This window comes from uncultured Shimia sp. (genome assembly GCF_913054185.1).
Taxonomy (GTDB): domain Bacteria; phylum Pseudomonadota; class Alphaproteobacteria; order Rhodobacterales; family Rhodobacteraceae; genus Shimia.
Genome location: NZ_CAJXIV010000025.1, coordinates 1 through 43,107 on the forward strand (window position 1 = coordinate 1; position 43,107 = coordinate 43,107).

Genomic DNA, 43,107 nt, shown 5'->3' on the forward strand with positions numbered 1-43,107 from the left:
CTGCGCATAGCGGACCTCCGCGCCCCCAAAAACCAACTCCCTACCCCACCGTCCCCGTGCAACACATGCCAAAACCACAGACCTCCGCAAAACAGCCGCGATACAGACGTGTTACCGACGTGCCAATTGCCCGTTGCGCCCTAGCCCATCAAATCCAACCGGTGGTCTTTCAATCGCCACCCCGCTTCTGTCTTCACGACAGTTTCCACATACCGCCCCACGGCAAAAATCTTGCTCTCGCCCTCCACTGTCTGCAGCGCCTGACTGACACAGCGCACCTGCGCTGAAACACCATCGCCGTCGATCACAAAATTGCTCTGCACATGGGTCAACCCCGGAGGAACCAACGCGGCATTGTCTTTGACCCAGGCCACGATGTTGTCCCGCCCACGTAGATCAAGCCCCATGCCCGGGAAAACAAAAGTTGCGTCTTCTACAAACAACGCTCCCATGGCCTCCGGCCCCTCAACGTCCACCGCCAGGGAGAACCGTGCGAACAGTTCCTGGATCTCTACTCTATCTGCAATCGTAAGTGTCATACCTTTGATCCCTCATCGTGTACTGCGCCGCCGCAGCGGGTCATTCCGTTGTTTTTATGAGAAATTTGTGGGTTAAGCCGCGATACTGAGCGGGGTGGTCACATAGTTCACCACTGCCGGTACACTGTCTGGCACCTGCGCCGGGTCACGGCTCATCGCACTGTGCAGCACAAACGGCGGCAGGTAGCGCATACCCAACATTTTGGCGGTCTGCTCAAACGGGCTTAGAAACACCTGCATCGGAAAACTGTTCATCCCACTTGCTGCGTAGCTCTCCGCCGGCCCGCCTGTGGACACCGCCACCCCCAGCTCCTTGCCATGCATCTTGTCGCCGCCCGGCCCATAGGCAAATCCCGGCAACAGAACCTGATCCAACCAGGCTTTCAGCACCGGCGGCGAAGAGTACCAATAGAATGGAAACTGCAACACAACCCGATCCGCAGCCTGCAAAACCGTTTGTTCCGCAATCGGATCAAACCGCATTTCAGCCCCACCCACGGCCGTCAAATCCCGCGTGGTGACGCCATCGATCTGCGAAAGAGCGTCAAACCATTGCCGATTTACGGTTGAGGTCTCAAGCGCCGGATGCGCGGTCAAAACTACTGTCTGCATGGTGGTCCTTTGGGCTGTGGCCTTCACCGCACGCGCTGCGCGATTTGGGCATTTGCGTTGTTGCCCAAACCTATCGCCGACGCCATATTGCAACAATTGACCAAATTCTCACAACTATGGTGCAGGAGACTCACCAATGCGCTTGCCACTCTCCACGCTTGAAGTGTTCAACGCCATTGCCGCCGAAGGCAGCATGACCGCCGCTGCACAGGTTTTGGGTGTGAAACGTTCCACCGTCAGCCATCAGCTCAAAGCGCTGGAGGACCAACTTGGCACAGCCCTCTTCGTGCGCTCCACCCGCGCCATCAACCTAACCGAAGCGGGCCGCGCCTTGGCCCGCGCCTCCGCACCCGCGTTCCAACAGCTGACGGATGGCCTGGAGAGCGCCCGCACCGTTGGCCACGCTGCCCGTGGCACCCTAAAGCTCGCCGCACCGGAGATCGCCTACCACCTTCTGCTGCGGCACCACCTAACCGCGTTTCAACACGCCTATCCGGAGATCGAGGTCGAGCTTTCCCTCACCGACGCCCTGTCCGACATCTTGCAAGAAGGGCTGCACGCGGGCTTCCGCCTCGGTGGATTGGTGGCACAAGACATGATCGCGCTGGCCTTGACGCCCCCCTTGCCCACCGCCGTGGTTGCCAGCCCGGGCTACCTCTCGGCCCATAGCCGCCCCGAAACGCCTTCCGATTTGCTACAACACAATTGCCTGCAGTATCGCTTCCCCAGTTCCGGCCAGATTGCGCCCTGGACCTTCACTGGCAAGGATGGCGATTACCAAGTGGCCGCGCCAGGCCACATGACCACCAACTCTGTGCCAATCACCTTGGAACTGGCCACCCAAGGTCTGGGCATTGCTTATACGTTCCGCAATCACTGTGCGGACACGATCCAATCTGGCATCCTCGAAGAGCTTTTGGTCTCACACCGCGCCACCCTGCCCGGCCTGCATATCTATTTCCCCCAAGAATACCGCAGCTTTGTTCCCTTGCGACTGTTCACGCAATTCCTGCAATCCCGTCTGCGAACGGATTAGGCCAACTCACCCTTGTCTCAGCAAAAACCCGTCATCACCTGCTGCCACTCAAGCAGACCTCGCAGGATTTGATTGCGCCAAATACCTGTACTGGTTTCTCGCCCAACACATGCTGGAACCCGCGCTTGGGCGCGAATCTCCCCGCTGCTTGGCGATGCCCCTCAAAAACTGCACTTATAAAACCCAACCAATTTTCACACAAAGTAGTGCCCTCAAGACGGCAGCTCAATCAATGCGTGTATATCATCCTTCCACACACGCATTTGGCTTGATGCCCGCACAAACTTACGTCTAGCTGCACGCATATCCTCCAACAGGACGTTTCTCATGACCCCCTCTCTGTCCTCCGGGACCGTGCGCCTCATTATGGCGCTGTTCTTCTTGCACCCATTTGCGCTTGGCGGATGGTTGCCACATATCCCTTATGTGCAATCCAAGCTCGACCTGACCAACGCGCAGTTGGCCCTGTCCCTTCTTGGCTTGCCACTGGCTTTTGTGTTCATTTCGAAATTTGCCGCAAAAGTTGTGGCTCAATACGGCGCACCAAAAATCTTTCTGGTCTTTTTCCCAATCCAGGCGGCCACCGTTGTGTTGCCGCTTTTTGCCGTCAGCCAAATCACGCTGTTTTTGGCCTTGCTGATCTTTGGCGCATCGATGACTTTCCTCAATGTGGCGCTCAACGTCTACGCCGGCCAGCTTGAGAAAGCCGCCAAGAAATCCGTGATGAACCGCTGCCATGGCTTCTGGGCGCTTGGCTTGACGGTTGGCTCCTTCCTGGCCGCAATGTTCACTGTGTCCCTGTCACCGGCGTTCACCGTGCTTGCTCTCTCCGCAAGCACCACAGTCCTGGCTGTCTGGCTTGCACGGTCTTTGCCCAATCTACGGCCAAAAACCTCTGACACCCAAAAGGCAACCAAGCGGCGCAAGCTTCGCGATTACCCAACAACCCTGTTTCTGATCGTGCTTTTTGTGGTCTCCGTCACCATGGCCGAGGGTGCGATGGCCAACTGGGGAGCGGTCTATATGGCGGAACGCCTGCCCGAAGGTGCAAGCACAGCTGGCCTTGCGATCACTGTGTTTTCCGGCTTTGTGGCCTTTGGCCGCTTCATTGGTGACTTCTTGAAAGTCCGCATGGGCAGCACCAACCTCGCCCGCATGAACGTTGGCTTGGCCATCATTGGCTTGGTGATCCTGGTGGCGCCATTCCCGCCACTGATGTCTTTTGTTGGCTTTGCCTGCATTGGTCTGGGCCTCTCGGTTGGCTTCCCGCTGGCAGTGTCCGCCGCCGCCGCACTGGAGGATGAACACGACGCTGACAATATTGCTTTCCTATCGGTCATGGCTATCGGCACCAACGTGGTCGCCCCGCCCATCATCGGGCTTCTGGCGGACAATGTTGGCATTTCCCTTGCCCTGGCCGCTCTGCTGCCGGGTCTCTGTCTCAGCTTTGTGATGGCCCGCCATTTGACCCCAACACCAGAGCTGCCCAAAGCGGCCCCAGCCTAGGTCCAGGCTTGTTCCAGCATCAATCACCCTCAGTGCCCGCGTTTTTTTAACATCACGCGGGCACAATTGTTTTCACTAATCTCAAACGCCTACGCCTTTTGGCGAGGGCCAATCGCCCAAAGGCCATCCAAACTGGCCAAAAAGTGAGTTGCCGGAGAGCTGATCCGCAGTACACTGAACCTCCACTATCGCTCCTGTTCTCTTTTTTCCCCGCGCCCGCTCAATGGCGCCGTTGATGAGTTTTCACGTGCTGACCAGTTTAAAAATCCAATCTTTTCTCACCGTGGCCAAACAAAGCCTCAAACAACGCATGCGCCCGCAAGTTCGGGCGCGTCGCAAGGCGGGCATTGCCCCAAACGGTCCCCCCGCTGATCCCACCGCATTCTTTTTCTGGAGCTTAGAGCGTCACAAGGAGGCCCGTGCCAAACGAAAAGTGATCTCCGGGGACAACGGCTTGCTGCTACCCGAAATTGCCGAGTTGGATCCGCATTTGCGCAAACTCTGCATTCGCCACACACCAATCACTGATGTCTCCGCCCTACGCGGCCTGCCCAGCTTGGTTGAGTTGGAAATCATCGCCTCGCCGGTGGCAGACCTGTCTCCACTGGCCGACCTGCCCAATCTGGCAAAGCTGACCCTTTCGATCCCGCCCGAGACACCGGTCTCCCTCCCCAATTTGCCAAACCTTCGCTTCTTAAAACTGTCCCACCCCCGCACTCCAGTACGGCTTGGCAACATGCCAAATTTGCAAAGTGCTGACCTTCTGGCGCTCTGTGAAGACCTCTCACAACTGGTGCAAAGTCCCGCGCTAACGGAGCTTAAACTGCGCCTCTCTGACGGGCAGACGCTGGCGCCTCTGGCACAGGCACAAAACCTCTCCAGCCTGTCTCTGCGCTGTGATGGAGCAGTTGACCTTACCGCCCTCTCTGCTCTCAGCCAACTGGAAACCTTGGACCTGTTTGGCGCTAAAACAACCGACCTTTCCGCACTGAGCGCACTGCCGCGTTTGAAAACGCTCTCCCTTTGGAACACACCTGCGAGTGATTTTGCCTCACTGGCGGCGTTGTCCACCCTCAAGAATCTCACAATTCAATCACTGGTGCCAGTGTCCGACCTGTCGTTTGTCGCCGCACTTACAGGGCTCAACCACCTTTCACTGGGACAGGTGTCACAGACAGACCTGTCGCCTTTGTCCCAGTTGAGCAAGCTGACCTACCTGTTGCTGCAAATCGCGGACCCGGGCGTTGATCTTGCCCCCCTGTCACATTGCACCGCGCTGCAAACCTTGCACGTCCGGTTGGCCGAATCCGTGGAAGGCCCCATGACCTCCGCTTGGCCACACCTGCCAAATTTGCAAAGTGCCAGCTTATCCGGGGCCGGCATTGTTTCCTTGAACGGGCTTCAGCGCTGCCGAGCCCTCCAGTGTCTGCAATGCACGGGCACGGCAGTCAAAGACCTCTATCCCCTGCACTCACTTCCGCAGCTGGAATTTCTGGACATCACGGACACGAGTGTTGTTGATCTGTCGGTGCTGCTCACCTTGCCAAAATTCACCAAGGCCAATGCCAAGGCGACGCTGGCGATCAACGGCACGCCAGCCCTTCAATCCATGCATGATTTAGAAGCTTTGGCAGCCTGCGCAAACGGGCGTGAATTTAATCACTACCGCCATGTCATGGCCAACCGTGTGGTCGATCATTTACGCGACGCTGCCACACCCTCGTCAGAAACAGCTGACGCCTAAAATCTGAACACAATGTTGCGGCACCGTCGCGCCGCAACATATTCAAAAGCCACGGACAGTCGCAAAACAGCCGGGAAACAGACGCAATACCGACGTGAAAATCAGCCGTTGCTGTCCGCTTTCTCCTCGAGCATCAGCCATTCTTCTTCGGCTTTTTGCAAGGCAGTGTGACGCTCCACCAATGCCTCTGTGGCCTTCTGGAATTTCACCGGTTCTTTGGTGAACAACTCCGGGTCAGCCATGAAACCTTCCAGCTTGGATATCTCCGCCTCCAGCCGTTCCATAATGCCCGGTAGTGCCTCTAAGCGATGCTTCTCGGTAAAGCTCAGGCCAACCGCAGGGGCGGCCTTCTCTGCCTTTGCCTTTTCGCCCTTAATCTTTGATTTTTCGGCCTTTTTGGGCGCGTCAGCCTGCCGCTGCGTACGGTAGTCGGACCACCCGCCTGCGTAGGTCACCGCGTGTCCGTTGCCTTCCATGGCAATGGTGGTTGTGGCAACACGGTCGAGAAAATCCCGGTCGTGGCTCACCAGCAAAACGGTGCCATCATAGTCATCCAACAGCTCTTGCAGAAGATCGAGCGTCTCCACATCCAGATCGTTGGTAGGTTCGTCCATAACCAGGAGATTGCTGTCCTTAGCCATCAGTTTTGCCAGTAACAACCGCGCCTTTTCACCGCCGGACAAAGACCGCACAGGCGCCCGCGCTTGACGATCGTCAAACAGAAATTCTTTAAGGTATCCAACAACATGCTTGGGATTACCTCGCACCATGACCTGATCAGCTTTGCCCGAAACCCGCATGTCCGGATCACCTGTCAGGCTGTCCCACAACGTCATGTCCGGGTCCAGTTTGGAACGCGCTTGATCAAACACCGCTGACAGCAGATTGGTGCCCAACGCCACCGTTCCCGTGTCAGGCGCCACCTCGCCCATCAGCATTTTAATCAGCGTTGTTTTGCCCACACCGTTGGGCCCAACAAAGGCAACACGGTCGCCGCGTTGCACGGTCAGAGAAAAGTCCTGCACAATGCTCTTGCCATCGTAGGTTTTCGACAAACCTTTGGCGTCTATGACCTTTTTGCCCGACTTTGGACCCGCAGACAGCTCCATGGCCGCTGACCCTTGGCGCGTGATCATCGCAGAGCGTTCGGAGCGTAGATCCTTTAGCGCCCGCACGCGCCCTTGGTTGCGCTTACGCCGCGCACTGATGCCTTCCACAGCCCACCGCGCCTCTGCTTTGATTTTGCGATCCATCTTGTGACGTTGCAGGTCTTCTTCGTCCCAAACTTTGTCTCGCCATGCCTCAAAGCCCTCAAAGCCCTTTTCCTGACGACGCACCATTCCCCTATCAATCCAAAGGGTTGCGCGCGTCAGGGCACGCAAGAACGCGCGGTCGTGACTGATCAAAACGTAGCCCGCCCGAGTGGCATTTAACTCCGCCTCAAGCCAGGCAATGGCTTCAATATCAAGATGGTTGGTCGGCTCGTCCAGCAACATCAACTCTGGCGCTTCCGCCATCAAACGTGCCAAGGCCGCTCGCCGCCGCTCCCCCCCAGATGCGGTTTCCACCGCACGTGCCGGATCAAATTTCAGCCCTTCGCCCGCGCGTTCAACTTTGTACATCTCGCCTGGATCCAAGGCCGCTGAGGCAAAATCTCCAAGCGTGGCAAACCCTTTCATATCAGGGTCTTGCTCCATGTATCCTACGCTCACTCCTGGCGGCACAACAATGTCTCCGCGGTCCGGCTCCACCAAGCCAGCCATCACTTTCAGCAAGGTTGATTTGCCAGAGCCATTGCGCCCAACCAATGCCACCCGGTCTCCGGGTTGCACCACCAGGCCCAACTGATCAAACACAGGATCCCCGCCAAAGGTCAGGGAAATATCATTCATCTGTAAAAGGGGTATACGTGCCATGCCCTGCGCCTAGCCCGCACAGGCTTTCCCGTCAACCACGACAGCTGCGTCTAACTGGCCAAAGCCCGCAAAAGCCGTTTTCGCGCCGCAGGAATGGCCTTTACCTCAACACCAGTAAACACATGCAGCGTATTCATTTTTTGATCCACAACCGCATGGTCACTGACCCACCCCCCCATCAAGAGATAGCTGCGCAACATCGGCGGCATGCTGAGTTGTGCGGCCTTGATATTGGGCTTACGGCGCAACCGTGTTGCAAACCGAAAGACTTTGGGCGCTTTCACTTTTGGCAGCCACCGTGTTGGCGCCAAGTGGCGGTCTCGCAACATGGCAAAACTATCAAGGTAGGAGCTGGTGTCCGTGCCCGCAAAGGACGCACAGCCAAACAGAAGTTCTACATTGTTTTCATCCACGTAAGCAGTCATGGCGCCCCATGCGATGCGCAGGACATCTGCATCATGTACATCGGGATGCAGACAGAACCGCCCCATTTCGACCATGCGCCCCGGGTACGATTTTAACGCATCCAGTTCATAAAACTGCGCCGAATAACTGCGGCCGATTTCATCACCACCGTTCAGCGGCAACATCCTAAAGCCACAGACCAACCGGCCACTAATCGCTTCTTCGATCATGTAATGGGTACAAAGGGAATCGTAGGCGTCAGTATCCAAATCAGAGTCGTCGCCGTGAAAAGCCAAACTCCGCAACCGTTGCGCAGCGTGCAAATCCTGCACGCCATCCGCCACACGCACTCGGTAACGCCCCAACTCAAGCTTATGACTGCCCATCTGCGCTCCTCTCACACAAGCAGTCTAACAGAGGTGTCGCGACATCCGAATGACAAACCGACACCCATCAGATCGAGCTGGCAAATTAGAAGCTTCCGTTGCTCGCGGTTGGCGCACCAGAGGGCCCGAAGTTCCCGATATTGGCCCCGAGCTGACGCAACAAGCCACCGGTTTCAATACCGTTGTCAGTTATCCGTCGCTGCAACGGCACAAACCGCCCGTCTTCCAACGCGTAATGCTCAATATTGCGGGCGATACCTTTGCCATCAAATCCGATCACAACAACCTGCCGATCCACCACTTCGGGACGAATCGGGCCAAGATGCCTGACCCTAGAGCGCACGTAAATGTACCCGCTGTCATCCAATACACCAGACGCAGACGGCGGCCCAAACGTTTCGGCAACCGTGTCCCGGGTGTCCACACCCAAGGTGATCGAGGCCAGTTCTTCCTCTGTAGGCACATAACCATGATTGCGATAGCGGGTAGAACAGGCTGTCAGCGACAGCAAAACCGCTCCCATGACCGCAAATTTGATCACTTTGGTTCGCGTCTTCATGCCTGCCCTCTTGTCTTGGCGTCTCTTGCCTTTTATCTCGCTTACAGAAGGAACGCGTTTGGTTCAAGATGACAACCGCGTCCCTAACACCAACCGCCCTAAATCCGAAGTCAGAAACATGTCCCCAAGTGCCTCTCCTTCTACCGTCTTCCGCGTGGCAGATCTCCAACAGAACCGCCCCACCCCTTTTGAACTGCGCCCCGGCCCAAAAGACTTGACTGCTTTGGCTGATGCCTTGTCGCTATCAGCGGTCCGCAAAGTAGTCTTTGCAGGTGAAATTCGTGCCCACGGCAAATCTGATTGGGAGCTGATCGCAAAGCTCGGCGCCACTGTTGTACAGCCCTGCGTTGTCACGCTTGAACCAGTCACAACACGTGTTGAGGACAAAATCGAGCGTCGCTTTGTCGCCTACTTGCCTGATCCCGACAGTGACGAAGAAGAAGTTGAGATGCCAGAGGACGAAAATGCGGAACGCTTGGAATCACACATTGATGTGAAGGCCATCCTGCATGAGGCTCTGGCATTGAACATTCCGCAATTTCCGCGTGCCCAGGGCGCGGAATTGAAAGATGCGGTCTTTACGGAGGCTGGAAAAAAGGCCATGACGGACGAAGACGCCCGCCCCTTTTCCGGATTGGCTGCCCTGCGCGACCAGTTGGGCTCAAAAGAGGACGAATAGGGCTTGCGTTGCGTGGAAATCGCAGTATTTTCGCGCGCTCATTCGAATTTAGCGTTGGACTCGGGCGCGCTTACCGCGTAGAGGCTCCCAACGCTCAAGAAACCGGGCTCCGGCCCCCAAGTATATCAAAGGTTGCGACATGGCTGTCCAGCAGAACAAAGTATCGAAATCGCGCCGCAACAACCGCCGTGCACATGACGCCCTGGTTGCAGCGAACCCAAACGAATGTGAGAACTGTGGCGAGCTGAAGCGCCCACACCACGTTTGCGCTTCTTGCGGCCACTACAGCGACCGTGAAGTCGTTGCGATGGTCGAAGACGTCGATCTGGACGAAGACGCAGCATAAACAACGGGATCTGAGCCCGCATGACCGGTTTGGCGCAAACAGCAAACCCCGGCAGCGGGCGCACAGTGATCTCAGTTGACGCCATGGGTGGCGATCGCGGGCCGGCAGCTGTAGTTGCCGGCATTTCGCATTCTGCGAAGATTAATCCAGACATTGCTTTCATCCTGCACGGCCCCGAAGACGAGCTGACCAAGCTTGTGGCACGTAAGCGCATATTGGACGGCCGAGTCGAGATTCGGGACGCCTCTGACGTGGTGTCGATGGGAGACAAACCCCGTGAAGTGATCCGATCAAAGACCACTTCGATGTGGTCCGCATTGGAATCACTGCGCAGCGGAGAAGCAGCCGGCGTGGTCAGCTGCGGCAACACCGGCGCCTTGATGATGTTGTCGGTGGTTCGCCTCCGCAAAATCCTCGGCGTCGACCGCCCGGCAATTGCCGTACTCTGGCCTTCGCGTGCGCCGCAGGGTTTCAACATCATGCTCGATGCCGGCGCAGATATCAGCGCCGATGAACATGACCTGTTGCAATACGCGCTGATGGGTGCCTCTTATGCTCGCAACGGCATGGACCTTGAGCGCCCTCGCGTTGGTTTGCTCAATGTTGGCACCGAAGAGCACAAGGGTCGCACCGAGCTCAAGCTCGCGCACGATCTGATTGCGCGCAATGCCAGGAACGCAAACTATGACTTCGTCGGATTTGTTGAAGGCAATGACTTGCCAGCCAACAAAGCGGATGTGATTGTCACTGACGGGTTCACCGGCAATGTTGCGTTGAAAACCGGCGAAGGCACTGCTGGCTTGATCGGCTCCTTGCTGAAAGAAGCTTTCAAGTTTTCCCCTCTTTCCCGACTGGCCGCCTTGCTGGCTTATACGTCACTGAACCGTCTGAACAAACGCATTGATCCCCGACGGGTCAATGGAGGTGTGTTTTTGGGCCTCAACGGCACCGTTGTAAAATCCCACGGGTCATCGGATGCAACAGGCGTGTCCGCGGCAGTAAAACTCGCCTTCAAACTGGCGCAATCCGGGTTCTCTGAAAAGCTCGCAGCGCGGGTTGCATCTGCTGTTTCCCTGCCGCAAGATGCTGACAGCACAAACGAATAACAATAATATAGCAAGGCACTGATATGACGACACGCGCCGTGGTTAAGGGCGTTGGCCACTACTTGCCGGAACGGGTCGTTCCCAACGCCGAATTCGAAAAAACTCTGGACACGTCGGACGAATGGATTCGGACGCGCTCAGGCATTGAGCGCCGCCACTTTGCCGCTGATGATCAAACCACCTCAGACCTCGCCAGCCTGGCCGCCAACGCGGCTCTTAAGGATGCGAATCTAGAGGCCGATGACATTGATGCAGTGGTTGTGGCCACCTCCACGCCAGATCTCACCTTTCCTTCTGTCGCCACTATGGTGCAGCAGAAAATCGGCATGACCCGTGGCTTTGGCTTTGATGTACAAGCCGTCTGTGCCGGTTTTGTCTATGCGCTGACCAATGCCAACGCGCTGATCCTGTCCGGACAGGCCAATCGTGTTTTGGTGATTGGCGCGGAAACCTTTAGCCGCATTATGGATTGGACCGATCGCGCCACCTGTGTGCTGTTTGGTGATGGCGCAGGCGCACTGATCCTCGAAGCCCAAGACGGAACTGGCGATAACGCCGATCGCGGCGTTCTGAGCGCAGACCTGAATTCTGACGGCCGGTACAAAGACATGCTCTTTGTGGACGGCGGTGTTTCCACCACAGGCGACTCTGGAAAGCTGCGCATGCAGGGAAATGCCCTTTTCCGTCAAGCGGTTGAGAAGTTGACCTCGACAGCTCACACTGCCCTGACCAAAGTTGGCTTTACTGACGACGACGTCGATTGGATTGTGCCACATCAAGCCAATATCCGCATCATTCAAGGCACCGCCAAAAAGCTCGGTGTCCCAATGGATCGCGTGATAGTGACCGTTCAGGATCATGGCAATACATCCGCAGCCTCGATCCCGCTTGCACTGTCCACCGGTGTGGCAGAAGGCAGGATCAAGCGCGGTGATCTGCTGGTGACCGAAGCCATTGGTGGCGGCCTTGCCTGGGGTGCTGTGGTCATAAGATGGTAAGAACCAGCCTAAGTCGTTGGCGAATATTGCAGATAATCGTCTCTGAGACGGTGCAAGTCATTGACTCACAAATTCGCTTGCTTCTATGGTTTTTCAAACGTGTACCGGCAGGGGGGACCACATGACTGATAAGACATTGACCCGGATGGATCTAAGCGAAGCCGTGTTTCGCGAAGTGGGCCTGTCCAGAAACGACTCCGCTCAATTGGTTGAGAGCATTCTGACCCACATGTCTGACGCACTGGTGCGTGGCGAACAGGTCAAGATTTCCTCTTTTGGCACCTTCAGCGTGCGCGACAAAGCTGCACGAGTTGGCCGTAACCCCAAAACCGGTGAAGAAGTTCCGATCCAGCCGCGCCGTGTCCTTACCTTCCGGCCCTCGCATCTGATGAAAGATCGCGTCGCCGCTGGCAACAAAAAATAAGACGAGACAAACTCCATGGCCAAATCGCGTGAAGCATTTCGCACCATCAGCGAAGTTGCTGACTGGCTTGACGTGCAAACCCATGTTCTGCGTTTTTGGGAAAGCAAGTTTTCACAAGTCAAACCCGTGAAGCGTGCTGGCGGGCGGCGCTATTACCGTCCCCAGGACATGGAGCTTTTGGGTGGCCTGAAAAAGCTGCTGCATGAAGACGGGCTGCCCATCAAAGAAGCACAACAGCTGCTGCGTGAAAAAGGCGTGAAACACGTCTCGAGTCTGTCTCGCCCCGTCGACCAGGATCAAGACGATCTCGAGGACGTCGCGGAAGTGGCTGCAGACGACACTGTAACGCCGCCAGAAGACGACGCGGTTCAAGAAGAAATCTCGCCACCCGAAGAAGCTGTAACCGTCGACGCTGCTCAAGCCGTCGGAGAACCCGCGCTATCTGAAGACCAGACAGACGCCATAGACCATCAGAGTGAAATTGTGTCCGAAAGCCTTGAGGCTGAGGTCGTCAGCAAAGATTCTGAGGCTGAACTCGACACAACCCCAGACGAAACGGCGACGGACCTGCCCGATGCAGCCACGGAGTCAGCAGAAGATGACGGCTTTCTTGATGATCTTTTGGTCAAGGTTGACCACGAAGGGACACCGGCAACCTCAGAGCCTGAGATTGAGACAACGCCTCAGACCGCCGCCTCTGCAGCTGACGACTCAAGTGCTGTACCCGCAGATGACGTGGCTCACGCCGCTTCAGCACCGGAACAACAAGCTCCTATCGACCAAGCCACACCTGACCAGACACCGCCGATAGATGACCTGTTTGCCGCCGTCGATGCTCCCACAGAGGGCACACAAACGACGCAAAGCAATCCAGATGTCGAGGCGTTGGAAGCCGCTGCTTCGGAGGATACGCTGCCGCTTTCTTCCAACGCGCAGGGCTCCGCCCCTCAAATCGATCCGGCTGGCATGACCACAGAAGCCGCTGACGCGAACCAAGCCGGAGACACCGCGATCACTGGAAGCTCGGCTCTTATCTCCCCTGATGGCACTGTTCTACCGTCCGCCGACCTGACACCAGCCGAAGGGGCACCGGTGACAAAGGATCCAGACGTTGCTGCGCCTGTAGAACCTAAACCAGCGGCACCCAATGAAACTGCAGCATCAGCGGGACGCTCCGTATCGACAAGTAAACCGGCATCAGCCCCTGACGCAGCGTCCAACACACAAGCCGCCTCGAATGCCGCAGCCAAACCTGATGTGGAAACTATGATCGCGCGCGAAAACACACGTGACGACTTCTTGCTGATGCTGACCCAGCCGGTGACCGTCGCCCCCAAAGACGCGTCTCGCGCCGCCGATCTTCTGGCTCGCCTTCAGGCGCTTCACAGCAAAGCTGGCTAATCATTCAGGGCGAGACAAAACTTGCATTTTAAGACTTGCTCCCGCCCGCAATTTCGTTATGAACAGCCCATCGTCGGGCTATGGCGCAGCCTGGTAGCGCGTCCGTCTGGGGGACGGAAGGTCGCAGGTTCGAGTCCTGCTAGCCCGACCAATCAAAACCGCCCGTGTGCCGCAAGGCCCGGGCGTTTTGTGTATCTGGAGACTATCCAATGACCGGCGTTATTCCGAGCCAAACCATTGAAACAATGCTGAAAACCGGCGAAATCTCGGTCACACAGCCTGTGGCAGAGGGTCAGGTACAGCCTGCCTCACTGGATTTACGTCTTGGCACAGTCGCCTACCGCGTACGTGCATCGTTCCTGTCCGGCAGTGGCCGCAGCGTGCAGGATCGCCTCGCAGAATTCGAGATGCACCGCATTGACCTCACCAACGGTGCCGTTCTGGAAAAAGGCTGCGTCTATGTGGTGCCGCTTATGGAAAGCCTCGCGCTACCAGACGGAATACAGGCTGTGGCCAATGCCAAAAGCTCCACAGGACGCCTTGACCTGTTGACCCGCACCATCACCGACGGCGGCACAGAGTTTGACCGCATTGCCTCAGGCTATACCGGGCCTCTTTACGCCGAGATCTGCCCACGCAGCTTTTCTGTATTGGTGCGTCCAGGCATGCGCCTTAACCAAATTCGTTTCCGCCAGGGCCAAAGCGTGTTGACCGACGCAGACCTCAGTGCGCTGCATGATCGCAGCCCACTGGTGGATGGCGACGCCGTGATCGACGATGGACTTGGATTCTCGGTCGATTTGAAACCTGATGAAGGCACACTTGTTGGCTATCGTGCCAAACCCCACACCGGTGTCATCGACCTCGACAACATCGGTCACTATGATCCTGCTGAATATTGGGAAGAACTGCACGCTTCTGACGGAAAAATCATTCTGGACCCCGGCGCATTCTACATCTTGGTAAGCCGCGAGGCCGTCAGCATTCCGCCTGCCTATGCTGCTGAAATGGCACCGTTCCTGGCGATGGTTGGAGAGTTCCGCGTGCACTACGCAGGCTTTTTTGATCCAGGATTTGGTCATGACGCGGCGGGCGGTACAGGCTCACGGGGTGTGCTGGAGGTACGCTGTCACGAGGCTCCATTTGTGCTGGAGCACGGACAGGTGGTTGGACGCCTGGTCTACGAACGCATGACAGACGTACCAGAACAGCTTTACGGCGTGGGCATTGCCTCAAACTATCAGGGGCAAGGTCTGAAACTGAGCAAACACTTCAAAACGGTCTGATCCCGTTTAGAACCGGCCAATCTTGCGTGTGACGCGCATGGCCTGCCGCGTGCGTTTGGCGTCAAACTGTGGGGCTTTGGTGGGCTTTGCGGTCTCCCCCCATGGTCCTGGCTCCGCAGGTGCCTTTTTCTGCACCTTGGACGCCGCGTTGATCCCAGCGTTGATGCCGCCGTTGATCAGACGGCGCATCACCATACGGGTGACCATATTGATCAGCTGATTGGCATTCATTGGGTCTACTCCGAAAATTCACTGGTCCCAATCTAGGGACAAAATGCGCCTATAGTAAGGCTGTCACGCTTTTTTGAGGTGGAACTTATTCCTCAAACAGCTCCGGCTGCCCGTCATCTATGACCATCCCGTCTTCCTCCTCATCGGAATTCAGTCCTAACGGAATCGTGCCCGGTGGTGGACGGTTTTCCAAAAGCCCCGCCGCCCGCAGCTCCTTGAGCCCCGGCAAGTCGCGCGGACTGGACAGGCCAAAGTGATCCAAGAATTGCGGTGTCACCACAAAAGTCACCGGCCGCCCCGGCGTCATTTTGCGCCGGCCAAATCGGATCCATTCCATCTCGAGCAATTGATCGACCGTGCCTCTGCTCACGCTCACACCGCGAATTTCTTCAATCTCCGCCCGTGTCACCGGCTGATGGTAGGCGATGATGGCCAGTGTTTCGACCGCTGCACGAGACAGTTTGCGTGTTTCCACGGTCTCTTTTTGCATGAGGAAACCAAGGTCTGGCGCAGTGCGCATCGCCCAGGCATCGCCGATTTTCACAACACTTACTCCGCGTCCCTCATACCGCTTGCGCAGATGCACCAAGGCCTCCGCCGCGTCACAGCCATGTGGCATACGGTTGTTCATCTCTTTGACGCTCACCGGCTCTGTACTGGCAAAAAGGATGGCCTCACACATGCGCTCCTGCTCAGCGATGGGCGGTGCTTCAAACAAGCTTTCTTCCTGTTGTGGTGCGTCCCGCACCGCCTCAACGTCCGGCTCCGACATATTGATATTGTCACTCATCCCTGCCGTCTCTCTTTCGTACTTCTATTGGCGCAAAGGTTTCGCTTTGGCGGATAAACACCTTGCCCTCTTTGGCCAGTTCCAGCGAGGCCGCAAATGTGGCTGCAGTGGCTGAACGCCGTTTTTTCGGATCGTTCTCCCAGCCCACGGGAAGATAACTCAGAATATTGGTCCACGCACCGGCATAGCCGATCAGACCGCGCATCCGCTCCAACGCCTCTTCCATGGTGAACACCGACTCGCGGTCCAGAATAAAGGGACGGAATTCGTCTCTTGTGCGCAGCCGCGCGTATCCTTGCATCAAATCCATTAACGTTGCCGTGAAGGTCACCTTCCGCACGCGTTCCACGGTTTCTGGCACACCTCTCGCAAAGAAATCACGTCCCAACCGGTCTCGCGCCATCAACTTAGCGGCCGCATCCCGCATCGCCTGCAAACGCTCCAATTGAAAGGCTAGGTGTGCCGCAAGTTCTTCACCCGACGGTCCTTCTTCGGTTGGATCAGGCGGCAACAACAGGCGCGATTTCAAAAACGCCAGCCAGGCGGCCATCACCAGGTAATCCGCGGCCAACTCAAGCCGCAGCCGTTTGGCCCGCTCGACAAAGTCCAGATACTGCTTGGCAAGTTCCAAAACCGAAATCTTGCGCAAATCAACTTTCTGCGTACGCGACAAAGTCAACAACAGATCGAGAGGCCCCTCAAACCCATCCACATCAACAATTAGAGCTTCCGCAGCCATGCGATCGGCAACGGAAATCTCCTCCTGATCCTCCGCAAAGGACATCTGTAGAGTTTTGTTAAGGTCGGTCTCGGCCATGCCCCTGCCCGTCAAGCGCCTGTTCAGAACGCTTTAAGTTCCTCGGCAAGCGCTTCAATGTCAACAGGCACGGCCTGTCGCCGCGCTGCTAACACCTCATCGGCCCGGCGCTGCCCGGAATCAGACATCTCGCCAATCGCTGCTGCCACAGCCTGACGCTCCGCCAAGGTTCCGTTGCAATGCAGCACCGCGTCACATCCGGCTGCAATTGCAGCGGCGGCACGTTGGTCCACAGTGCCGCTCAAAGCCTGCATGTCGATGTCATCGGTCATTATCAGCCCATCAAAGCCAATCTCATCGCGCATAAACTGCATCATCTTAGGCGAGGTCGTTGCAGGCGCGTCATCCATGTCTTCAAACACGATATGCGCCGTCATGCCCATCGGCAGATCATTGAGCGCTTTGAACGGTGCAAAATCACCTTCCAACTGCGCTTTTGGCACAGAGACACGCGGCAAATCTTTGTGGCTGTCCACCACGGCCAGACCATGCCCCGGCATATGTTTGATCACGGGATAAACGCCACCATCCCACAGCCCCTTGGCCACTGCGCGACCAATTTCGATAATCTGTTTTGGATTTTCACCATAACACCGGTTGCGTAAAAACGGATGTGTATCCGGCCGCGCCACATCAACCATCGGCGCACAATCCGCATCAATACCCAGCGCCATCAACTCATGTGCGATGATGCGATAGCGCAAATACATCGCCCGCGCTGCATTTGGGCCAGCTTTTTGCACTTCTTCCAAGGGCGGCAACCACTCAGAGGCTAGGGGCGCGCGAAGACGTTGCACCCGTCCACCTTCCTGATCAATCAGGATCGGCGCATGATGATCCACGCATGCGCGCAGTTCATCACACAGCGCGCGGATTTGATCCGCAGTCTCGATATTGCGCGCAAACAGGATAAAGCCAAACGGCTGCACATCCCGAAAGAATGTCTTTTCCTCATCTGTCAGGCGCAGCCCGTCACAACCAAAGATCGCGGCGCAAAAGCGGCTCATCGGGTGGTGACCGGAATACAATCTGCGTTTTCAGCCTTCAGCGCAGAGCAAAGACGGCGCGCGTCACTTACGGTTTCAAAGCCCATCGCCCGCAAGCGATAGAACACCCGCCCGCCGCTGCTGGCTTTCTCAATCACCCGGGACTTGTCCCCAAGGTAAGTGTCAAACCGCTGTTGCAACTTGTCCCATTCTGCCCGTGCAATCTCTGGGCTGGCATAGGCACCCAGTTGCACCAAACGTGTGCCTGCGGGAATGGTCTCCGCATCCACTTCTTTCAGGGCGCCCTGCACTGCGGCGTCAATCGACGCAACCTGCGTGCCTTGCGCCGCGGAAGACAGTTTCGCTGGACGCAACACAGGACGCAGTGAGCGCTTCAACCCACCCGTGACCTCTGGCTTAGGCGCCTCTGCAACATCTTCACTTGAAGGTTCCGGCTCACTCAATGCCACTTGAATCGGCTTCACCTCACCCACCTCAATGGTTTCGAGCGGCGCGGCACCAGCGGCCAATCGATCTGCCAATTCTTCCACCGACAGCGGCTTACTTACATCCAACGGCGCAGGAGCGACAATTGGCGCAACCCGCGCGCGGGCAACCACTTCGGTCAATTTTTCTGTCTCAACAAGGCTTGGCACTGCCGACCGGTCCTGGGCAGGCCGCACCACAGCAGGCGCATTCTGCACCCGATCACGATCTGTCAGAGAAATGGGCGGCGGCGCTACAATCACCTGATCCGCTGGACCAGCCGCGCTGCCATCTGCAGCCACCTGATTGACCATCAATCCCTGGTGACCCGCCTGACGTCCACCCGGATCTTCCGGTTGAATCCGCATTGGACCTTCCAAGGCCCGTACAACTGGCACACCGCTCACATCGCGGGAAAGGATCTGGAACCCCCACACGCCCGTTCCGACAACCAGCGCAAGAGATACAAACATCCCTGCGCGGTTCACCAAAAGAGCCGCGTTCGGAGAGTCGCCTTTGGGCGCGCCATGCGCACCCATCGGAATTTCTGCCATTTTTGCCTCACTGCCCGTACGCGTTACCGCAGATGTGCGGTGTCGCCGGGGTCGTCTTGCCTAGTCCTCAACCCCGACGAACGTGCAGCTTTAGCGCATCTCTTGTGCCGGAGTTACGCCCAGAATACCAAGACCTGCGGAAATAACAACGGCCACGGCGCGTGCGAGCGCAATTTTCGCCTGTGATGTATCTGCGTCACCCTCTTGCACAAAGCGCAGCGAGGTGTCCTCGTTGCCTTTGTAGTACAGCGCATGCAGCTCCCCTGCGAGTTCATAGAGAAAAAACGCAATCCGGTGCGGCTCGTTGGTGCGGCCCGCAATTTCCACCAAACGTGGCCATTCGGCCAATTTCCTGGCCACGGCGATCTCTGCCGCATGATCCAGCTTGGACAAATCAGCCGCGGCCAAAGTTGCGTCATCCGCAGTGATACCCGCGGACTCCGCGTTACGGATCACCGAACACACCCGCGCATGCGCATACTGCACGTAGAACACAGGGTTGTCTTTGGACTGCTCCAGCACCTTATCAAAATCAAAATCCAACGGCGCGTCGTTTTTGCGGGTCAGCATCACAAAACGGGTCACATCCGGCCCCACCTGATCCACGACATCCCGCAGGGTCACAAATGTGCCTGCCCGCTTGGACATCTTGAACGGCTCGCCGTTTTTGAACAGTTTCACCAGCTGGGTCAGCTTAATGTCCAAGGGAACCTTGCCATCTGACAGTGCGGATACCGCTGCTTTCATACGCTTGACGTAACCGCCATGATCCGCGCCAAAGACGTCGATCAGCATATCAAAACCGCGATCAACCTTGTCGTAGTGGTAAGCGATGTCTGGCGCAAAATAGGTCCACGCCCCGTCAGATTTTTTCACCGGGCGGTCGACATCATCCCCATGTTCGGTTGATTTGAACAGGGTTTGCTCACGTGGTTCCCAATCTTCCGGCTTCTTGCCTTTTGGTGGCTCCAACACACCTTCATAGATCAAGCCCTTGGCGTCCAGCTCCGCGATGGCAGCCTCGATACGGCCTGTGCCATACAGCGATTTTTCGGAATAGAACTTGTCCATCACCACGCCCAGAGACTTCAGATCCGCGCGGATCAGTTCCATCATAGCATCAGTGGCGAAGAGGCGGACATCCTGGAGCCAGACATCTTCTGGCTGATCGATATACGCGGTGCCGACCTTTTCTTTCAGCGCCTTGCCGGTCTCAATCAGGTAGTCACCGGGATAGGTGCCATCAGGGAAAGCAACCTCTTGGCCGTGCGCTTCCAGATACCGCAGATACACAGAGCGCGCCAACACATCGACCTGCCCGCCCCCATCGTTGATGTAGTACTCACGGGTCACATCAAAGCCGACAAAATCCAACAGCGACGCAAGCGCATCGCCAAACACCGCACCACGCGTGTGCCCAACGTGCAGCGGCCCGGTTGGGTTGGCGGAGACATACTCCACATTCACTTTCTTGTTCCCACCCATGGTGGAGCGGCCAAAGTCCTGGCCACCATCCAGCGCAGCTTTCACAACACCTTGCCACAGTACCGGCGCCAAACGCAGGTTCAAGAACCCGGGACCAGCTACCTCAGCCACATCCACACGCGCGTCTTCCGCCAGCCTGACAGCCAGCACTTCGGCGATGTCGCGTGGTTTCATCTTGGCAGGCTTGGCCAGCACCATCGCAGCGTTGGTGGCCATATCACCATGCAGAGCATCGCGTGGGGGCTCCACCGCCACGTTTTTGAAGTCCAGTCCTTCAGGCAGCTTGCCTTCGGCTTGCATCGCAGTCAGCGCGTCGATCACGGCAACGCGGATCTCGGAAAACAGGTTCATCAGACCGTCCTATCAATGTGTCTTTGGTCTTTTCGGATTTGGCGTGGTTTATCACCCCAATCCGTCACGTCAACGTCACTTGCCCAGAAGCTGCTCATGTTGTTGCAGCGCATAGCGGTCTGTCATGCCGGAAATATAGTCCGACACCATACGCGCCACTGCTGTTTCATTATCACATTTTGCCAAATCCGCATGCCAGCGCACTGGCAACAACGTTGGCTCAGACAAAAACAACGGGAACAGCTCCTGCACCACAACGGTTACTTCTTTGCGCATCTTCACCACGCTTGGCGCGCGATACATACGTGTGAACAGAAAGCTTCGGATTTCCTTGAGGTCCGACCAAAGCGCCGTGGAAAACTGCACCACAGGCCGACCACAGGCGCGCAACTCTTCCACTGTCTGCGCGTCTACCTCGGCCAATGCCGCACGAGACGTATCAATCACGTCCCCCACCATCACACCAAACACGCGTCTTAAAGCTTCATGACGCCGTCGGATAGCCTCCAAGCCCGGGTATCTCTGATCTACAGCGGCAAAAGCATCGCCCACAATTGGCAGCTCACAAATCTCTTCTTCGGTAAACAGGCCAGCGCGCAGACCGTCGTGTAAATCGTGATTGTTGTACGCCACATCATCCGCCAACGCCGCAACTTGTGCCTCCGCACTGGCATGGGTGTGCAGCTCCAAATCATGGATCGCGTTGTAGTCCGCCAACGCATAAGGAAGATCACCCGTCACTGGCCCGTTATGCTTGGCAATGCCCTCCAAGGTCTCCCACGTCAGGTTCAGCCCATCAAAATCCGCGTAATGCCGTTCCAGAGAGGTCACAATCCGGACCGCCTGTGCGTTGTGATCAAACCCACCATACGGTGCCATCAATTCATGCAGCGCGTCTTCTCCGGTATGCCCAAACGGCGTGTGCCCCAAATCATGCGCCAAAGCGATCGCTTCGGTGATTTCCTGATTGAGCCCCAGCGCTCCCGCAATCGTTCGCGCCACCTGCGCCACTTCAATCGAATGCGTCAAACGGGTGCGAAAGTAATCACCTTCATGCTCCACAAACACCTGTGTTTTGTGCTTGAGCCGCCGAAACGCGCTGGCATGAATGATACGGTCCCGGTCTCGCTGAAAACACGACCGGAAACTGCTCTCCTCCTCCGGAAAACGCCGTCCCTTGGCGCGTGCCGGATCTGAGGCATAGGGCGCCTGCATGAGCGTGGTCCTTGTAGCCTGTCCTTGGCCCTTCTATATTGGAGTTTATGCCCGCTAGGAACCGGGCAATTCGCGCGAATAGGACAAAATATCATGCAGTTGCCGCCCAAAGTCACCCAAAGAGCCTTCGAACGTCTCGCCGAGATCGGCGCCGCCGATCAGGGACAGGCCCTGCGCGTGGCGGTCGAAGGTGGCGGATGTTCCGGCTTTCAGTACGAAATCAAACTCGACTCCCAAACCGACGACGACCTCGTGCTCGAAGGTGCCGGTGAGAAAGTCTTGGTGGACAGCGTGTCGTTGCCGTTCCTCACAGACGCGGTGATCGATTTTACAGAAGAGCTGATTGGTGCCCGGTTTGTAATCAACAATCCCAATGCCACAAGCTCTTGCGGCTGCGGCACCAGCTTTTCGATGTAGGGTCAGCGATTTTCGCCTCTTGCTGTTCCCTCCATTGGCTGGATAGATAGCCCTGTCCAGCGAATAGGAGCGCGTCCCATGAAAATCGCCACATTCAACATCAATGGCATCAAGGCGCGCATAGAAACCCTGCCCCGCTGGCTGGATGAGGCGCAGCCCGATGTGGCGCTGCTGCAAGAAATCAAATCCGTCGACGAAGCTTTCCCGCGCGAAATCTTTGAAGAACGCGGCTACCAGGTCGAAACCCACGGCATGAAAAGCTTCAACGGCGTCGCGATCCTCTCCAAGCTCCCGCTTGAGGATGTAACCCGCGGTCTGCCCGGAGATGAGACCGACGAACAGGCCCGCTACATCGAAGCCACCGTGATGGGCGACACCCCGGTACGGGTCTGCGGCCTCTACCTGCCCAACGGCAATCCAACACCTGGCCCAAAATACGACTACAAATTGGCCTGGATGGAGCGGCTATATACCCGCGCCCAGGAGCTTATGGCCACTGAAGAACCCTTCCTCATGGCCGGTGACTTCAACATCATCCCGCAAGACGAAGACGCCGCCAAACCGGAAGACTGGCAAGAAGACGCACTCGCCCGTCCCGAAAGCCGCGCCGCCTACCGCCGTTTGCTGAACCTTGGATTCACCGAAGCCTTCCGTGCCCGCAATCAAATGCCTGGCATGTATTCTTTCTGGGACTACCAAGCCGGCGCATGGAACCGCAACAACGGCATCCGCATCGACCATTTCTTGCTCAGCCCACAATGCTCGGACCTGCTGCAAGATTGCCAGATCGACAAAGAAGAGCGCGGACGCTCTAAGCCATCTGACCACGTGCCTGTCTGGGTAGACCTCGCGGCCTAAGGCGCATCCCAATCCACATCCGTAGCTTCTTCGATGGTCAGACATCCCTCTGGCCAAGGTACCATCAACGGCGTGACCTCTTCCGTCGTGCCTGTGAGCCACAAATCAATCGCGTCTTTCTCAAGCAGAACCCCCATCCGATGATGGATCGGCTTCACGTCGCCATTGGGCTCACAGGTCACTGTCGCTACCTGATGCACCTCCCGCCCTCCGGGTGCGATCCACACATCCGTGATTGCCGCAAACACCAGTGGCTCACTGCCCTTGATGCGCCACGCCGTTTTCTTGCGCTTCTCACCGGTCCACTCGTACCAGCCGTCAACAATCACCAAGGCCCGCCCAACGCCATCAAACGCGGACTTGTCGAACACTGTCTCGGACCTCGCATTGACAATGGTTTCCATCACCGGCCGCCCCCGCGCATTCACGCGGCCAACCGGAATGATACCCCAGCGCATATGCTTGAAGCCATCCGCAGTCAGGCACACAATCTCCTGTCCCGGCGCTATATTCCGGCGTGACGGCTCATCAGAAACACCGACAACCTCACGACCAACCCACTGGCCGATCTCCGTCATTGAGGTCTCAAGAAAAAGCCGCCCCGGCATAACTCACTCCTTTGCGGCGCTCTCCGCCAAGCCCTGCACATATGGACCTAGCGCCGGTACAATTTGCGCCACACCCTGCACATTGGGATGGATACCATCCGCCTGCATCAGCCCGCGTAACTGATCCGCGGGCAAATCCCGAATGGCCTCAAAGAAATCCGGCGCCAGCTCCACATTAAACTCAGCAGCCAGTTCGCCATACATCCCATCAAAGACTTGTTTGTAGTCCGCGCCAAAATTCATCGGCGCTTCCACCCCGATCAACAGCACATCCACTTCCGCCGCCTGCCCAGCTTCGATGATCCCAGCCAAGTTGGCTTTGCTCACCGCTGGATCAATCCCACGCAAAGCGTCGTTGCCCCCCAACGAGACAATCATCGCATCCACGTCCGGCCCCAGGGTCCAACCAACCCGTGACAAGCCGCCCTGCGTGGTGTCTCCAGACACCCCCGCATTCTGCACAATCACGTCCAACCCTTGCGCCTTAAGCCAGCTTTCCAGCTGCGGTACAAAGCCATCACCTTGCGGCAAGCCATAGCCATGTGTGAGGCTATCCCCCAAGGCCGCAATCACCACCGGCTCCGCAAAAGCCGAGCAAACCGTTACCGGAACAACTAAAATGCCGAAGGTCAGCGCCTTGCCCGCGCGCTTAGACGCCCCATATAGGGTGGAAACATTCATCAACAGGCGGCCTCTTTCATGTCATCCATTCTCTCCCTTCAAGATGCGACTTTGGCGCTGGATAGCAATGCCGGACGCATAGAAATCTTGCACGGAATCTCTTTGGACGTGCAGGCGGGGGAGGCTTTGGCGCTTGTTGGTCCATCTGGTTCAGGCAAATCCTCGTTGCTGATGTTGATGGGCGGGTTGGAGCGCGCAACCTCCGGCACCATCACCGCGCTGGATCATGATCTCTCTGCCATGGACGAAGACGCCCTTGCCCGATTCCGCCGCGAAAACATGGGGGTGGTGTTTCAGAACTTCCACCTAATCCCCACCATGACCGCGCTGGAAAATGTCGCCACACCTTTGGAGCTTTCTGGCCGTAAGGATGCACTGGAACGCGCCAAAGCCGAGCTTGAGGCTGTTGGCCTTGGCCATCGGGCCGATCACTATCCCAGCCAAATGTCCGGCGGCGAACAGCAACGGGTTGCGCTTGCGCGGGCCTGTGCCCCCTCCCCGCGCCTGCTGCTGGCGGATGAGCCCACCGGCAACCTCGACCAATCCACCGGCGAGACCATCATGGACCTGCTGTTTGACCTACACGCCAAACGCGACACCACGCTGGTGCTGGTCACTCACTCCAATGCGCTTGCAAAACGCTGTGAACGGGTTGTCCGCCTTCGTGACGGTCGCATTGAAACACCTCTTGCGTCGGTCGAGGCCTCTGCATGAGCCTCTCCGCCGCAACGCGCATTGCTCGCCGTGAAATCCGAGGCGGGTTGCGCGGCTTCACCGTTTTCCTTGCCTGTCTGATCCTCGGCGTGGCCACCATCGCTGCCATCGGTTCCGTGCGCAGCGCCATCCAAACCGGCCTTACTTCCGAGGGTGCCACGCTTCTGGGCGGTGACGCCGAAATGAGTTTCACCTACCGCCGCGCCACCGACGCAGAACTGGCATGGATGGACAAAAATACCGACGCCACGTCCGAAATAATCGATTTCCGCTCCATGGTGGTGGTTCCCCGCGAGGACGGCACCGAACGCGCATTGGCCCAGGTCAAAGCCGTCGATGACGCCTACCCGCTTGTTGGTGCTGTTGAGATTACACCTCACATTTCTTGGACAGACGCCCTAGCCGGATCAGACACCCTTCCTGGCGCCGTGCTACACGGGTTGCTCGCAGACCGTCTCTCTCTTGAAGTCGGCGACACCTTCCAGCTTGGCACCCAAGAATTCATCCTCACTGCCCGACTGGATCGCGAACCCGACACCGCTGGCGGCTTCAACTTTGCCCCCCGCGCTTTTGTACGCACCGTTGATCTTGCAGGCAGCGGTCTTCTTTCTGCCGGTACGTTGTTCACAAGCCACTACCGTCTCGACCTGCCACCATCCCCCGATCTGGCCGCGCTTGAAGCTGACGCCCGTGCCAAATTTGAAAGCACCGGCCTGCGCTGGCGCGACAGCCGCAACGGCGCGCCGGGTATCACCCGTTTTGTCGAACGCTTCGGCGCCTTCCTGATCCTTGTCGGCCTCGCAGGCCTTGCCGTGGGTGGCGTGGGCATCTCCACCGCCATTCGCGCCTACCTTTCGCGCAAGACTGAAACCATCGCCACACTGCGCAGTCTTGGCGCAGATCGCAGCACCATATTCCTCAGCTACTTCCTACAAATCGGTTTTGTCTCTCTTGTCGGTATATCTCTTGGCCTCGCCCTCGGCGCACTCCTGCCCATTTTACTTGGCCCACTGATAGAATCCGTGCTGCCTTTCCCCGCGAATTTTAGCCTCTACCCGATCCCACTGATCGAAGCCGCGCTCTATGGCGCACTCGCCGCCGCCATCTTCACCCTATGGCCGCTGGCGCGCGTCGAAAACGTCCGCCCAAGCGCACTCTTTCGCGATCAACTTGGCGAAAGCCGAAATCTACCCGCCGCGCGCTACATCTTTGCCGTCGGTCTGCTGATAGCATTGCTCCTCGGCCTCGCCAGCTGGCTCTCCGGCTCCGCCCGCCTCACACTCTGGTTTGCAGCTGGTGTGGTCATAGCCATGGTCGCGCTCACTTTCGCCGCCACCGGCCTACGCGCCCTCCTGCGCCGTCTTGCCACCCGCCTGCGCAGCCGCCCCGAACTCCGCTGGGCCGTGCAATCCCTCGGCCGGGCTGGCGACGCGACCACGCCCGTAGTGTTATCTCTTGGCCTAGGCCTTAGCGTGCTCGCCACTGTTGGCCAAGTTGACGGCAACCTGCGCAACGCCATTGCCCGCGATCTGCCCGACGTTGCGCCATCGTTTTTCTTTGTCGACATCCAACGCGACCAAATGCCAGCCTTGCAATCGGATTGGGACGCCACCCCAACCATTCACAATGTGGAAACCGCCCCCATGCTGCGCGGCGTGGTCACCCGCATCAATGATCAACCCGCCAAAGAAGTCGCGGGGGATCATTGGGTCATTCGCGGCGACCGCGGTGTGACCTACGTAGGCCAAATGCCAGAAGACACCAAGCTCACCGCAGGCACTTGGTGGGATCCGGACCACACCGGCGATCCTCAGATCAGCTTTGCTGAAGAGGAAGCCCTGGAAATGGGCCTGAAGCTGGGCGACAGCCTGACCATCAACATTCTGGGCCGCGACATCACCGGCTCCGTCACCAGCTTCCGCGAGGTGGATTTCTCCTCCGCCGGAATGGGTTTTGTGATTGTCTTGAACGAGGCGGCGCTTTCCGGGGCCCCGCACAGCTTCATCGCCACGGTCTATGCGGAAGCTGACAGCGAGGCGACCCTGCTCAAAGACGTCTCTGAGCAATACCCCAACGTGACAGCCATCCACGTGCGTGACGCCGCTGAACAGGTCTCCAGCCTCGTCGCACAGCTCGCCAACGCCACCACCTATGGCGCGTCGACCATCCTGCTCACCGGCCTCTTGGTGATCTTTGGCGCTGCGGCAGCGGGCCAAGCCGCCCGCACCTATGAGGCGGCGATCCTCAAAACCCTCGGCGCCACCCGTGCGCAAGTGCTGCGGAGCTTTGCCTGGCGCGCCGCTCTCCTTGGGGCGGCGGCTGGTACGGTCGCGCTTGCCGTCGGCCTCACCGGTGGCTGGGCTGTGATGACCTTTGTCATGGAGAGCGATTTTTATGTAATCTGGCCCAATGCTCTGTTGATCCTTTCCGCTGGCATCCTGGCCAATCTGTTGGCCGGAATGGTCTTTGCGCTGCCTTCCTTGGCCAATCGCCCCGCACAAATCCTGCGCGCCCGCGACTGATCCGCAAAACAGAAAAAGCCGGGAGCAAACCCGGCTTTTTCATTCTTCAAATATCTCGGGGGTGCGCTTGCCTTGGCAAGCGAGGGGCTGGCCCCCTCACCCAAACCCGAGATTTACTCCGCTGCGTCTGCGTAATCGTCCATGGGCGGACAGATACAGACCAAGTTGCGGTCGCCATAGGCATTGTCCACTCGGTTCACTGGCGGCCAATACTTGTCCACACGGAACGCACCCGGAGGGAAGCAACCCTGTTCACGCGTGTAGGGACGATCCCAATCTTTCACGAGGTCTTCCATCGTATGCGGCGCGTGTTTCAGCGGGTTGTTCTCCGCATCAATCCGGCCTTCTTCGATGTCGCGAATTTCCTCACGAATGGACAGCATCGCATCACAGAAACGATCCAGCTCCGCCTTGTTCTCGGACTCCGTGGGCTCAACCATCAATGTACCAGCCACAGGCCAGCTCATGGTGGGCGCGTGGAAGCCGCTGTCCACCAGACGCTTGGCAATGTCATCCACGGTCACACCAGCACTGTCGGCAAACGGACGGGTGTCGATGATACACTCATGCGCCACGCGGCCGGTTGGGCCTTTGTACAAGATGTCAAACGCCCCTTCGAGCCGCTTGGCAATGTAGTTACCGTTTAAGATCGCCACACGGGTTGCCTGGGTCAGACCTTCGCCCCCCATCAGCAGCACGTAAGCCCAGCTGATCGGCAGGATCGAGGGTGAGCCAAACGGCGCCGCCGAAACCGGCCCTTCCTGACCGCCGGTTTCCGGATGGCCTGGAAGGTGTTGCGTCAGATGAGATTTCACACCAATGGGCCCCATGCCGGGGCCACCACCGCCATGCGGAATGCAGAAGGTTTTGTGCAGGTTCAAGTGGCTCACGTCACCGCCAAGATCGCCGGGACGAGACAAACCCACCATCGCGTTCAGGTTGGCACCATCAATATAGACCTGCCCCCCAAACTCGTGGGTGATGCCACAGATCTCGTGCACCGTGTCCTCAAATACACCATGTGTGGAGGGGTAGGTGATCATACAGGCTGCAAGGTTTTCGGCGTGTTTCTCAGCTTTGGCGCGGAAGTCTTCCACATCAATGTCACCGTTTTCTGCGGTTTTCACAGCAACCACTTTCCAACCCACCATCTGTGCCGACGCCGGGTTGGTGCCATGTGCACTCATCGGGATCAGACACACATTGCGATGGCCTTCGCCTTGTGATCGGTGATAGGCCGCGATGGTCAACAGACCGGCGTATTCACCCTGTGCACCGGAGTTGGACTGCATGGAAATCGCATCATACCCGGTGATCTGGCACAGCTTGTCGCTCAGATCGTCGATCATGTGTGTGTAGCCTGCAACCTGATCTTTGGGTGCAAACGGGTGCATGTTGGAGAACTCTTCCCAGCTCACTGGCATCATCTCAACAGCCGCGTTGAGTTTCATGGTGCAGGAGCCCAGCGGGATCATCGCGCGGTCCAGCGCAAGATCGCGATCCGCCAGACGACGCATATAGCGCATCATCTCGGTTTCTGCCCGGTTCATGTGGAAAATTGGGTGATCCAGATAGCTGGTTTCACGCAGCAGTTTTTCCGGCAAGCGGTACTCTGGAGTATAATCTTCGTCTTCCTGCACAATGCCAAAGGCACGCCAGACCGCTTCGATGGTCTGCGACCGTGCAGTCTCATCCAGCGAAATGCCAACCTTGGTTTTGCCAACCTTGCGCAGGTTGATGCCTTCTTGCACCGCGTGCTGCAGAACACCGCGCTGCAACAGACCTACGTCGACAGTGATGGTGTCAAAGAACACACCCGGATCCACCGTAAAGCCGGCATCTTCCAGACCTTTTGCCAGACGGGCGGTCTTGCGGTGGATACGCTGTGCAATCGCCTGCAATCCTTGCGGTCCGTGGAACACGGCATACATCGATGCCATCACCGCCAGCAGCGCCTGTGCAGTACAAACGTTGGAGTTGGCTTTCTCACGACGGATGTGCTGTTCGCGGGTTTGCAGTGACAGGCGATACGCACGGTTGCCCTGCGCATCAATTGACACACCAATAATCCGACCCGGCATCGAACGTTTGTAGGCGTCTTTACAGCTCATATAGGCCGCGTGTGGACCACCGTAACCAACCGGCACGCCAAAGCGCTGCGTGCTGCCCACGGCAATATCTGCGCCCATCGCGCCCGGCTCTTTCAAAAGCGTCAGCGCCAGCGGATCTGCCACCACAACACCAATCGCTTTGTTGGCGTGCAGCGCTTCGATTTCAGCAGTGAAATCACGGACATGACCATGGGTGCCGGGGTATTGGAAGATCGCGCCAAAGACTTTGTCGGCCTCAAGATCATCCGGATTGCCGACAATCACTTCAATGCCCAGCGGCGCGGCGCGGGTTTTCATCACGCCGATGTTCTGGGGATGACAGTTTTCATCCACAAAGAAGGCTTTGACTTTCGACTTAGAAACACGCTGCGCCATGGTCATCGCTTCGGCACAGGCGGTGGATTCATCCAGCAACGAGGCGTTGGCCACTTCCAGACCCGTCAGATCGCTGACCATAGTCTGATAGTTCAACAACGCCTCAAGACGGCCTTGCGAAATCTCCGGCTGATACGGCGTATACGCCGTGTACCAGGCTGGGTTTTCCAGAATGTTACGCTGGATGGCTGGTGGCGTCACCGTGCCATAGTAGCCCTGCCCAATCAGGCTGGTCAGCACGTCGTTTTTTTCAGCAATTTCCCGCATGTGACGCAGCACTTCGCGCTCCGACATCGGGCGGCCAAATTCCAAAGGCGCTTTCTGGCGGATGCTCTCCGGCATCGTGTCCTCGACCAGCGCGTCAAGGCTGTCAGCACCAATCACCTCAAGCATCGCGTCCATCTCTTCAGGAGACGGGCCGATGTGACGGCGGTTGGCAAAATCATAAGGTAGATAGTCGGTGGGTTTGAAGGTCATCTTCATCTCCTCAACAATCCGCGGCAACAGGTGCGGCGAAGAAAAAGTCAGACTGCGGTCCAGCCAGAAAAGCCGACCCAATCATGTTTCCTGAAGATCATAGGGAACGCGGATCGGCATCATCCGATCCGCACGCGCATCAGCGCTTACCCAATGAAGTCTTTGTAGGCGTTTTCGTCCATGTAGTCGTCCATTTGAGACAGATCAGATGGCTTGATCTTGAAGAACCAAGCGCCCTCCATTGGATCATCATTGACCTTGCCCGGTTCATCGACCAGTGGCGAGTTCACTTCAACAATCTCACCATCCAATGGTGCCAGAACGTCAGACGCGGCTTTCACGGATTCAATCACACAGACTTCTTCGTCTTTGGTGACTTCGGTGCCCGCTTCTGGCAGCTCAATAAACACTACGTCACCCAATTGCTCGCTGGCGTGTTCGGTGATGCCTACCACCACAACGTCGCCTTCAACCCGCAGCCATTCGTGCTCTTCGGTAAATTTCATTGCTTGCTCTCCTGTTGCTCAACGCTTGAAATTGGCAGGTACCAACGGCATCTTCGCCACGGTCACCGGCATGCGTTTGCCACGCACTTCACCAAAAATTTCTGTTCCGACAACGGCTTGCGCCTTGCCAACGTACCCCATAGCCACCGGACCTTCATAGGTCGGACCAAAGCCGCCCGAGGTCACTTCACCAATGGGTTCACCACCTTCAGCCGCCGCAAACAACTGCGTGCCGGCTCGCATTGGCGCGCGACCAGTCGGGGCCAAGCCCACACGCTTGCGCGCCACACCTTCTGCCAGATCGCCAAAAATACGGTCCGCACCGGGGAAACCACCTGCGCGGTCGCCATCAGCGCGGCGCACTTTCTGGATCGCCCAGGTCAGTGCCGCTTCAATTGGGGAAGTATCGGTGCTGATGTCATTGCCATACAGGCAAAGTCCGCCTTCCAAACGCAGGCTATCGCGTGCGCCAAGGCCAATGCCTTCTACCTCTTCCATCTCCAACAGCTTGCGACAAATCCCTGCCGCATCTGCTTCGGGTATGGAAATCTCATATCCATCTTCACCAGTGTAGCCCGAACGACTGACCCAACAGGCCACACCATCCAGTTCAACTTCGGTGAAGTCCATAAACGCCATATCAGCTACAGAGGGATTGAGCCGCGCCAGCGCCGTCTCAGCCGCCGGACCTTGCAGCGCCACCAAAGCGCGATCCGTGATCTCTTCCACCGTAACATCCGGCGTCAATGCCGCGACCATGCGCGCGATGTCGGCTTCTTTGCAGGCCGCGTTCACAACCACAAACAGGTGATCGCCACGGTTGGCAAACATCAAATCGTCTTCGATCCCGCCTGCGTCATTGGTGAAAAACCCGTACCGCTGACGCGCAACGCCAAGGCCCATCACATCCTGCGGCACCAGCGCTTCAAACGCTTTGGCCGCCGCCTCATAGCTTTCGGCCCGCAAGGCAACCTGCCCCATGTGACTTACGTCAAACAGACCAGCTGCCGCACGACAGTGCAGGTGTTCTTTCATAACGCCAAGCGGGTACTGAACGGGCATATCATAGCCCGCAAAACCAACCATTTTGGCACCAAGCTCAACATGCAGATCATAAAGCGGTGTACGCTTCAACTCTCCCATAGACTTCGCCCTTCTCCTTCCGGGCGTGTCCATGTTCTGGAGGTCACATCCGGCATCCCATTTTCGCGCAACTCTTCTGCGCGTGCGATGCCCCCTCTGTCCGATTGCCTGAGATCGTTATCCCTTCGGCGGGTGTCCTGACGAACACCACTCTCCAGAGTGTGTTTCCTTAGGTGGTCGGTCCCTGTGGCCTGAGAGTTTCCGGGGCGGTTGCTCCTTCGGCACTGGATCGTCCAGTTCTCCCGATTCACCTTGGTGTGCACCGTAGTATGCAGAACAATCTCTGACAAGCCTCTATGTTGCGCCGAGTTATTGCGCGATAAGTGATGCTTATCACGCTATACTTCCGCCCCCGACAACCATTGGCAAATCAACAAAGGGCCAAACTGTCCCGCATTGCCACCATGGGGCTGCTACGCATCTTCAGCCATACTTATGATCAGACCGCTTTCCCCAGAAATCTCCGATAGCCCAACTGCATTGGCTTCCCCCAATTTTCCTCTTAGGAAGATGCCATCACAATAGGAACACAACCGATGCTTGCGCTTGCCCTGATAATTTTTGTTGGCCCTCTCATCGGCGGTCTCCTGTCCTTTGCCGCCGGTGTACAGCTCTGGCGTGGCCGGAAAGTTGAGGGACCAATTGTGGTTCTACTGACAAGCCTCTTGGCCTTTTTAGCTCTTTGGGAATTGCGCTATGATCTGGGCTTCAACCTGCCGGATCTCACCTTCCTGCCGTCTGGGGCAGACCTCGAACGCACACTGGTCGTACTGGCGGCGGCAATTCTTGCAACGTTATTTTTTGGCGCACTGCGATGGCCCTCTCGATTGAAGGGACGTTGGATGGCCTTTGTCGCAATAGCTTTCTGGGCCTTAATTATCGCAGCCGGTTTTGTTCTCGCGGGCATCGACTTCCGCCACTAAACCGGGCGGTAACCGCTTCAGCCAGCGGTCGCCCCACAGGGTTCGGGCGCCAAAATGCCCAACAACGCGGTGTTGCCACACACCAGTGCGTCCAGAGTCACCCTATCCAACCGCGCATAAAACGCCTCCGCGGCTTCACTCAACGCATCCTTTAGACGACAGGCCCCCACCAGTGGGCAGGAATTGTCCACATCGGCAAAACACTCTGCCAACGGCACCGACGCTTCCATGGCGCGAAAAATCTCGCCAATTTCAATGTCTTTTGGCTCCCGTGCCAACTCCAACCCACCGTTACGCCCACGTTGCGTGCTCAAAACACCCATTAGCGCCAACTGATGAATGACCTGCGCCAGATGGTTTTCCGACGCATTACACACGCCGGCAATCTCGTGCTTGGTCACCAAGCGGCCACGATGCGCTGTGCAAAACATCAGCACACGAATGGCGATGTTCGTCCGTTTGGTAATCCGCATGGTCTTCCTCTCAGTCCGTCCCAACGGTCAGATGGGTGGCCGCCTTGTGCCAGAGCGGCCAACGCATAGCATTGACATGGATCAACACCCGTGTAGGGAGGAAGCATGACCACCTCTTACTTCTTTGGCTATGGCAGCCTCGTGAACCACAGCACGCATTCGTATGAGAATGCACACCCGGCCCGCCTGAACGGCTGGCGGCGTCAATGGTGTCATACCAGCTTGCGACCCATCGCTTTCCTGACCGCGGTTCCTGACAATTCCTGCGTCATTGACGGCCTCATCGCCCATGTTCCCGGCGATGATTGGGACGCATTGGATGCCCGCGAATTTGCCTACACCCGCGTGCTCAGCACTGCCAATGTCACCCATCCGATCACCGATCCCATTGAAATCGCCGTCTACACCATGCGCCGCGACATCGGTGTTTCCGCCGAAACGCGCCTTCCAATCCTGCTCAGCTATCTGGACGTGGTTGTGCAAGGCTATTTGCAACAGTTCGGCGAACAAGGCGTGGCGGATTTTTTCGCCACCACAACAGGTTGGGATGCCCCGATCCTGCATGACCGTGCGGATCCGCAATACCCTCGCCACCGCGTACTGACCAAAGACGAAACCGCTCTGGTGGATCAGCACCTCACCACTCTGGACGCAAAATTCACCAGCTAAAAGGCCCGCTGCCATGCCCTCTTTGATCTGGCACGACGACCACACAGAGGACGGCAAACAGGCCAACCGCAAGCTGCTAAAACAGCTCGATCACTGGATCGCAGCTGATGCAAAAGCGGCCTTGCTCGAAGCCCTCCAAGACTGGCCCGCAGCTGACACAATGGCTGCGCTCACCCACTTACGCCCTGCCCACGCACGGGTGATGTTTGACTGGATCCCAGACGCTCTGGGCCTCAAGGTTATGGCCGAACTTGATCCAGACCTGCGCGCGGTGTTGTTCTCAGAAACTGCATTCACTACCTTCTCCAACATCATCGCCATGATGGACGTGGACGAAGCGGTCGACACCCTTCTCGAGCTGCCGCGCAGCTTTGCCGCACAACTGGTTGCTGCCCACCCTGAGGCCGAGACAATCGCCACTGTGCTGCAAGCCCGTGACGACAGTGCCGCCACCGTCATGCGCCTAAGTGTCTTGATGGCCCCAGCCGATTGGACCGTTGCACAGCTGACCCAAGACATTCGCGCCCGCAGCCAAAACCTGGGCAAAATCGACATGATGTTTGTGGTGGACGCCACCCGCAAACCGCTTGGTTTTCTACGCTTCCGAGAAGTGCTCGCCGCCTCCGACGCGATAATCCTACGCGACATCCTGCACCCAGAACTGCTTTTGGTCAGCGCCGATTGGGACCGCGAAGACGTGTTGTCCATGGCCCGCGCCAAAAACCTGCATGCCATCGGCGTGGTCGACACGTCTGGTAAGTTGGTTGGCGGCATTTCCCCGCGAGAGCTTGGCGAAATTACCCGCGAAGAGGCCGAAGAAGACATGTTGCGCATGGGCTCGGTCTCGCCCGCCACCACACAATTTGACAGCCCTTTCACCATCCTGCGCCGCCGCCTGCCTTGGCTATTGGGCGGCCTTGGTGGCGCTGGCTTTGCTGCAGGTGTGATTGGCTCCTTTGAGGACGCGCTGGCGCAAGCCGCCGTACTTGCCAGCTTTATTCCCGTGGTCATGGCCACCGCAGGCAACGCTGGCATTCAGGCCTCCACCGTCTCGGTACAGTCGCTCACTTCCGGCGTGAACTGGCGCGGCGACTTTGGTGGACGTATTCTGCGCGAGCTTTTTGGCGCAATGCTCAATGGCCTCTCCATTGGCAGTATCACAGCCCTCATGGTCCTGCTGGTCAGCCAAGTCATCCCGCTACACGCCCCGGTCTATTTGGCCCTCACAGCGCTTTTTGCTCTCACATTGGTGACCACCATCGCCGGCACAATTGGCGCGGTAATTCCGTTTGTTTTAAAGTCCTTACGACTCGACCCTGCCGTGGCAACAGGCATCTTCATCACCACCACCAACGATGTGTTTGGCGTGCTGATCTTCTTCCTCGTTGCCTCCGTGCTTTATCTTTGACGGACACAGCTCTGCGCGCACTGGTCAATGACAAAACGGTCCAAACGCGCGCCTCATCACACCGCTGCCCGGCTCACTCTAAGCTGAAGCGACACTCGATATCTGATATGTACGGCTTACAGTCCTGCATCAGATCGTCACGCTGATCTTCGCCTCTTTCGCTGGAACCCTACATGAGCACCAACAAAACTGCCCCAACAGATATCGCCCCACGCGACTTCCTACAAACCGTAACCCCTGCCCGCCGCCAATCCGACGCAACCGCCTTGCTCGACTTGTTTGAAAGCGTCTCCGGCTATCCCCCTGTCATGTGGGGACCGTCAATCATTGGCTTTGGCCAATACCACTTCCGCTACGACAGCGGCCGCGAAGGCACATTCCTCGCCACAGGGTTTAGCCCGCGCAAAGCCAATCTCGTGCTCTACATCATGCCCGGTTATCAAGACTACAGCGCCATCCTCTCCCGCCTCGGCAAACACAAGCTTGGCAAATCCTGCCTCTATGTCAACAAACTCGCAGACATCGACTTGACTGTGCTCGAAGAGCTCATCCAAACCGGCCTGACTGACCTCAATGCCAAATGGCCGGTTCACGCAAGCTAAGCGCCACATTTCTGGACAAATCGCCCAAGGTATGGAATTGGGACACGCAACAGGAGATTCCCATGACGACCACCCGTTTTGCCCCTTCGCCCACTGGCTACATCCACGTTGGCAACCTGCGCACCGCGCTGATGAACTATCTGATCGCCCGCAAGGCTGGCGGCACCTTTGTGCTGCGCATTGACGACACCGATCCAGAGCGCAGCAAACAGGAATATGTCGCCGCCATTCAACAGGATCTCGAATGGCTTGGCCTGACCTGGGACCGCATCGAGACCCAGTCCTCACGTCTGGAGCGTTATGAAGACGCAGCGCAGAAACTGCGCGACATGGGCCGGTTTTATGAGTGCTTTGAGACCCCAACCGAGCTGGACCTGAAGCGTAAGAAACAGCTCAACATGGGCAAACCACCGGTTTACGACCGCGCGGGTCTGAACCTGTCGGATGATGAGAAAGCCAAACTGCGCGAAGAGCGCGGCAACGGCCACTGGCGCTTTAAGCTGGATCAAGAGCGCATCGAATGGACCGACGGAATATTGGGCAACCGCTCGATTGACGCGGCCTCTGTATCTGACCCGGTGCTGATCCGCGCCGATGGCCAGTTCCTCTACACGCTGGCCTCTGTGTGCGACGACATCGACTACGGCATCACCGATGTGGTGCGCGGCTCTGACCATGTCACCAACACCGCCACGCAAATTCAGATCATCGAAGCCCTTGGCGGCGCGGTGCCAAACTTTGCGCACCACTCGCTGCTGACCGGCCCACAGGGCGAAGCGCTCTCCAAACGCCTCGGCACCCTGGCCCTGCGCGACCTGCGCGAAGCCGGTGTGCAGCCAATGGCGCTCTTAAGCCTGATGGCCCGTCTGGGCAGCTCCGACCCAATGGAACTGCGCGCCAACCTCGAAGAGATTGCCGAAGGGTTCGACATCACCAAATTTGGCGCCGCGCCGACAAAATTCGACGTCGAAGACCTCTACCCGCTCACCGCCAAAGTGCTGCACGAAAAGCCACTCGCAGACGTGGCAGACGCCATCGCCGCTGTCGGCGTGCCTGCCGACAAAGCAGAGCGTTTCTGGAACGTCACCCGTGACAACATCACCACGCTCAACGATCTGGGCAAATGGTGGGACCTTTACACCAATGGTGCTGAGCCGGAGATCGACGACGAGGACAAAGAGTTCATCGCCGAGGCCATGAAGCTCCTGCCCGAAGGCCCGTTTGACGACGACACATGGTCCACCTGGACGGCTGCGGTGAAAGAAGCCACCGGTCGCAAAGGCCGCGGCCTCTTCATGCCGCTGCGCAAAGCCCTCACAGGTCAGAAAAACGGCCCCGACATGGCCTCGCTGATGCCGCTGCTGCAGGTCATCAAAGCCCGCGGCTAGGTCGCCAACAGAAAACGGCGCGTGCCAAAACGGGACGCGCCGCTATTTTTAGAGCACGACAACAAGGCACCCTGAGAACACACGGTAGCATTGCGGGACAATGCGTCCGTTTCCCGATGCTCCCTGAATGTCCGATTGCGGTACACACGCGGCAGTCAGCGGCAGCGTTGACGACACAACTATGGGTGTTAGAAACGCTTAGATTGGAAAAATCGCGAGACCGCCTAATGACGAAATCTGTTTCCGAAACGCTCAAACGGCTCGATGAGCAACTGCGAGAGCGCTACGATCCACTCGGCTCGGTTGAAGGTGAAAATGGTGCGTATGAAACCGGACATGTGCCCCACGTCGCTCGCTACGCATACCTTTGCACACGTTATGCCGGCTTGGATGACATCGGAATACGCGACGCTGAAAATGAAGCCGAGCGGTACATACCCGAGACGTATAAAGACCTTCTTCGCCACATGAATGGAGCAAGGGTTCTAGGCGTCTCGTTGCTCGGCGGGATTGGTGGATCAGTCGATAGATCAGGGGTTGGGATCGGGCAACCAATAAGCATTAGGTATCAGAATGCGGTTGAACGTCCCGACTATATCCCGGAAGGGCATCTGGGTTTTGGCGCAATCAATGGCGAGTGGTCGTCTCAAGGGCATCTTTATCTGGCTTCGACCGGCGAGGTGGAGTTGTACAACGCTAGGCTCGACATGATCGGAGCACGTTGGACTTCACTTTTGGATTTTTTGGAGGATGAAATTCCTCGACGCTTTTCGAATTACGATGAGGAAGGGCGTGAAATCGAAAAATCAAAACGCCTACCGGGCGATACGGAAAACTGGGAACGCCTTGCTCAAGAAGCAAAAGAAGAAGGAGCAAGTGACGGCCTACTAAAACGCACGCTCAGAAGGCTTCACCGCAAATAAGCAGACTTTCGTCGCTTCACAACATTTTGGAGGTATGGGCTCTAATCAGCTGTCCGCCGCTGGACACGATTTGTTAGAAAATCGTTCCCCATACCCATCAACGCCCCCTCAGCCCGCTTTCACAGCCGCCGTTACAATCACCTCAACCTTCAGCACATCGCGCGCCAGCTTCGCCTCGCCACAGGCCCGCGCAGGCGCGTGGCCTTCCGGCACCCAGTCATCCCAAACCGCATTCATCTCGGCAAAATCGGCCATATCAGACAGCCACACGATGGATTGCAGGATATGCTCACGATCCGACCCTGCCTCTTCCAGCAAAGTATCCACGCGAGACAGGCAATCCCGAGTCTGCTCCGCAACCGTGTCCCCCGCACCAACTTGGCCACACAGGTACGCCACCTGATTGTGGATGACGATTTTGGACATCCGTGTGCCCGTGTGTTTGCGCTCAATCATGTTCAAGCCCCTGATAATTCTACGTTAGTGCTGCCGCTCAGCTTGGATCGCGGAATCGGTTCACAATTGGATAGCGCCGATCCAGCCAAAACGCCTTTTTGCTCAACCGCGCCCCCGGCGCCGACTGAAAGCGTTTGTATTCGCTGATATACACCAGATGCTCCACGCGCTTCACCGTCTCCCGATCATAGCCAGCGGCAACACAGTCCGCGACAGACTTATCCTCATCCACCAACATGAACAGGATCGCATCCAGCACATCATACGGCGGCAGGCTGTCCTCATCTTTCTGATCCGGGCGCAGCTCGGCGGAGGGCGGCTTGTCGATGATATTCACCGGGATGACTTCGCTCTCCGGCCCATTCATCCAGTCGCGATGCACGTTGTTGCGCCAGCGCGAGGTCTCAAACACGCGGGTTTTGTACATATCTTTGATGGGGTTATACCCGCCCGCCATGTCGCCATAGATCGTGGCATAGCCCACCGCGACCTCGGATTTATTACCTGTGGTCAGCAGCATCTCGCCAAACTTGTTGGACAGCGCCATCAACAGCAGCCCGCGCAGGCGGCTCTGAATGTTCTCCTCGGTCAGTCCCGGCTCAGTACCCTCAAACAACGGCGCCAGCGTGTTGGTGATCGCGGCACGGCCTTCGGCAATTGGCACATAATCGTAATGAACACCCAACCGCTTCGCGATGTCCTCAGCGTCATCCAGCGACTCCTGCGAGGTATATTCAGACGGCAACATCACACAACGCACGTTTTCCGGCCCCAGCGCATCGACCGCAATCGTCGCCACCAACGCGCTATCAATGCCACCAGACAGCCCCAGCAACACCTTCTTAAACCCGGTCTTGCCCATATAGTCGCGCAGCGCTTCGACACAGACGCGATAGTCCTGCTCTTCCCCCGCAGGCAGCAGCGCCTTTGGGCCATCTTTACAGCGCCAACCAGCCGCGGTGCGCTCAAACTCCACATGCGCCACGGCCTCATCAAACACCGGCAATTGCATCGCCAACTGCCCACCGGGGTTCAGCACAAAAGAGCCGCCATCAAACACCTGATCGTCCTGACCACCCACCATGTTGAGATACACCAGCGGCAGTTCGGTCTCGATCACCCGCGCCACCATATGGTTCATGCGGCGATCAAACTTGTCGCGAAAATACGGCGAGCCATTGGGCACCACGAGGATCTCCGCACCGGTCTCCTCCATGGTCTCCGGCACATCCTCAAACCAGGCATCTTCACAGATTGGCGAGCCAACCCGCACCCCGTTCACATCATACGGCCCCCCCATCGGCCCATGCGCAAACAGACGCTCTTCGTCAAACACCGTGTAATTTGGTAAATGGTGCTTCAGCTGCGTGTGCGCAATCTTGCCGCCCTTCAGGATGAAATACGCGTTGTACAGCGCGCCGTCCCGCACCAGCGGACCACCCACGGCCACAACCGGCCCATCCGCGCAATCCACCGCCAGTTGCTCAATCTCTGCCAACGCCGCTGCCTGTAAGGCCGGCTTCAACACCAAGTCCTGCGCGTTGTAGCCCACAATGAACATCTCTGGGAAAGCGGCCATATCGGAACCCGCCGCCTTGGCCTCGGCCCAGACCTCACGCACCTTGTTGGCGTTGCCCGCCAGATCCCCCATCACCGGATTGGCCTGCACCAGTGTCAAACGGAATGTATCAGCCATCAAATCTCTTCCCGCACCGCGTTACTTGCGCAAAGATGTAGCAGACACAGCGCCAAGGAAAAGCGCAAACCACTACCCCCAAGCCGTTCAAACCCGCCAAAACAGGTCAAACGTGCAAAACCGTTTGCTCCAAAGAAACCCTTGCCCTAAAATCAAACAAAACACCGCAAGGTGATGGGGATGCTCCGATGGGGCAACAGTGGGACTAGAAATTATGAGCAGAACTCAGGCACTTACCTTAGCCATCCTGTTGGCAGGCACATCCGCCTTCGCACAGGACAGCCAGGTTCTGACCAAACAATATGACGATGGCGGTGTCTATGAGGGCACCTTCAAGAACGGGCTGCAGCACGGCACCGGCATCTACCGCCTGCCCAACGGCTACGAATACGAAGGCGCCTGGGTCGATGGCGAGATTGTCGGCGACGGCATGGCCCGCTTCCCCAACGGCTCGGTTTATGTGGGCAATTTTGCCAAAGGCAAACCCCATGGCTTTGGCAAAATCACTTTCACTGACGGCGGCACCTATGAGGGCGATTGGGCAGACGGCAAAATCACCGGCACCGGCGTGGCGACTTACGCCAACGGCGTGCGTTACGAGGGCAGCTTCCAAAACGCCAACCACCACGGCAAAGGTGTGATGATCAGCCCGGCAGGCTACCGCTACGAAGGCGACTGGCTCAATGGGATCAAAGAAGGCCTCGGCAAGATCACCTACGCCGACGGCACCATCTATGACGGTGAAATCAAAGCTGGCGAACGTGCTGGACAAGGCCGACTAACCATGCCTGGTGGCTTGATCTACCAAGGCACCTGGGCGGCTGGCCAAATCGAAGGTGACGGCACCCTCACCCAACCCAATGGCGACATCTACGTTGGTCAGTTGGTGGGCGGGCAACGTCAGGGCACAGGCATGGTGACATACGCCAACGGCGACACCTATGAGGGCAACTTCCAAGCCGATCAACGCCACGGTGAAGGCACCTTCAAAGGCAGCGATGGCTACGTCTATGTCGGCACTTGGGTCAATGGTGACATCGCAGGCAACGGCCAGGTCACCTATGCCGACGGCTCCGTCTATGTTGGGCAATTTGCCGACGGGCTTGCCGATGGCCAAGGCAAAATCACCTACACCGACGGCACCACTTATGAAGGTGACTGGCAAGCAGGCGTCAACGAAGGTGTGGGCAAAGCAATCTACGCCAATGGCTTGGTCTATGAAGGTGATTTCAAAAACGCCAAAAACCACGGTCGCGGCGTGATGACATATGCAGACGGCTATCGCTACGAAGGCGAATGGCAAGACGGCCAGCGCCACGGCATGGGCGTCGCGACTTACGCAGACGGCACCACCTACACCGGCCAATTCTCGTTGGGTCAGCGCAACGGTATCGGCGAAATTGTCATGCCCGACGGTTTCAAATACGCGGGCGAATGGAAAAGTGGTGAGATCGACGGCGTTGGCGTAGCCACCTATGCCAATGGCGACATTTATGAGGGCACCTTCAAAGGAGGCCAACGTCAGGGCGAAGGCACCATGAAATATGCCTCCGGCGAAGAGCGCAAAGGCAACTGGGCCAACGGCACCTTGTCCGAAGCCGCCCCTGCCCAAAACGACGGGTAATGGAGCGTTGACCCTTGGTAATTCACATAGGAACTAAATGGCGTAACGTTTGTCTTTGAAGGAATTGCAGCTTAATCGATGCAATTCGCCCGGAGTTGTGATACCCTAGGGTTGTTTTAGGGTTAGAGGGTATCAGTATGAATAGGATTAATTTCGCTTTTGCATCGTCACTCTGTCTTGTGTCTTTCGCGTCCGCAGAAAGCTCTGACAAACACCTCGCAGCAGCCTGTTGGTACGAAGACATGAAGTACTCGGAAGGTGCTGAATTCGTAGATGGAGCTGTTTGGCTCAAATGTGTTGGGCAAAACAACTGGACAGTTATGAAGGATTATTGCGTGAGCGGAGGAAAAACTTACTCTCAGTGCGCCGTCATTCCTGTTACTAACGGAAACTACTTCTGCAAAGGTGGGAAATGGGAATGGGGAAACGGTTCAGGAAACTGTTGAATCCGCGTGCACTGCACGACCATAATTTCTAGCTAGCTAAAAGCCGCGGTCTCTGGTGCGGCTTTTCTGTTTCTTAAGTCGGAAGCAAACTTCGAGGCACTTCATTCCCCAACACAAATCCAAAACTTTTGCCCTTTTCATTTGCCAAACGGCATGTATAAATCTGCGTCATGACCATGAGAGCCCATATCGCAACAGACGCGCGCCTTCCGGCGCCCTTTGCGCGTGG

At 57.3% G+C, this 43,107-nt stretch carries 42 protein-coding genes, 1 tRNA gene and 2 riboswitches; of the genes, 23 read left to right on the top strand and 20 right to left on the bottom strand.

Annotation, left to right across the window (positions count from 1 at the left end; all coding sequences use genetic code 11):
• Positions 1 to 140: 140 nt before the first annotated feature.
• Together QZ517_RS07460 and QZ517_RS07465 are read right to left on the bottom strand one after the other, a co-directional pair.
• On the bottom strand, positions 141 to 539 hold the full coding sequence (locus tag QZ517_RS07460) for a nuclear transport factor 2 family protein (protein ID WP_294224482.1): 399 nt from the start codon (positions 537 to 539) through the stop codon (positions 141 to 143).
• A gap of 72 nt (positions 540 to 611) precedes the next feature.
• Positions 612 to 1,151 carry an NAD(P)H-dependent oxidoreductase gene (locus QZ517_RS07465; protein WP_294224485.1) on the bottom strand — a complete coding sequence of 180 codons (540 nt, stop codon included), beginning with the start codon at positions 1,149 to 1,151 and terminating at the stop codon, positions 612 to 614.
• Between the two features lie 136 nt (positions 1,152 to 1,287).
• Between QZ517_RS07465 and QZ517_RS07470 the strand changes: the two genes are divergently transcribed.
• The 3 genes from QZ517_RS07470 to QZ517_RS07480 all read left to right on the top strand — a co-directional run bounded on the left by QZ517_RS07470 (position 1,288) and on the right by QZ517_RS07480 (position 5,437).
• Positions 1,288 to 2,187, top strand: coding sequence for a LysR family transcriptional regulator (locus tag QZ517_RS07470; protein WP_294224488.1), 900 nt, complete (start codon positions 1,288 to 1,290; stop codon positions 2,185 to 2,187).
• 327 nt (positions 2,188 to 2,514) lie between these two features.
• The gene (locus QZ517_RS07475; protein WP_294224491.1) at positions 2,515 to 3,693 is read left to right on the top strand and encodes an MFS transporter; all 1,179 of its coding nucleotides are present in this window, start codon (positions 2,515 to 2,517) and stop codon (positions 3,691 to 3,693) included.
• 235 nt (positions 3,694 to 3,928) lie between these two features.
• Positions 3,929 to 5,437, top strand: coding sequence for a hypothetical protein (locus tag QZ517_RS07480; RefSeq protein WP_294224494.1), 1,509 nt, complete (start codon positions 3,929 to 3,931; stop codon positions 5,435 to 5,437).
• A gap of 101 nt (positions 5,438 to 5,538) precedes the next feature.
• On the opposite strand, the gene QZ517_RS07485 is transcribed toward QZ517_RS07480, so the two are convergent.
• From QZ517_RS07485 to bamE, 3 genes are all read right to left on the bottom strand, one after another.
• A complete protein-coding gene (locus QZ517_RS07485; RefSeq protein ID WP_294224497.1) occupies positions 5,539 to 7,353 on the bottom strand; it encodes an ATP-binding cassette domain-containing protein in 1,815 nt (604 codons plus the stop codon).
• A gap of 50 nt (positions 7,354 to 7,403) precedes the next feature.
• Positions 7,404 to 8,144, bottom strand: coding sequence for a GNAT family N-acyltransferase (locus QZ517_RS07490; RefSeq protein WP_294224499.1), 741 nt, complete (start codon positions 8,142 to 8,144; stop codon positions 7,404 to 7,406).
• An 85-nt stretch (positions 8,145 to 8,229) separates the two neighbouring features.
• Positions 8,230 to 8,703 (bottom strand): outer membrane protein assembly factor BamE, encoded by a 474-nt coding sequence (gene bamE / locus QZ517_RS07495; protein WP_294224501.1) that lies wholly within the window; start codon positions 8,701 to 8,703, stop codon positions 8,230 to 8,232.
• Positions 8,704 to 8,821: 118 nt separating this feature from the next.
• On the opposite strand from bamE, the gene QZ517_RS07500 reads away from it, so the two are divergent.
• From QZ517_RS07500 to QZ517_RS07535, 8 genes are all read left to right on the top strand, one after another.
• Complete coding sequence (locus QZ517_RS07500) at positions 8,822 to 9,382, top strand: DUF177 domain-containing protein (RefSeq protein ID WP_294224504.1); 561 nt, start codon at positions 8,822 to 8,824, stop codon at positions 9,380 to 9,382.
• 139 nt (positions 9,383 to 9,521) lie between these two features.
• Entirely contained in the window at positions 9,522 to 9,728 is a 207-nt protein-coding gene (rpmF, locus tag QZ517_RS07505; protein ID WP_294224507.1) for a 50S ribosomal protein L32, read from the top strand.
• 20 nt (positions 9,729 to 9,748) lie between these two features.
• Positions 9,749 to 10,834 carry a phosphate acyltransferase PlsX gene (plsX, locus tag QZ517_RS07510; RefSeq protein WP_294224510.1) on the top strand — a complete coding sequence of 362 codons (1,086 nt, stop codon included), beginning with the start codon at positions 9,749 to 9,751 and terminating at the stop codon, positions 10,832 to 10,834.
• A gap of 23 nt (positions 10,835 to 10,857) precedes the next feature.
• Positions 10,858 to 11,832, top strand: coding sequence for a beta-ketoacyl-ACP synthase III (locus QZ517_RS07515; protein WP_294224513.1), 975 nt, complete (start codon positions 10,858 to 10,860; stop codon positions 11,830 to 11,832).
• 121 nt (positions 11,833 to 11,953) lie between these two features.
• Positions 11,954 to 12,256 carry an integration host factor subunit alpha gene (ihfA, locus tag QZ517_RS07520; RefSeq protein ID WP_283426278.1) on the top strand — a complete coding sequence of 101 codons (303 nt, stop codon included), beginning with the start codon at positions 11,954 to 11,956 and terminating at the stop codon, positions 12,254 to 12,256.
• A 15-nt stretch (positions 12,257 to 12,271) separates the two neighbouring features.
• Positions 12,272 to 13,657, top strand: coding sequence for a MerR family transcriptional regulator (locus QZ517_RS07525; RefSeq protein WP_294224516.1), 1,386 nt, complete (start codon positions 12,272 to 12,274; stop codon positions 13,655 to 13,657).
• 74 nt (positions 13,658 to 13,731) lie between these two features.
• A tRNA-Pro gene (locus QZ517_RS07530) sits at positions 13,732 to 13,808 on the top strand.
• A 58-nt stretch (positions 13,809 to 13,866) separates the two neighbouring features.
• Positions 13,867 to 14,943 carry a 2'-deoxycytidine 5'-triphosphate deaminase gene (locus QZ517_RS07535; RefSeq protein ID WP_294224519.1) on the top strand — a complete coding sequence of 359 codons (1,077 nt, stop codon included), beginning with the start codon at positions 13,867 to 13,869 and terminating at the stop codon, positions 14,941 to 14,943.
• Between the two features lie 6 nt (positions 14,944 to 14,949).
• Here the strand turns inward: QZ517_RS07535 and QZ517_RS07540 are convergent, their stop codons facing one another.
• From QZ517_RS07540 to QZ517_RS07570, 7 genes are all read right to left on the bottom strand, one after another.
• On the bottom strand, positions 14,950 to 15,174 hold the full coding sequence (locus QZ517_RS07540; protein WP_294224553.1) for a hypothetical protein: 225 nt from the start codon (positions 15,172 to 15,174) through the stop codon (positions 14,950 to 14,952).
• An 85-nt stretch (positions 15,175 to 15,259) separates the two neighbouring features.
• Positions 15,260 to 15,964 carry an SMC-Scp complex subunit ScpB gene (gene scpB, locus QZ517_RS07545; RefSeq protein ID WP_294224555.1) on the bottom strand — a complete coding sequence of 235 codons (705 nt, stop codon included), beginning with the start codon at positions 15,962 to 15,964 and terminating at the stop codon, positions 15,260 to 15,262.
• Entirely contained in the window at positions 15,957 to 16,781 is an 825-nt protein-coding gene (locus QZ517_RS07550) for a ScpA family protein (RefSeq protein WP_294224558.1), read from the bottom strand. Before QZ517_RS07550 ends, scpB begins: the two co-directional genes overlap by 8 nt.
• Positions 16,782 to 16,804: 23 nt before the next feature.
• Positions 16,805 to 17,788, bottom strand: a complete 984-nt coding sequence (gene nagZ, locus QZ517_RS07555) for a beta-N-acetylhexosaminidase (RefSeq protein WP_294224560.1) — start codon at positions 17,786 to 17,788, stop codon at positions 16,805 to 16,807.
• Complete coding sequence (locus QZ517_RS07560) at positions 17,785 to 18,807, bottom strand: SPOR domain-containing protein (RefSeq protein ID WP_294224565.1); 1,023 nt, start codon at positions 18,805 to 18,807, stop codon at positions 17,785 to 17,787. The genes nagZ and QZ517_RS07560 overlap by 4 nt, the downstream gene beginning before the upstream one ends.
• Positions 18,808 to 18,897: 90 nt before the next feature.
• Positions 18,898 to 20,643, bottom strand: a complete 1,746-nt coding sequence (argS, locus tag QZ517_RS07565) for an arginine--tRNA ligase (protein WP_294224568.1) — start codon at positions 20,641 to 20,643, stop codon at positions 18,898 to 18,900.
• 75 nt (positions 20,644 to 20,718) lie between these two features.
• Entirely contained in the window at positions 20,719 to 21,858 is a 1,140-nt protein-coding gene (locus tag QZ517_RS07570) for a deoxyguanosinetriphosphate triphosphohydrolase (RefSeq protein WP_294224572.1), read from the bottom strand.
• A 93-nt stretch (positions 21,859 to 21,951) separates the two neighbouring features.
• Here QZ517_RS07570 and QZ517_RS07575 point away from each other — a divergent pair, with 93 nt between their 5' ends.
• Together QZ517_RS07575 and xth are read left to right on the top strand one after the other, a co-directional pair.
• Positions 21,952 to 22,275: an iron-sulfur cluster assembly accessory protein gene (locus QZ517_RS07575; RefSeq protein WP_294224576.1), complete on the top strand. Its 324-nt coding sequence runs from the start codon at positions 21,952 to 21,954 to the stop codon at positions 22,273 to 22,275.
• Positions 22,276 to 22,353: 78 nt separating this feature from the next.
• Positions 22,354 to 23,133, top strand: coding sequence for an exodeoxyribonuclease III (gene xth, locus QZ517_RS07580; RefSeq protein WP_294224579.1), 780 nt, complete (start codon positions 22,354 to 22,356; stop codon positions 23,131 to 23,133).
• Here the strand turns inward: xth and QZ517_RS07585 are convergent.
• Both QZ517_RS07585 and QZ517_RS07590 read right to left on the bottom strand, forming a co-directional pair.
• Positions 23,130 to 23,741 carry an SOS response-associated peptidase gene (locus QZ517_RS07585; protein ID WP_294224582.1) on the bottom strand — a complete coding sequence of 204 codons (612 nt, stop codon included), beginning with the start codon at positions 23,739 to 23,741 and terminating at the stop codon, positions 23,130 to 23,132. The two genes, xth and QZ517_RS07585, sit on opposite strands and share 4 nt — an antisense overlap.
• A 3-nt stretch (positions 23,742 to 23,744) precedes the next feature.
• Positions 23,745 to 24,422, bottom strand: a complete 678-nt coding sequence (locus QZ517_RS07590) for an arylesterase (protein ID WP_294224587.1) — start codon at positions 24,420 to 24,422, stop codon at positions 23,745 to 23,747.
• 18 nt (positions 24,423 to 24,440) lie between these two features.
• Here QZ517_RS07590 and QZ517_RS07595 point away from each other — a divergent pair, with 18 nt between their 5' ends.
• The gene (locus QZ517_RS07595) at positions 24,441 to 25,136 is read left to right on the top strand and encodes an ABC transporter ATP-binding protein (protein WP_294224589.1); all 696 of its coding nucleotides are present in this window, start codon (positions 24,441 to 24,443) and stop codon (positions 25,134 to 25,136) included.
• Positions 25,133 to 27,658, top strand: coding sequence for an FtsX-like permease family protein (locus QZ517_RS07600; RefSeq protein WP_294224591.1), 2,526 nt, complete (start codon positions 25,133 to 25,135; stop codon positions 27,656 to 27,658). The genes QZ517_RS07595 and QZ517_RS07600 overlap by 4 nt, the downstream gene beginning before the upstream one ends.
• A gap of 113 nt (positions 27,659 to 27,771) precedes the next feature.
• Here QZ517_RS07600 and gcvP read toward each other — a convergent pair whose 3' ends face one another.
• From gcvP to gcvT, 3 genes are all read right to left on the bottom strand, one after another.
• Positions 27,772 to 30,621: an aminomethyl-transferring glycine dehydrogenase gene (gene gcvP / locus QZ517_RS07605; RefSeq protein ID WP_294224594.1), complete on the bottom strand. Its 2,850-nt coding sequence runs from the start codon at positions 30,619 to 30,621 to the stop codon at positions 27,772 to 27,774.
• Between the two features lie 146 nt (positions 30,622 to 30,767).
• Complete coding sequence (gcvH, locus tag QZ517_RS07610) at positions 30,768 to 31,127, bottom strand: glycine cleavage system protein GcvH (RefSeq protein ID WP_294224596.1); 360 nt, start codon at positions 31,125 to 31,127, stop codon at positions 30,768 to 30,770.
• An 18-nt stretch (positions 31,128 to 31,145) separates the two neighbouring features.
• Complete coding sequence (gene gcvT / locus QZ517_RS07615) at positions 31,146 to 32,270, bottom strand: glycine cleavage system aminomethyltransferase GcvT (protein ID WP_294224599.1); 1,125 nt, start codon at positions 32,268 to 32,270, stop codon at positions 31,146 to 31,148.
• A gap of 86 nt (positions 32,271 to 32,356) precedes the next feature.
• A riboswitch (glycine riboswitch) is annotated at positions 32,357 to 32,438 on the bottom strand.
• A riboswitch (glycine riboswitch) is annotated at positions 32,439 to 32,525 on the bottom strand. It abuts the riboswitch before it with no gap.
• 281 nt (positions 32,526 to 32,806) lie between these two features.
• Between gcvT and QZ517_RS07620 the strand changes: the two genes are divergently transcribed.
• Positions 32,807 to 33,193 carry a hypothetical protein gene (locus tag QZ517_RS07620; protein ID WP_294224601.1) on the top strand — a complete coding sequence of 129 codons (387 nt, stop codon included), beginning with the start codon at positions 32,807 to 32,809 and terminating at the stop codon, positions 33,191 to 33,193.
• A gap of 17 nt (positions 33,194 to 33,210) precedes the next feature.
• On the opposite strand, the gene QZ517_RS07625 is transcribed toward QZ517_RS07620, so the two are convergent.
• Positions 33,211 to 33,666 carry an Rrf2 family transcriptional regulator gene (locus QZ517_RS07625; protein WP_294224604.1) on the bottom strand — a complete coding sequence of 152 codons (456 nt, stop codon included), beginning with the start codon at positions 33,664 to 33,666 and terminating at the stop codon, positions 33,211 to 33,213.
• Positions 33,667 to 33,771: 105 nt separating this feature from the next.
• Between QZ517_RS07625 and QZ517_RS07630 the strand changes: the two genes are divergently transcribed.
• The 5 genes from QZ517_RS07630 (at position 33,772) to QZ517_RS07650 (ending at position 38,656) form a co-directional block, all read left to right on the top strand.
• Complete coding sequence (locus tag QZ517_RS07630; protein ID WP_294224607.1) at positions 33,772 to 34,335, top strand: gamma-glutamylcyclotransferase family protein; 564 nt, start codon at positions 33,772 to 33,774, stop codon at positions 34,333 to 34,335.
• A 13-nt stretch (positions 34,336 to 34,348) separates the two neighbouring features.
• Entirely contained in the window at positions 34,349 to 35,743 is a 1,395-nt protein-coding gene (locus tag QZ517_RS07635) for a magnesium transporter (RefSeq protein WP_294224611.1), read from the top strand.
• A gap of 173 nt (positions 35,744 to 35,916) precedes the next feature.
• Positions 35,917 to 36,345 carry a DUF1801 domain-containing protein gene (locus tag QZ517_RS07640; RefSeq protein WP_294224614.1) on the top strand — a complete coding sequence of 143 codons (429 nt, stop codon included), beginning with the start codon at positions 35,917 to 35,919 and terminating at the stop codon, positions 36,343 to 36,345.
• A 62-nt stretch (positions 36,346 to 36,407) separates the two neighbouring features.
• Positions 36,408 to 37,733: a glutamate--tRNA ligase gene (gltX, locus tag QZ517_RS07645; protein WP_294224619.1), complete on the top strand. Its 1,326-nt coding sequence runs from the start codon at positions 36,408 to 36,410 to the stop codon at positions 37,731 to 37,733.
• Positions 37,734 to 37,960: 227 nt separating this feature from the next.
• Positions 37,961 to 38,656 (top strand): hypothetical protein, encoded by a 696-nt coding sequence (locus QZ517_RS07650; protein WP_294224622.1) that lies wholly within the window; start codon positions 37,961 to 37,963, stop codon positions 38,654 to 38,656.
• A gap of 108 nt (positions 38,657 to 38,764) precedes the next feature.
• Here the strand turns inward: QZ517_RS07650 and QZ517_RS07655 are convergent, their stop codons facing one another.
• A complete protein-coding gene (locus QZ517_RS07655; protein ID WP_294224625.1) occupies positions 38,765 to 39,112 on the bottom strand; it encodes a RidA family protein in 348 nt (115 codons plus the stop codon).
• 37 nt (positions 39,113 to 39,149) lie between these two features.
• On the bottom strand, positions 39,150 to 40,808 hold the full coding sequence (locus QZ517_RS07660; RefSeq protein WP_294224628.1) for an NAD+ synthase: 1,659 nt from the start codon (positions 40,806 to 40,808) through the stop codon (positions 39,150 to 39,152).
• A 214-nt stretch (positions 40,809 to 41,022) separates the two neighbouring features.
• On the opposite strand from QZ517_RS07660, the gene QZ517_RS07665 reads away from it, so the two are divergent.
• Entirely contained in the window at positions 41,023 to 42,432 is a 1,410-nt protein-coding gene (locus QZ517_RS07665; protein WP_294224631.1) for a 2-isopropylmalate synthase, read from the top strand.
• A 137-nt stretch (positions 42,433 to 42,569) separates the two neighbouring features.
• Complete coding sequence (locus QZ517_RS20060; RefSeq protein ID WP_366766019.1) at positions 42,570 to 42,878, top strand: DUF1496 domain-containing protein; 309 nt, start codon at positions 42,570 to 42,572, stop codon at positions 42,876 to 42,878.
• The last annotated feature ends 229 nt before the right edge of the window (positions 42,879 to 43,107 follow it).

Coding starts and splice junctions, on each gene's coding strand:
- QZ517_RS07460 (WP_294224482.1), bottom strand. CDS start 539: ATGACACTTACGATTGCAGATAGAGTAGAGATCCAGGAACTGTTCGCA.
- QZ517_RS07465 (WP_294224485.1), bottom strand. CDS start 1,151: ATGCAGACAGTAGTTTTGACCGCGCATCCGGCGCTTGAGACCTCAACC.
- QZ517_RS07470 (WP_294224488.1), top strand. CDS start 1,288: ATGCGCTTGCCACTCTCCACGCTTGAAGTGTTCAACGCCATTGCCGCC.
- QZ517_RS07475 (WP_294224491.1), top strand. CDS start 2,515: ATGACCCCCTCTCTGTCCTCCGGGACCGTGCGCCTCATTATGGCGCTG.
- QZ517_RS07480 (WP_294224494.1), top strand. CDS start 3,929: ATGAGTTTTCACGTGCTGACCAGTTTAAAAATCCAATCTTTTCTCACC.
- QZ517_RS07485 (WP_294224497.1), bottom strand. CDS start 7,353: ATGGCACGTATACCCCTTTTACAGATGAATGATATTTCCCTGACCTTT.
- QZ517_RS07490 (WP_294224499.1), bottom strand. CDS start 8,144: ATGGGCAGTCATAAGCTTGAGTTGGGGCGTTACCGAGTGCGTGTGGCG.
- bamE (WP_294224501.1), bottom strand. CDS start 8,703: ATGAAGACGCGAACCAAAGTGATCAAATTTGCGGTCATGGGAGCGGTT.
- QZ517_RS07500 (WP_294224504.1), top strand. CDS start 8,822: ATGTCCCCAAGTGCCTCTCCTTCTACCGTCTTCCGCGTGGCAGATCTC.
- rpmF (WP_294224507.1), top strand. CDS start 9,522: ATGGCTGTCCAGCAGAACAAAGTATCGAAATCGCGCCGCAACAACCGC.
- plsX (WP_294224510.1), top strand. CDS start 9,749: ATGACCGGTTTGGCGCAAACAGCAAACCCCGGCAGCGGGCGCACAGTG.
- QZ517_RS07515 (WP_294224513.1), top strand. CDS start 10,858: ATGACGACACGCGCCGTGGTTAAGGGCGTTGGCCACTACTTGCCGGAA.
- ihfA (WP_283426278.1), top strand. CDS start 11,954: ATGACTGATAAGACATTGACCCGGATGGATCTAAGCGAAGCCGTGTTT.
- QZ517_RS07525 (WP_294224516.1), top strand. CDS start 12,272: ATGGCCAAATCGCGTGAAGCATTTCGCACCATCAGCGAAGTTGCTGAC.
- QZ517_RS07535 (WP_294224519.1), top strand. CDS start 13,867: ATGACCGGCGTTATTCCGAGCCAAACCATTGAAACAATGCTGAAAACC.
- QZ517_RS07540 (WP_294224553.1), bottom strand. CDS start 15,174: ATGAATGCCAATCAGCTGATCAATATGGTCACCCGTATGGTGATGCGC.
- scpB (WP_294224555.1), bottom strand. CDS start 15,964: ATGAGTGACAATATCAATATGTCGGAGCCGGACGTTGAGGCGGTGCGG.
- QZ517_RS07550 (WP_294224558.1), bottom strand. CDS start 16,781: ATGGCCGAGACCGACCTTAACAAAACTCTACAGATGTCCTTTGCGGAG.
- nagZ (WP_294224560.1), bottom strand. CDS start 17,788: ATGAGCCGCTTTTGCGCCGCGATCTTTGGTTGTGACGGGCTGCGCCTG.
- QZ517_RS07560 (WP_294224565.1), bottom strand. CDS start 18,807: ATGGCAGAAATTCCGATGGGTGCGCATGGCGCGCCCAAAGGCGACTCT.
- argS (WP_294224568.1), bottom strand. CDS start 20,643: ATGAACCTGTTTTCCGAGATCCGCGTTGCCGTGATCGACGCGCTGACT.
- QZ517_RS07570 (WP_294224572.1), bottom strand. CDS start 21,858: ATGCAGGCGCCCTATGCCTCAGATCCGGCACGCGCCAAGGGACGGCGT.
- QZ517_RS07575 (WP_294224576.1), top strand. CDS start 21,952: ATGCAGTTGCCGCCCAAAGTCACCCAAAGAGCCTTCGAACGTCTCGCC.
- xth (WP_294224579.1), top strand. CDS start 22,354: ATGAAAATCGCCACATTCAACATCAATGGCATCAAGGCGCGCATAGAA.
- QZ517_RS07585 (WP_294224582.1), bottom strand. CDS start 23,741: ATGCCGGGGCGGCTTTTTCTTGAGACCTCAATGACGGAGATCGGCCAG.
- QZ517_RS07590 (WP_294224587.1), bottom strand. CDS start 24,422: ATGAATGTTTCCACCCTATATGGGGCGTCTAAGCGCGCGGGCAAGGCG.
- QZ517_RS07595 (WP_294224589.1), top strand. CDS start 24,441: ATGTCATCCATTCTCTCCCTTCAAGATGCGACTTTGGCGCTGGATAGC.
- QZ517_RS07600 (WP_294224591.1), top strand. CDS start 25,133: ATGAGCCTCTCCGCCGCAACGCGCATTGCTCGCCGTGAAATCCGAGGC.
- gcvP (WP_294224594.1), bottom strand. CDS start 30,621: ATGACCTTCAAACCCACCGACTATCTACCTTATGATTTTGCCAACCGC.
- gcvH (WP_294224596.1), bottom strand. CDS start 31,127: ATGAAATTTACCGAAGAGCACGAATGGCTGCGGGTTGAAGGCGACGTT.
- gcvT (WP_294224599.1), bottom strand. CDS start 32,270: ATGGGAGAGTTGAAGCGTACACCGCTTTATGATCTGCATGTTGAGCTT.
- QZ517_RS07620 (WP_294224601.1), top strand. CDS start 32,807: ATGCTTGCGCTTGCCCTGATAATTTTTGTTGGCCCTCTCATCGGCGGT.
- QZ517_RS07625 (WP_294224604.1), bottom strand. CDS start 33,666: ATGCGGATTACCAAACGGACGAACATCGCCATTCGTGTGCTGATGTTT.
- QZ517_RS07630 (WP_294224607.1), top strand. CDS start 33,772: ATGACCACCTCTTACTTCTTTGGCTATGGCAGCCTCGTGAACCACAGC.
- QZ517_RS07635 (WP_294224611.1), top strand. CDS start 34,349: ATGCCCTCTTTGATCTGGCACGACGACCACACAGAGGACGGCAAACAG.
- QZ517_RS07640 (WP_294224614.1), top strand. CDS start 35,917: ATGAGCACCAACAAAACTGCCCCAACAGATATCGCCCCACGCGACTTC.
- gltX (WP_294224619.1), top strand. CDS start 36,408: ATGACGACCACCCGTTTTGCCCCTTCGCCCACTGGCTACATCCACGTT.
- QZ517_RS07650 (WP_294224622.1), top strand. CDS start 37,961: ATGACGAAATCTGTTTCCGAAACGCTCAAACGGCTCGATGAGCAACTG.
- QZ517_RS07655 (WP_294224625.1), bottom strand. CDS start 39,112: ATGATTGAGCGCAAACACACGGGCACACGGATGTCCAAAATCGTCATC.
- QZ517_RS07660 (WP_294224628.1), bottom strand. CDS start 40,808: ATGGCTGATACATTCCGTTTGACACTGGTGCAGGCCAATCCGGTGATG.
- QZ517_RS07665 (WP_294224631.1), top strand. CDS start 41,023: ATGAGCAGAACTCAGGCACTTACCTTAGCCATCCTGTTGGCAGGCACA.
- QZ517_RS20060 (WP_366766019.1), top strand. CDS start 42,570: ATGAATAGGATTAATTTCGCTTTTGCATCGTCACTCTGTCTTGTGTCT.